Origin of the sequence: Frigidibacter albus, from assembly GCF_009908165.1 — a bacterium.
GTDB lineage: Bacteria > Pseudomonadota > Alphaproteobacteria > Rhodobacterales > Rhodobacteraceae > Frigidibacter > Frigidibacter albus.
In genome coordinates this window covers 111,177-165,402 of sequence record NZ_JAAAUC010000002.1, presented here as the reverse complement: position 1 = coordinate 165,402, position 54,226 = coordinate 111,177, and the positions used below count along the sequence as shown (strand labels likewise).

57 protein-coding genes, 1 tRNA gene and 1 pseudogene (1 of these 59 running past the window's edge) are annotated in these 54,226 nt (G+C 67.7%); 15 read left to right on the top strand and 44 right to left on the bottom strand.

Going from position 1 to position 54,226, the window contains the following annotated elements:
* Both phnC and GVY41_RS03350 read right to left on the bottom strand, forming a co-directional pair.
* Positions 1 to 812, bottom strand: partial view of a phosphonate ABC transporter ATP-binding protein gene (gene phnC / locus GVY41_RS03355; protein WP_373283241.1) — the 5' portion only. Its footprint begins 22 nt before the window's first position; the window shows 812 of its 834 coding nt (coding positions 1-812); it begins with the start codon at positions 810 to 812; its stop codon lies beyond the left edge, outside the window.
* A 97-nt stretch (positions 813 to 909) separates the two neighbouring features.
* Positions 910 to 2,127, bottom strand: a complete 1,218-nt coding sequence (locus GVY41_RS03350; RefSeq protein ID WP_161343692.1) for an MFS transporter — start codon at positions 2,125 to 2,127, stop codon at positions 910 to 912.
* A 132-nt stretch (positions 2,128 to 2,259) separates the two neighbouring features.
* Between GVY41_RS03350 and GVY41_RS03345 the strand changes: the two genes are divergently transcribed.
* From GVY41_RS03345 to GVY41_RS03335, 3 genes are all read left to right on the top strand, one after another.
* The gene (locus GVY41_RS03345; protein ID WP_161343694.1) at positions 2,260 to 3,204 is read left to right on the top strand and encodes a LysR family transcriptional regulator; all 945 of its coding nucleotides are present in this window, start codon (positions 2,260 to 2,262) and stop codon (positions 3,202 to 3,204) included.
* 105 nt (positions 3,205 to 3,309) lie between these two features.
* Complete coding sequence (gene ferA / locus GVY41_RS03340; protein WP_161343696.1) at positions 3,310 to 3,810, top strand: flavin reductase FerA; 501 nt, start codon at positions 3,310 to 3,312, stop codon at positions 3,808 to 3,810.
* A gap of 91 nt (positions 3,811 to 3,901) precedes the next feature.
* The gene (locus GVY41_RS03335; RefSeq protein WP_161343698.1) at positions 3,902 to 4,255 is read left to right on the top strand and encodes an ArsR/SmtB family transcription factor; all 354 of its coding nucleotides are present in this window, start codon (positions 3,902 to 3,904) and stop codon (positions 4,253 to 4,255) included.
* Between the two features lie 24 nt (positions 4,256 to 4,279).
* On the opposite strand, the gene GVY41_RS03330 is transcribed toward GVY41_RS03335, so the two are convergent.
* The 6 genes from GVY41_RS03330 to GVY41_RS03305 form a co-directional block, all read right to left on the bottom strand.
* Entirely contained in the window at positions 4,280 to 7,483 is a 3,204-nt protein-coding gene (locus tag GVY41_RS03330) for an efflux RND transporter permease subunit (protein ID WP_161343700.1), read from the bottom strand.
* Complete coding sequence (locus GVY41_RS03325) at positions 7,476 to 8,450, bottom strand: efflux RND transporter periplasmic adaptor subunit (protein ID WP_161343702.1); 975 nt, start codon at positions 8,448 to 8,450, stop codon at positions 7,476 to 7,478. Before GVY41_RS03325 ends, GVY41_RS03330 begins: the two co-directional genes overlap by 8 nt.
* Positions 8,451 to 8,563: 113 nt before the next feature.
* The gene (locus tag GVY41_RS03320; RefSeq protein WP_161343704.1) at positions 8,564 to 8,776 is read right to left on the bottom strand and encodes a helix-turn-helix domain-containing protein; all 213 of its coding nucleotides are present in this window, start codon (positions 8,774 to 8,776) and stop codon (positions 8,564 to 8,566) included.
* 126 nt (positions 8,777 to 8,902) lie between these two features.
* A complete protein-coding gene (locus GVY41_RS03315) occupies positions 8,903 to 9,154 on the bottom strand; it encodes a DUF982 domain-containing protein (RefSeq protein ID WP_161343706.1) in 252 nt (83 codons plus the stop codon).
* Positions 9,155 to 9,295: 141 nt separating this feature from the next.
* Positions 9,296 to 9,371, bottom strand: a tRNA-Thr gene (locus GVY41_RS03310).
* Between the two features lie 46 nt (positions 9,372 to 9,417).
* Positions 9,418 to 11,103, bottom strand: coding sequence for an ABC transporter permease (locus tag GVY41_RS03305; protein WP_161343708.1), 1,686 nt, complete (start codon positions 11,101 to 11,103; stop codon positions 9,418 to 9,420).
* 102 nt (positions 11,104 to 11,205) lie between these two features.
* Between GVY41_RS03305 and GVY41_RS03300 the strand changes: the two genes are divergently transcribed.
* Both GVY41_RS03300 and GVY41_RS20675 read left to right on the top strand, forming a co-directional pair.
* Positions 11,206 to 12,081, top strand: coding sequence for a hypothetical protein (locus tag GVY41_RS03300; protein ID WP_161343710.1), 876 nt, complete (start codon positions 11,206 to 11,208; stop codon positions 12,079 to 12,081).
* Between the two features lie 370 nt (positions 12,082 to 12,451).
* Positions 12,452 to 12,631, top strand: a complete 180-nt coding sequence (locus GVY41_RS20675; protein ID WP_373283251.1) for a hypothetical protein — start codon at positions 12,452 to 12,454, stop codon at positions 12,629 to 12,631.
* 70 nt (positions 12,632 to 12,701) lie between these two features.
* Here the strand turns inward: GVY41_RS20675 and GVY41_RS03290 are convergent, their stop codons facing one another.
* Entirely contained in the window at positions 12,702 to 13,007 is a 306-nt protein-coding gene (locus tag GVY41_RS03290) for a hypothetical protein (protein ID WP_161343712.1), read from the bottom strand.
* A gap of 308 nt (positions 13,008 to 13,315) precedes the next feature.
* On the opposite strand from GVY41_RS03290, the gene GVY41_RS03285 reads away from it, so the two are divergent.
* Positions 13,316 to 13,642, top strand: a complete 327-nt coding sequence (locus GVY41_RS03285; protein ID WP_161343714.1) for a hypothetical protein — start codon at positions 13,316 to 13,318, stop codon at positions 13,640 to 13,642.
* A gap of 55 nt (positions 13,643 to 13,697) precedes the next feature.
* Positions 13,698 to 14,000: a hypothetical protein gene (locus tag GVY41_RS03280; protein WP_161343716.1), complete on the top strand. Its 303-nt coding sequence runs from the start codon at positions 13,698 to 13,700 to the stop codon at positions 13,998 to 14,000.
* 3 nt (positions 14,001 to 14,003) lie between these two features.
* Here the strand turns inward: GVY41_RS03280 and GVY41_RS03275 are convergent, their stop codons facing one another.
* From GVY41_RS03275 to recA, 4 genes are all read right to left on the bottom strand, one after another.
* Positions 14,004 to 14,795, bottom strand: a complete 792-nt coding sequence (locus GVY41_RS03275) for a class II glutamine amidotransferase (protein ID WP_161343718.1) — start codon at positions 14,793 to 14,795, stop codon at positions 14,004 to 14,006.
* A gap of 136 nt (positions 14,796 to 14,931) precedes the next feature.
* On the bottom strand, positions 14,932 to 15,222 hold the full coding sequence (locus tag GVY41_RS03270) for a DUF1330 domain-containing protein (RefSeq protein ID WP_161343720.1): 291 nt from the start codon (positions 15,220 to 15,222) through the stop codon (positions 14,932 to 14,934).
* Positions 15,223 to 15,235: 13 nt separating this feature from the next.
* Entirely contained in the window at positions 15,236 to 17,896 is a 2,661-nt protein-coding gene (alaS, locus tag GVY41_RS03265) for an alanine--tRNA ligase (protein WP_161343722.1), read from the bottom strand.
* A gap of 309 nt (positions 17,897 to 18,205) precedes the next feature.
* The gene (gene recA / locus GVY41_RS03260) at positions 18,206 to 19,282 is read right to left on the bottom strand and encodes a recombinase RecA (RefSeq protein ID WP_161343724.1); all 1,077 of its coding nucleotides are present in this window, start codon (positions 19,280 to 19,282) and stop codon (positions 18,206 to 18,208) included.
* Between the two features lie 257 nt (positions 19,283 to 19,539).
* On the opposite strand from recA, the gene GVY41_RS03255 reads away from it, so the two are divergent.
* On the top strand, positions 19,540 to 20,166 hold the full coding sequence (locus GVY41_RS03255; protein ID WP_161343726.1) for a hypothetical protein: 627 nt from the start codon (positions 19,540 to 19,542) through the stop codon (positions 20,164 to 20,166).
* Positions 20,167 to 20,420: 254 nt separating this feature from the next.
* On the opposite strand, the pseudogene GVY41_RS03250 reads toward GVY41_RS03255, so the two are convergent.
* The 4 genes and pseudogenes from GVY41_RS03250 to GVY41_RS03235 all read right to left on the bottom strand — a co-directional run bounded on the left by GVY41_RS03250 (position 20,421) and on the right by GVY41_RS03235 (position 26,384).
* Positions 20,421 to 21,717 (bottom strand): annotated as a pseudogene (locus tag GVY41_RS03250) (integrase core domain-containing protein).
* A gap of 183 nt (positions 21,718 to 21,900) precedes the next feature.
* Positions 21,901 to 24,213: an ATP-binding protein gene (locus GVY41_RS03245; RefSeq protein WP_373283238.1), complete on the bottom strand. Its 2,313-nt coding sequence runs from the start codon at positions 24,211 to 24,213 to the stop codon at positions 21,901 to 21,903.
* A gap of 111 nt (positions 24,214 to 24,324) precedes the next feature.
* Positions 24,325 to 25,506 carry an RsmB/NOP family class I SAM-dependent RNA methyltransferase gene (locus GVY41_RS03240; RefSeq protein ID WP_161343728.1) on the bottom strand — a complete coding sequence of 394 codons (1,182 nt, stop codon included), beginning with the start codon at positions 25,504 to 25,506 and terminating at the stop codon, positions 24,325 to 24,327.
* A 149-nt stretch (positions 25,507 to 25,655) separates the two neighbouring features.
* Positions 25,656 to 26,384, bottom strand: a complete 729-nt coding sequence (locus GVY41_RS03235) for a Crp/Fnr family transcriptional regulator (RefSeq protein WP_161344063.1) — start codon at positions 26,382 to 26,384, stop codon at positions 25,656 to 25,658.
* A 120-nt stretch (positions 26,385 to 26,504) separates the two neighbouring features.
* Between GVY41_RS03235 and GVY41_RS03230 the strand changes: the two genes are divergently transcribed.
* The gene (locus GVY41_RS03230; RefSeq protein ID WP_161343730.1) at positions 26,505 to 26,882 is read left to right on the top strand and encodes a hypothetical protein; all 378 of its coding nucleotides are present in this window, start codon (positions 26,505 to 26,507) and stop codon (positions 26,880 to 26,882) included.
* Positions 26,883 to 26,991: 109 nt separating this feature from the next.
* On the top strand, positions 26,992 to 27,498 hold the full coding sequence (locus tag GVY41_RS03225; protein WP_161343732.1) for a pyridoxamine 5'-phosphate oxidase family protein: 507 nt from the start codon (positions 26,992 to 26,994) through the stop codon (positions 27,496 to 27,498).
* A gap of 45 nt (positions 27,499 to 27,543) precedes the next feature.
* Here GVY41_RS03225 and GVY41_RS03220 read toward each other — a convergent pair whose 3' ends face one another.
* The 24 genes from GVY41_RS03220 to fabD all read right to left on the bottom strand — a co-directional run bounded on the left by GVY41_RS03220 (position 27,544) and on the right by fabD (position 48,465).
* Positions 27,544 to 28,254 (bottom strand): DUF2793 domain-containing protein, encoded by a 711-nt coding sequence (locus GVY41_RS03220; protein ID WP_161343734.1) that lies wholly within the window; start codon positions 28,252 to 28,254, stop codon positions 27,544 to 27,546.
* Positions 28,247 to 32,203, bottom strand: a complete 3,957-nt coding sequence (locus GVY41_RS03215; protein WP_161343736.1) for a baseplate multidomain protein megatron — start codon at positions 32,201 to 32,203, stop codon at positions 28,247 to 28,249. Before GVY41_RS03215 ends, GVY41_RS03220 begins: the two co-directional genes overlap by 8 nt.
* Positions 32,203 to 32,658, bottom strand: a complete 456-nt coding sequence (locus GVY41_RS03210; protein ID WP_161343738.1) for an NlpC/P60 family protein — start codon at positions 32,656 to 32,658, stop codon at positions 32,203 to 32,205. Before GVY41_RS03210 ends, GVY41_RS03215 begins: the two co-directional genes overlap by 1 nt.
* A complete protein-coding gene (locus GVY41_RS03205) occupies positions 32,655 to 33,560 on the bottom strand; it encodes a DUF2163 domain-containing protein (RefSeq protein WP_161343740.1) in 906 nt (301 codons plus the stop codon). The genes GVY41_RS03210 and GVY41_RS03205 overlap by 4 nt, the downstream gene beginning before the upstream one ends.
* Complete coding sequence (locus tag GVY41_RS03200) at positions 33,557 to 34,189, bottom strand: DUF2460 domain-containing protein (RefSeq protein WP_161343742.1); 633 nt, start codon at positions 34,187 to 34,189, stop codon at positions 33,557 to 33,559. Before GVY41_RS03200 ends, GVY41_RS03205 begins: the two co-directional genes overlap by 4 nt.
* 47 nt (positions 34,190 to 34,236) lie before the next feature.
* The gene (locus tag GVY41_RS03195) at positions 34,237 to 34,899 is read right to left on the bottom strand and encodes a phage tail tape measure protein (RefSeq protein WP_161343744.1); all 663 of its coding nucleotides are present in this window, start codon (positions 34,897 to 34,899) and stop codon (positions 34,237 to 34,239) included.
* A complete protein-coding gene (locus tag GVY41_RS03190; protein ID WP_161343746.1) occupies positions 34,892 to 35,113 on the bottom strand; it encodes a rcc01693 family protein in 222 nt (73 codons plus the stop codon). Before GVY41_RS03190 ends, GVY41_RS03195 begins: the two co-directional genes overlap by 8 nt.
* Positions 35,114 to 35,117: 4 nt before the next feature.
* Positions 35,118 to 35,435: a gene transfer agent family protein gene (locus GVY41_RS03185; RefSeq protein WP_161343748.1), complete on the bottom strand. Its 318-nt coding sequence runs from the start codon at positions 35,433 to 35,435 to the stop codon at positions 35,118 to 35,120.
* Positions 35,435 to 35,848: a phage major tail protein, TP901-1 family gene (locus GVY41_RS03180; protein WP_161343750.1), complete on the bottom strand. Its 414-nt coding sequence runs from the start codon at positions 35,846 to 35,848 to the stop codon at positions 35,435 to 35,437. The genes GVY41_RS03185 and GVY41_RS03180 overlap by 1 nt, the downstream gene beginning before the upstream one ends.
* Positions 35,849 to 35,935: 87 nt before the next feature.
* Positions 35,936 to 36,343 (bottom strand): DUF3168 domain-containing protein, encoded by a 408-nt coding sequence (locus GVY41_RS03175; RefSeq protein WP_161343752.1) that lies wholly within the window; start codon positions 36,341 to 36,343, stop codon positions 35,936 to 35,938.
* Positions 36,340 to 36,678, bottom strand: a complete 339-nt coding sequence (locus GVY41_RS03170) for a head-tail adaptor protein (RefSeq protein WP_161343754.1) — start codon at positions 36,676 to 36,678, stop codon at positions 36,340 to 36,342. The genes GVY41_RS03175 and GVY41_RS03170 overlap by 4 nt, the downstream gene beginning before the upstream one ends.
* On the bottom strand, positions 36,675 to 37,283 hold the full coding sequence (locus GVY41_RS03165) for a head-tail connector protein (RefSeq protein ID WP_161343756.1): 609 nt from the start codon (positions 37,281 to 37,283) through the stop codon (positions 36,675 to 36,677). Before GVY41_RS03165 ends, GVY41_RS03170 begins: the two co-directional genes overlap by 4 nt.
* Before the next feature lie 183 nt (positions 37,284 to 37,466).
* Positions 37,467 to 38,669, bottom strand: coding sequence for a phage major capsid protein (locus GVY41_RS03160; protein WP_161343758.1), 1,203 nt, complete (start codon positions 38,667 to 38,669; stop codon positions 37,467 to 37,469).
* Between the two features lie 41 nt (positions 38,670 to 38,710).
* A complete protein-coding gene (locus GVY41_RS03155; RefSeq protein ID WP_161344065.1) occupies positions 38,711 to 39,253 on the bottom strand; it encodes an HK97 family phage prohead protease in 543 nt (180 codons plus the stop codon).
* Between the two features lie 13 nt (positions 39,254 to 39,266).
* Positions 39,267 to 39,500: a GTA head formation protein, RCAP_rcc01685 family gene (locus GVY41_RS03150; RefSeq protein ID WP_161343760.1), complete on the bottom strand. Its 234-nt coding sequence runs from the start codon at positions 39,498 to 39,500 to the stop codon at positions 39,267 to 39,269.
* Complete coding sequence (locus GVY41_RS03145) at positions 39,500 to 40,699, bottom strand: phage portal protein (protein WP_161343762.1); 1,200 nt, start codon at positions 40,697 to 40,699, stop codon at positions 39,500 to 39,502. Before GVY41_RS03145 ends, GVY41_RS03150 begins: the two co-directional genes overlap by 1 nt.
* A 42-nt stretch (positions 40,700 to 40,741) precedes the next feature.
* Positions 40,742 to 42,112, bottom strand: a complete 1,371-nt coding sequence (locus tag GVY41_RS03140; protein WP_170301105.1) for a DNA-packaging protein — start codon at positions 42,110 to 42,112, stop codon at positions 40,742 to 40,744.
* Entirely contained in the window at positions 42,036 to 42,359 is a 324-nt protein-coding gene (locus tag GVY41_RS03135; RefSeq protein ID WP_161343764.1) for a hypothetical protein, read from the bottom strand. The genes GVY41_RS03140 and GVY41_RS03135 overlap by 77 nt, the downstream gene beginning before the upstream one ends.
* 253 nt (positions 42,360 to 42,612) lie before the next feature.
* Positions 42,613 to 43,812 (bottom strand): endolytic transglycosylase MltG, encoded by a 1,200-nt coding sequence (mltG, locus tag GVY41_RS03130; RefSeq protein WP_161343766.1) that lies wholly within the window; start codon positions 43,810 to 43,812, stop codon positions 42,613 to 42,615.
* Entirely contained in the window at positions 43,812 to 45,074 is a 1,263-nt protein-coding gene (fabF, locus tag GVY41_RS03125; RefSeq protein WP_161343768.1) for a beta-ketoacyl-ACP synthase II, read from the bottom strand. Before fabF ends, mltG begins: the two co-directional genes overlap by 1 nt.
* Before the next feature lie 43 nt (positions 45,075 to 45,117).
* A complete protein-coding gene (locus GVY41_RS03120; protein WP_161343770.1) occupies positions 45,118 to 46,071 on the bottom strand; it encodes an arginase family protein in 954 nt (317 codons plus the stop codon).
* Between the two features lie 231 nt (positions 46,072 to 46,302).
* Positions 46,303 to 46,536, bottom strand: a complete 234-nt coding sequence (locus GVY41_RS03115; RefSeq protein WP_066009325.1) for an acyl carrier protein — start codon at positions 46,534 to 46,536, stop codon at positions 46,303 to 46,305.
* A gap of 190 nt (positions 46,537 to 46,726) precedes the next feature.
* Positions 46,727 to 47,464, bottom strand: coding sequence for a 3-oxoacyl-ACP reductase FabG (gene fabG, locus GVY41_RS03110; RefSeq protein ID WP_161343772.1), 738 nt, complete (start codon positions 47,462 to 47,464; stop codon positions 46,727 to 46,729).
* A gap of 59 nt (positions 47,465 to 47,523) precedes the next feature.
* Positions 47,524 to 48,465, bottom strand: coding sequence for an ACP S-malonyltransferase (fabD, locus tag GVY41_RS03105; RefSeq protein WP_161343774.1), 942 nt, complete (start codon positions 48,463 to 48,465; stop codon positions 47,524 to 47,526).
* A 185-nt stretch (positions 48,466 to 48,650) separates the two neighbouring features.
* Between fabD and GVY41_RS03100 the strand changes: the two genes are divergently transcribed.
* The gene (locus GVY41_RS03100) at positions 48,651 to 49,829 is read left to right on the top strand and encodes a cytochrome b/b6 domain-containing protein (protein WP_161343776.1); all 1,179 of its coding nucleotides are present in this window, start codon (positions 48,651 to 48,653) and stop codon (positions 49,827 to 49,829) included.
* 66 nt (positions 49,830 to 49,895) lie between these two features.
* Complete coding sequence (locus tag GVY41_RS03095) at positions 49,896 to 50,294, top strand: DoxX family membrane protein (RefSeq protein WP_161343777.1); 399 nt, start codon at positions 49,896 to 49,898, stop codon at positions 50,292 to 50,294.
* Between the two features lie 72 nt (positions 50,295 to 50,366).
* Here GVY41_RS03095 and GVY41_RS03090 read toward each other — a convergent pair whose 3' ends face one another.
* Together GVY41_RS03090 and GVY41_RS03085 are read right to left on the bottom strand one after the other, a co-directional pair.
* Positions 50,367 to 50,825: a hypothetical protein gene (locus GVY41_RS03090; RefSeq protein ID WP_161343779.1), complete on the bottom strand. Its 459-nt coding sequence runs from the start codon at positions 50,823 to 50,825 to the stop codon at positions 50,367 to 50,369.
* Between the two features lie 143 nt (positions 50,826 to 50,968).
* Positions 50,969 to 51,544 (bottom strand): YceI family protein, encoded by a 576-nt coding sequence (locus GVY41_RS03085; RefSeq protein WP_161343781.1) that lies wholly within the window; start codon positions 51,542 to 51,544, stop codon positions 50,969 to 50,971.
* A 611-nt stretch (positions 51,545 to 52,155) separates the two neighbouring features.
* On the opposite strand from GVY41_RS03085, the gene rpsF reads away from it, so the two are divergent.
* Genes rpsF through rplI form a run of 3 tightly spaced genes read left to right on the top strand, consistent with a single transcriptional unit; the run spans position 52,156 to position 53,463 of the window.
* Positions 52,156 to 52,611, top strand: a complete 456-nt coding sequence (gene rpsF / locus GVY41_RS03080; protein WP_161343784.1) for a 30S ribosomal protein S6 — start codon at positions 52,156 to 52,158, stop codon at positions 52,609 to 52,611.
* Between the two features lie 27 nt (positions 52,612 to 52,638).
* Positions 52,639 to 52,866 carry a 30S ribosomal protein S18 gene (rpsR, locus tag GVY41_RS03075; protein WP_066813893.1) on the top strand — a complete coding sequence of 76 codons (228 nt, stop codon included), beginning with the start codon at positions 52,639 to 52,641 and terminating at the stop codon, positions 52,864 to 52,866.
* Between the two features lie 12 nt (positions 52,867 to 52,878).
* Positions 52,879 to 53,463 (top strand): 50S ribosomal protein L9, encoded by a 585-nt coding sequence (gene rplI, locus GVY41_RS03070; RefSeq protein ID WP_161343786.1) that lies wholly within the window; start codon positions 52,879 to 52,881, stop codon positions 53,461 to 53,463.
* Positions 53,464 to 53,606: 143 nt separating this feature from the next.
* Here rplI and GVY41_RS03065 read toward each other — a convergent pair whose 3' ends face one another.
* On the bottom strand, positions 53,607 to 54,146 hold the full coding sequence (locus GVY41_RS03065; protein ID WP_161343788.1) for a hypothetical protein: 540 nt from the start codon (positions 54,144 to 54,146) through the stop codon (positions 53,607 to 53,609).
* Positions 54,147 to 54,226 lie beyond the last annotated feature (80 nt).

Sequence of the window (54,226 nt, the reverse complement as noted above, 5' to 3'; positions counted from 1 at the left end):
GCATAGGCCTCATCGGCCGAAGTTTCCGGCTCCAGCGCCTCGATCGAGGTCGATGTGGCGGATTCCGAGAAATTCTCGTCAGCGCCGTAGATCTCGCGGGCGGCAGCGGTGGTCAGCAGGTCGGGCGTGCCGTCGAACACGATCCGCCCGCCGCGCATCCCGATCACCCGGTCGCAATAGCGGCGGGCGGTGTCGAGCGTGTGCAGGTTGGCGATGACGGTGCGGCCATCCTCGTCATGGATGCGGCGCAGCGCGTCCATCACAACTTGCGCGTTCATCGGGTCTAGGCTGGCGATGGGCTCATCGGCGAGGATCACCTTGGGATCCTGCATCAGCGCCCGGGCAATCGCCACGCGCTGCTGCTGGCCGCCGGAAAGGGCCTCGGCGCGCTTGGGCGCCTGCTCGGCAATGCCAAGCCGGTCGAGGATGTCGATGGCGCGGTTGATGTCGGCGGCGGGCCAGAGGTTGAACATCGTCGCCATGGTGCCGCGCCGGTTCAGCAGCCCGTGCAGCACGTTCGACACCACATCCATCCGCGGCACCAGGTTGAACTGCTGGAAGATCATCGCGCACTGGCTCTGCCAGGCGCGCTTCTCGGCGCCCTTCAGCGCCAGCACGTCGCGGCCCTCGAACAGAAGCCGGCCCTCGGTGGCGTCCGTCAGCCGGTTCATCATGCGCAGGAAGGTGGACTTCCCCGCGCCAGACCGGCCGATGATACCGATCATCCCCGGACGCTCGACGCTGAATGTGGCGTTGTCCACGGCCGTGTTGCGGCCGAATACCTTGGTCACGCCCTCGACGCTGATCAGCATGAAGCCCCCTGTCTTGCTCGGGGCGGTGCTAAGCCTTGGGGGTCACGCGGATGCTACGCTTTTGCGAATGTTTGGTGACGCGGCACCTGCCCCGGCGTCATACGTCCGCCCAGGCCCGGCGCCGCCCCGAAGCCTCGTGCCCGGCGCGCAGCGCCAGCGCGATCCCGATGACCAGCAGCGCCACGGACAGCGCCAGAAACGCGCCGCTGATGCCGAAACTTGCCACCAGCGGGGCCGACACCAAAGGCGAGGCGAACTGCCCGGCGAAGAAGCTGGTGGTCAGCAGGCCCGCCGCCCGGCCCCGCGCCGCGGGCGGCACCTTGGCCATCAGGTAGGTGCTGTAATTGGGCATCGCCGGGCCCATCCCGGCCCCCGCAATCATCCCGCCAAGAGCGACGCCCCAGAGGCTGCCTGACTGCGACACGGTAAACAGACCCACCCCCATCAGCCCGAAGCTGGCCGCGAAGATCGCCATTTCCGAAAGATGCCTGCGGATCTTGCCATACATCAGCGCGCCCGGCACCGAGGTGACCATCACCCCCGCCATCACCAGCCCGACGATCAGCGAGTTGGTCACCCCGATCTCGGCCAGACGGAACGGCACCCGCGTCGGCATCACGTAGAAGGTCGCCATGAACAGGAAGGACAGCCCGCCGACAAAGGCGAAGGTCGGCCAGGGAAATCCCACCGGGCGCTCGCCCGCGACCGGGGCTGCCGGCTGCGCGCGCCGCGCATAGGGCCAGAGCGCGGTCAGCGCCAGCGCCGAGATCGGCAGCGCCAGCAGATAGACCCCGAAGGCCCCACGCCAGTGCAGCGCCGCAAGTGCGCCCCCCAGCAGCATCACCACCACGCCGCCCCCCGACATCGAGGCGCCCTGCAGCCCCATGAACCGCGCCCGCGCCTCGCCCTGCCAGAGGTCAGCCGCGAAGGCCATCGCCAGCGTCATGCTGCCCGCGACGCCGATCCCCAGCAGCAGCCTGCCCATCAGCAGCTGCGGCAGCGTCTCGGCCACGAGGCCGGATGCGCCGCCGATGGCATAGACCCCCGTCGCAATCGCCAGCAGCAGCCGCCGATCCATCCGGTCGGCGAGATAGCCGAACAGCCCCGCCGTCAGGATCACCGACAGCGAGGGCAGCGTCAGGATCAGCGCCGACAGTGTCTCGATCCCTTCCGCATCGGCGAAATGCGCCTTCAGCCCCGGGAGCGACGGGGCAATCGTGGCATTGGCCATGATCGTCATCGAGGCGACAAGCAGCACGGCGACGGTGACGAGCCGGCCCGGTGCCTGCGGCACCGAAAGGGGAGATGTGGTCATTGGGGGCAGTCCTGTTGGGGCCAGCGAGGCATAGGAATAACAGCCGCCGCCGGAGAGGTTCCTTGCGCACAATTTAGGGTCGGGGCATGATGCTGCACAAGACCCGCATCATTGGAAGGCTTGTGCAGGGATATGGACAATGACCTCGACCTCTCTGCCGTCCGCGCCTTCCGGTCGGTCGCGCGCGAAGGCTCCTTCTCCAACGCGGCGCGGGCCTTGCGGGTGCCGAAATCCACCGTGTCCAAGCGGGTGCGCGATCTGGAAGACCGGCTCGGCGTGCGCCTGATCGAGCGCACCACCCGCCAGCTGCGGCTGACTGCCGAGGGCGAGGTGCTGGTGGCCCGCGCCGACCGGCTGCTGAGCGAGGCCGAAGACATCCGCCGCGCGCTGAGCGATTCCGGATCAGCCCCGCGCGGGCATCTGCGCATCGCGGTGCCGCAGATCATCGGGCAGTTGATGATGGGGCGGCTTGGCGCCACCTTCCGCGCGCGGCACCCCGACATCACGCTGGAATGCGTATTTCTTGACCGGCCGCCCGACATGCTGGAAGAGGGCTTCGACGGGGTGCTGCGCGTCGGCCCGCTGGAGGACAGCGGCCACGGTGCCCGGCGGATCTGCGAGGCGGTGTCGGTGCTGGTGGCGCCCCCCGGTCTGCCGGGGCTGGACATGCTGCACGAGCCCGAGGATATCGCCCGCTATCCGGTGGTGGGCCACACCCCGGCGCATTGGGGGACATGGGAGCTCGTGCGCGGCGCGGATGGCGCATCCCGGCAGGTCGTGCCGGTGCCGGCGCTGTCGATGGGATCGGCGCTGGCGGTGCGCGAGGCGGTGATCGCCGGGGCCGGCCTGACGCTGCTGCCCTATCTGCTGGTGGCACCCGACATCAAGGCCGGACGCCTGATCCGGCTTTTGCCGGATTGGGAAGGAAACCGAAAGGACATCCACTTCGTATACCCTTCACCACAATCGGCGACGGCCCGGCTTCGGGCTTTCATCGATGTGCTGGTGGAAGAGATGCGGCGCCCCGGCAGCGCCTGGATGCCGGAGCCGCACGAGCGGGGCACCGGCAAGGGTTGACGGGCCGCGAGCATCCGGCGACAGACGGGCGGAACACAGGATGGCAGGCATGACCGCGACACAGACAGCAGCGCCCGAGCGCCGCCCCGGCAAGGGCCGACGCCGATGAGCGCCGCGCCCTCCCCCGCACCCTCCCCGGCCGCCCTCGCCCTGCGCGAGGCCCTTGGCCGCTACGCCACCGGCGTGACCATCGTCACCACGCAAGGACCGCAGGGCCCTGTCGGCATCACCGCCAACAGCTTCACCTCGCTGTCGCTGGACCCGCCCCTGGTGCTGTGGTGCCCGGCCCGCAGCTCCTCGCGCTTCGCGGCCTTTTCGGGTGCCGCGCATTACGCGATCCATGTGCTCGGTTCGGACCAGCTGGAGCTGTGCCGCCGCTTCGCCCGCTCCGGCGCCGACTTCGACGGGGTCCCGCTGGACGCCACGCCCGAGGGCCAGCCGCTGCTGCCGGGCTGCCTGGCGCGCTTCGATTGCCGCGCCCATGCGGTGCATGAGGGCGGCGATCATGCGATTCTGGTGGGTGAGGTGCTGCGCGCGGTGACCACCACCGGCGATCCCCTGCTGTTCTGGGGCGGGCGCTATGGCGATTTCCTGCATCACCGTTAAGCGATTTCCGCCCGGTTCAGCGTTACAGTCGCGGCAGGCAGTAGCAATCCGGCGCCGAAATGCTAGATATGTGAAAACCTCAGGATTTCGTATGTTGCTCGACAAGACCGACCAAGACACAGACGCCGCCTGCCCCCCGCTGGATGCCGAGGACATGATGGCGCGTGCGCAGGATGCCTCGAACCTGCTCAAGGCGCTGGCGCATGAGGGGCGGCTGATGATCCTGTGCCACCTGTCGGCCGGCGAGAAGTCGGTGACCGAGCTGGAAACCCTGCTCTCCTCGCGGCAGGCAGCGGTCAGCCAGCAACTTGCCCGGCTGCGGATGGAAGGGCTGGTTGCGGCCCGGCGCGAGGGCAAGGCGATCTACTATTCGCTGAGCGATCCCAAGGCCGCGCGGCTGGTCGGGATGCTCTACGAGATGTTCTGCGCCCCCGATGCCGCCTGAGGCGGCCCGGGAGCGGAAGGGCCTTCAGGTGCGAAACACCCGGTAGATCGCCGGGATCACCAGCACGGTCAGCAGGGTGGAGCTGAGCAGCCCGAACAGCAGCGACAGCGCCAGCCCCTGGAAGATCGGGTCCGCCAGGATCACCACTGCCCCGATCATCGCCGCCACCGCCGTCAGGAGGATCGGCTTGAAGCGGATCGCCCCTGCCTCGATCAGGATATCGACCTTGCTCTTGCCGGTGGGGTCGGCATGGCGGATGAAATCCACCAGCAGGATCGAGTTGCGCACGATGATCCCCGCCAGCGCGATGAAGCCGATCATCGAGGGCGCCGAGAACGGCGCGCCGAACAGCCAGTGCCCGCCCATGATGCCCAGGAAGGTCAGCGGGATCGGCGTCAGGATCACCAGCGGCAACTTGAAGCTGCCGAACTGCGCCACCACCAGGATGTAGATCCCCAGCAGCGCCACGCCAAAGGCCGCGCCCATTTCGCGGAAGGTGACCCATGTCACCTCCCATTCGCCATCCCACAGCAGCGTCACCACCGACTCGTCCTCGGGCTGGCCGTTGAGGCGCACCACCGGCCGCTCCCCCTCGCCCCAGTCGATGCCGTCCAGCAACTCTCCCACCGCGATCATCCCGTATAGCGGCGCCTCGAAATCGCCCGCAAGCTCGGCCTGCACCATCTCGGCCTCGCGGCCATTGTGGCGGAAGACCGGGAAGCTGGCGCGCTCCTCGGTGATCTGCACCACGTCGCCAAGCTCCACCACACCCCGCGCGCCGGGCAGCAGGTTCGCCGGGATCGGGGTGGACAGCGCCGCCTCGTCCAGCACCCGCGCGCCCTTGGCCCGCTCCACGATGATCGGGATCGGCTGGCGCCCCTCGCCCCGATGCGAGTAGCCGACGGTGGTGCTGCCGTTCAGGATCGCCAGCGTGTCGAAGACATCGGCCTCCTGCACCTCGAAGAACTCCAGCTCATCGGGGTTGATCGTTGCGCGCAGCCGGCGCGGCTGCGTCCCGAAACTGTCATCGACATCGACGATGAAGGGCACCGCCTCGAAGGCCTCGCGGATCTTCGCGGCGGCGGCGCGGCGGGTTTCGGCATCGGGGCCATAGACCTCGGCCAGCAGGGTCGACATCACCGGCGGGCCGGGTGGCGGCTCCACCGTTTTCAGCACCGTGCCTTCGGGCAGCGCCAGCGCGTCCAGCCGGCTGCGCAGGTCAAGCGCGATGGCGTGGCTGCTGCGCTCGCGGTCATGGCGGTTGGCAAGGGTGATCTGCACCTCCCCCAGTTGCGGCTTCTCGCGCAGGTAGTAGTGCCGCACGAGGCCGTTGAAGTTGAACGGGGCCGAGGTGCCGGCATGGGTCTGCACCGACAGCACCTCTGGCAGGTCCATCGCCACGCGCGCCACGTCCTGCGCCACGGCATCGGTCGCCTCGACGCTGGCGCCTTCGGGCAGGTCGATCACCACGGCAAGCTCGGACTTGTTGTCGAAGGGCAGCAGCTTCACCGTCACGTCGTGGGTGTAGAGCAGCGCCAGCGAGCCGAAGGACAGCACCACCGTCACCATCAGGAAGGTCAGCGACCGCGCCTTGGTCGCCAGAATGGGGCGCGCGACGAAGGCATAGATCCGGCCAAGCCGGCCACCCGGCGCGCCCTCATCTTCATGGTGCAGCGGTGCGCGGCCGGCGATCTTGACCATCAGCCAGGGCGTGACGATCACCGCCACGAAGAACGAGAAGATCATCGCCGCGCTGGCATTGGCGGGGATCGGGCTCATGTAGGGCCCCATCATCCCCGACACGAACAGCATCGGCAGCAGCGCGGCGACCACGGTCAGCGTGGCGACGATGGTAGGGTTGCCGACCTCGGCCACCGCCTCGATCGCCTTGTGGACGCGGTCGCCCGGCCCCTTCATGCCCCAGTGCCGCGCGATATTCTCGATCACCACGATGGCGTCATCGACCAGGATGCCGATGGAGAAGATCAGCGCAAACAGGCTGACGCGGTTCAGCGTGTAGCCCATGATCCAGGCGGAAAAGAGCGTGAGCAGGATCGTCACCGGAATGACGATGGCGACCACGATCCCCTCGCGCCAGCCGATGGCCAGCAGCACCAGCGCGATGATCGACACCGTGGCAAGGCCGAGGTGGAACAGCAGCTCGTTGGATTTCTCGTTCGCGGTCTCGCCATAGTCGCGGGTGACATGGACCTCGATGCCCTCGGGGATCAGATGGCCCTTGGCCATCTCGACCTTGTGCAGGATCGCCTCGGCCACCACCACCGCATTGGCTCCGGCGCGCTTGGCAATCGCCAGCGTCACCGCCGGGCTGCGGTCAAGGCCGCCACCTTCCGCGCGGGTGACATTGGCAACGATATGGTCCGAGGTATTGGCGACGAATTCCACATCCGCCACGTCGCCCACGTAGACCGGGCGGCCATCGCGCGCCGTCAGCAGCAACGCGGCAATCTCGGCCGGGGCGGTCAGGGTGGCGCCGGCGACAAGGTCGATCTGCTCGCCGCCGTTCCGAAGCCGGCCGGTAGAGAAGGCGCGGTTCGCCTGCTGCACCTTGTCCGACAGCTGTTGCAGCGTCACCCCGTACATTGCCAGCCGCTCGGGATCGGGCGCGATGCGGATCGCCTCGGGCGCCTCGCCGACGAGGTAGGTAAGGCCCACATCCTCGACCTTCATCAGGTCGGCCCGCAATTCGCGGGCCACCCGCGTCAGGTCATTTGCCCCAACGGCGGCGCCCGGCGCGGCGGTCAATGTCAGCGCCACGATCGCCACATCGTCGATGCCGCGCCCCACCACCAGCGGCTCGGCGATGCCCTGCGGCAGGCGGTCGATATTGGCGCGGATCTTCTCATGCACGCGCAGGATCGCGGTGTCGGAGGGCGTGCCGACCACGAAGCGCGCCATAACCAGCGCGCCCTCGTCATCGGTCTGGGAATAGACATGCTCGACGCCCGAGATTCCCTTGACGATGGTTTCCAGAGGTTCGGTCACCAGCTTGACGGCATCCTCGGCGCGCAGCCCCGGCGCGCGGATATGGATATCGACCATCGGCACCGAAATCTGCGGCTCCTCCTCGCGCGGCAGGCTGATGAGGGCCACCAGCCCCACGGCCAGCGCCGCCACGATGAACAGCGGCGTCAGGGAAGAGCGGATGAAGGCGCGGGTCAGGCCGCCGGCAAGGCCAAGCGGTCCGCGGAACGGGGTCTCACTCATTGCCAGTCACCACCGAGTCGCCGGCGACAAGGCCGGTCAGCACCTCGATCATCTCGGCGCCGTCCACCTGGTGGGTGCCGCCCAGAACCACGCTGCGGTCGACGGTCTGTTCGCCCATCGTCACGCGCACGAAATCGAGGCCCGAGCGGGTGGCGACGACACTCTGCGGCACCAGCAGCGCCTCGCGGCTGCCCATCGGCAGGCGCACCAGCACCCGCGCGTCCACAAAGGCCGCGTCCAGCCCCGGCACCTCGACATCGGCGATCACCCGGCCAGTCTCGATCTGCGGATAGACCTTGACCAGCCGCCCCTCGGCCGGGCCTGTCGCCGTCTCGATGCCGATCACGGCGCCCTCGGCCAGCAGCGCGGCATGGCGTTCGGGCACGGCGACGCGCAGAAAGAACCCGCCGCCGCCGATCATCGCCACCGCCTCGCCCGCCATCACCACCGCGCCGCGGGTCTGCGGCACCGCCAGCACCCGGCCCGACACCGGCGCCAGCACCGTGCCCTCTGCCGCCTGCTGCTCCACCACCTGCCTTTGCGCCTGCTGCGCGGCAATCTGGCCGGTCAGCACGTCCAGCTGGGTGCGCAGCGCATCCAGCCGTTGCGCGGTGCTGACGCCCCGGGCCAGCAACTCCTCGCCCCGCGCCAACTCCGCCTGCGCATTCTCCTGCTGCGCGCGCAGGGACTGCAGCTGCGCGTCGATGGCGCCGATCTGAAATCCCAGCTTTTGGTCCTCGATCTCGGCAATCGGCTGGCCGGCCTGCACGGTGTCGCCCTCGGTCACCGTCACCTCGATCAGCGTGCCCCCCAGCCTCGCCCGCGCGGGAATCGTGTCCCGCGCCTCGATCCGGCCCGAGACCGCCTTCCAGTCGGTCACCACCTGCGGCGCCAGTACCAGCGTTTCGGCATGGCCCGGCAGCGCCGCGGCAAAGGCCAGCAGCGCGGTCAGCATCAGGGCTCGCATCGGGTGATCCTTCCAAACATATATTCCGAGGCATGAATGTGATGCCTCGGGCGGCAGAGTCAATATCTGCCGGATATGTCTGTCTATACCAGAATCAGGGTGTTCCCTTGGCGCTATTCGCGCAGGTCGACGATTCTGACGCGCAGCACCTGAGCCAGCGCATTGAGTTCCCCCAACGTCGGGCGATGGCAGCGCGTCTCGATGGCGCGCAGCACGTTGGGCTCGAAGTCGGCAATCCGCGCCAGCTGCTCGACCGTCAGACCCGCAGCCCCGCGCGCCGCGGTCAGCGGGTGGTCTGTGAGATGGGTGTGTCTGTCGTCAGGCATATGGTCACCGGATGGGGGTAAGCTCAGGAAACGAACTCACTCCCCAAAAGTTCCGCCGGCCGCAAGTGATATTTCAGATATAGCTAAAGCGGGGGATTTTGGGTCAGGGACTATGACCAAAAAGCCTCAGTTCTCGACCACCCGCAGGCCGCCCTCGCGGGCAGCGGCGACAAACGCCGTGCGGGCGGCTTCACCCTCGACAAGGCCGGTGATGGCAAACAGGTTGATCCGGCGCGCTTCGGAAATCTTCTGGCCCTCGACGCCGGGCCAGCGATCGGCGCGCATCAACACCTCGGCCTGCGCCGGGCCGCGGACAGACAAGATGTCGGGGCCGCCCTGCTCGCAGGCAAGCCGCACCGCCTTGTTCCAGTCTGCCATCTAACGTCTCCCGAACGTGCCGAACACAAGCACCGCGCACCTGATAGCTGCGGCTGACGGAACATTAGCGCAGACGTGCCGGTCGCGCATCCTGTCGAAAAGGGCAGGTGCTGCCGTCAGGCGGGGGAGAAACGGTGGATGTGGTGCCCCCAGAGAGACTCGAACTCCCGACCCTCTGATTACAAATCAGACGCTCTACCAGCTGAGCTATAGGGGCACGGTGACGCAGATAGCCCGCGGCGCGCGGCCTTGCAAGGGTGTCGCTACCTCGCCCGCGTCGGCGCAATGTTCGCGCGCGCCAGCAGTGCCACGGCCACAAGACCCACCGCAATCACCAGCAGGGCGGCGGGCGAGGCGTCGCCGAGGTTCTCGAGGCTGGCCTTCTCATGCGTGCGCGTCGCCAGCGTTTCATAGTTGAAGGGGCGCAGCAGCATCGTCGCCGGCAGCTCCTTGACGCAATCGACGAAGACCAGCAACAGCGCCGAGCCGATAGTGCCCTTCATCAGCGGCAGATAGACCGCCGCCAGTGCGCCACCTGCAGTCTTCCCCAAGGAACGCGCGGCCATCGGCAGCGAGGGCGAGACCCGGCCGAAGGCGGCATCTGCCGCCCCCTGTGCGATGGCGAAGAAGCGCACGATGTAGGCCAGCACGATAGCGCTGGCGGTGCCGGTCAGCATCAGCCCGGGGTCGGTGCCGGTCAGGGCCAGCCAGCCATCGGCAAGGCGATGATCGAGCGCGGCGAGGGGAATCAGCAGGCCGACGGCCAGAACCGCCCCCGGCGCCGCATAGCCAAGCGCGGTGAAGGGCATCAGCAGCCGCGGCGCCCCCCGCCCGGTCAGCCGCACGCCATAGACCATGAAGAGGGCCGCGGCGACGGTCAACACCGCGGCGATGCCGCCGGTGGTCAGGGTGTGCATCAGCGCGCGGGCGAGGCCGGGCGAGACCCAGGCCTCGGGGTTGGCGGCGGCATGGCGGGCCATCACCCCGACCGGCAGAATGAACCCTATGGTGAAGGGCACCAGGCACAGCCCCGTCGCCAGCCAGCCCTGCACCCCCCGCAGCGCCACGCGCGACACCGGGCGCGGCTGGCGTGCCGACTGGTAATAGCGCAGGCGGCGGCGCGAGAGCTTTTCCAGTGCGACCAGTGCGAAGACCAGCGCCAGGATCAACCCGGCGATCTGCGCGGCACCGCCGGCATTGCCCATCTCCAGCCAGGTCGTGAACACGCCTGTCGTCAGCGTCTGCACCGAAAAGTAGCTGACGACGCCGTAATCCGCGACCGTCTCCATCATCACGATGGCCGCGCCGGCGGCGATGGCCGGCCGCGCCAGCGGCAAACCGACGCGCCAGAACAGGCCAACCGGCCCGGCACCAAGCGCGCGCGCGACCTCATAGGCGCCGGCGGGCTGCTCGCGGAAGGCCGCGCGCGCCAGCAGGTAGACGTAGGGATAAAGCGCGGCCGCCAGCACCACCACCGCCCCGCCCCGGGTCTTGACCGCGGGGAACCAGTAGTCGCGCGCCGAAGCCCAGCCGAAGCCCTCGCGCAGCGCGATCTGCACCGGGCCGGAGTATTCGAGGAAATCCACCAGCGCATAGGCACCCACATAGGCCGGAATCGCCAAGGGCAGCAGCAAGAGCCACTCCAACGCGCCCGAGAGCGGGAACCGGTACATGGCAATCAGCCAGGCCGCCCCGGCCCCGACCATCGCCGCCAGCGCGCCGGTGCCGAGCGCCAGCACCGCGGTGTTGGTCAGGTAGCGCGGCAGGGTCGTCGCCACCAGATGCGGCCAGATATTCTCGGTCGGGTTGAAGGCCAGCCAGATCACCGACAGGATCGGCAGCGCCACCAGCGCCGCGATCAGCGCCGCGCCGACGGACCAGAGGCCGGCGCCGGCCGCGCGCGCCTCTTGCCGGCGGATCGGCTGGGTCTGATGCTCGGCGCTGGTCATGGCGCAGGCGATACAGGATTGCCGTTTCCCTGTCCAGAAATCGCCGTATATAGCGGGCACTAGTTCGCCTTGAAGCAGCAAAAGAAACGGGCCCGACAGTCAATGCAGGTCGTCTATCACCTTGGGGCAAACTCCACCGATGAAGAGCGCCTCGTGCGCGGGCTGCTGCGCGCCAATGGCCCGCTGGCGGCACAGGGCGTGATCGTGCCGGGGCCGGGGCGCTATCGCCCGGTGCTGCGTGACACGATGATCAAGCTGAAGGGCGGTCCCGCCAGCCGCGAGGTGCAGGAAGTGCTGCTCGATGCGGTGGCGGATGCCGACCATATCGAGCGTCTGGTGTTCAGCAACGAATACTTCCTCTGCGTTCCGCAACGGGTGATCACCGAGGGTGCCTTCTACCCCATGGCGGCGCGCAAGATTGCCGCGATGGCAAACCTTTTCCCCGAGGACGAGTGCGAATTCCACATGGCGTTGCGCAACCCGGCCACGCTGATCCCGGCGCTGCTGGGGCGTTGCAAGGGCGTCAGCTATGAGGAGTTCATGGGCTCGGCCGACCCGCTGCAGATCCGATGGGCGCCAATGGTGCAGCGGATGCTGGCGGCGGTGCCGGGGCGGACCCTGACGCTGTGGTGCAACGAGGATACGCCGCTGATCTGGCCCGAGGTGCTGCGCGCCGTGGCCGGTATCGGCCCCGAGATTCCGTTGGCCGCCGATACAGACGTGCTGGCGACGATCATGACCGAGGACGGGCTGAAGCGGCTGGAGAGCTATCTGGCCAGCCATCCGCCGGCGAACATCGACCAGCGCCGCAAGATCGTGTCGGCCTTCCTGTCGAAATTCGCGCTGCCGGAGGAGCTGGAGGTCGAGGTGGCGCTGCCCGGCTGGACCGAGGATCTGGTCGACGAGATGACCGAGGCCTATGATCAGGACGTGGCCGAGATCGCGGCGATGCCCGGGGTGCGCTTCCTCGCCGCATGAGCGTTGCTCGGCCCACCGATAGCCGCCGGCTGACCGCCGCCGATATCCGTGCCGCCCCCCGCATCTCAAGGAACGACCGGCGCCGCCGCGGGTTCTGTCTGCAAGCGTTTCCCATCTGAAAGGTGATCCGATGCGACATTCCCTAAACCGCACTCTGCCCCTGCTGGCGCTCGCCGGGATCGGCTGGCTGTTCTGGTCCGCCGGCCGCGCGGGCCCGCCCCGCCCCGTTGGCCTGCTTCCACAACCGCAAGGCTCTGACAGGCCAGGTTCCGCCCCGCCGCTGAACTCCTCCCAGAAAACGCCCTCGGGGGGCAAGCCGCTGAACTCCTCCCAGAAAACGCCCTCGGGGGGCAAGAAGAAGGCCAAGTCCGTGCAATCCGCCGCGCCGACACCCGGCAAACCCGCCAATTCCGGCGCGCCGGTCAACGGGTTTCAGAAGGTCCGTGCCGCCGGGCCAGAGGCGATGAGGGACCCGCCGCGCGACTGGGACGCCGTGGATGAAGAGAATGACGAATCCTTCCCCGCCAGCGATCCGCCCGGCCGCTACTGACCGGACTGGACCCAAAAAGCCGGCCATCCTGATAGGGGCCGGTTTTTTCCTGTCTCGGCGCTGGTCTGGGTCAGAGGATCGCGAGGATCGCCAGCACGACGAAGATGCTGACAAGGACACCGAGCGCGCGGCTGCTGGCACGGAGGTTGCCGCCGTTGGACTGGGCCGATGCGGGACGGGCGCGCGTGATCGGCGGCGCCTGCGGGCGGGCCACCGGGATTTGCACGGGGAACGCGGGCGCGTCTGCCGCGCCGAGATCCGCCACGGCCCCTGCCGTGGCCTGTTCGGTTGGCGGCCCGGTCAGGCTTGCAGGAGTCTCCGCTGGCAAACCGATTGCATCGTGCAGCGGGTCGGAGGTCGGTTGGGGAGTTTGCATCGCAGTCTCCTTGACGGGAGGGCGGCAGGGCACTGGGGCGTGACCTGCCGGAGGGGGATGGCCGAAGACTGCGCGCCAAGAAGACTGCGCGCCAAGCGGTATAGCAAGAGCCGGCCTTGCCCTGACAACCGCCAGCCGGGTGCTTCCGTTCCCCGCTGCCGCAGGCGGCGGCAAGGTTTCGCAAGGCGCCGCAATCGCGCAGATTCACGCCGCCGCGGGGGAACAGATACCGCTCCGCGCGGTTCTCCTCGTCAGAGGGGCCGCGGCCCCGCCCCTGCAAGACGCGCCATATCCGAAGGAGACCACCCATGTCCGCACCCCAGACCAATATCGAGAAGCAGAAGCGCCGGCACTGGGCGCCGCTGGTGGGCAGCGCGCTGGTGGCGGTGTTCGGCGTGCTGATGATCCTGTGGTGGATGACGGAGGAAGCGGTGGAGGCTCCTGAAACCAGCGCCCCGGCGGAGGCGACCAGCGACATCGGCGCGGCAGCAGAGGGCGGCGCATCCGACACCGCCGGGACCATCGGCGGGGATGGCAATGTCAGCGGCACGCAGCCCGGCGTCGAGGTCGATCAGACCACCGGCACCGGCACCGCGGATACGCTTGGCACACCACCCGCCGCCATCGCGGACTGATCCCGAACTTGGGGCGGCGCAAGGCGTCGCTCATAGCTTTGCAGAAGGCGCCCCGATGACCGATCTCGACGCAGCCCCACAACCCGAGCCCATTGCCCCGCGGCTGATGCGGCTGGAGGCGATGGTGCTCGCGCAGCGCAAATTGTTGCTGCGGCTGATCGCGCAATCGGGTTCGGCGGCGGCGTTGCACGAAGACCTCGCCGGGCGCGAAGTCTTTCAGGGCCATGAGGAGGACCCGGGCGTGCTGCCCTCGGCGGAATACGCGCTGGAAGCGACGGTGGCAGAGGAATTGCGCCGGCTTGCGCGCGAGGTCGAGGCGATGGCGGCGGCGCCTGCGGGGCCGATCGCAGCAGGCTAGCCTTCAGGCGGCGACGGCCAGCGCGGCCGGGCAGAACGGCACGATCTCCACCGCCTCAGCGTCGAAGGTACAGAAGCTGCCCTGCGGCACCTGTTCCCAACACTCGCCGCTTTCCAATGGTTCTGACACCACCGCCCGCCCCGCGCGCGTGGGCGACCAGCGGTGATAGAGCGAGGGCGCCTGATCGTCGGTCGCATAGCGCACCGCGTAGAGCCGCACCCCATCCGACAGCGCGGCGGTCAGCCGGATATGCGGGGCGTCGCCCTTCTGCCGGCTCAGCGCCTCGAACTTCGCCACCGCGCGTTCCAGCGCGCCGCGCGGATCGGCTGCCAGCCCCTCGCCAAGCGCGGTCAGGAACAGCGCCTCGCTGTCGGTCGCACCCTTGCGCTGCGGGTAAAGCGCGTCGGGGATCAGCATTTCGGCATCGCGGCGGAAGGCGTCATAGCCGCCGACCTGGCCGTTATGCATGAACGTCCAGCGGCCCACGGCAAAGGGATGGCAGTTGTTGCGGCTGGTCGCGGTGCCGGTCGAGGCGCGGACATGCGCGAGGAACAGCCGCGATTTCACCTGCGCCACAAGGCTCCGCAGGTTCGGGTCCGACCAGGCGGGCATCACGTCGCGGTAGAGCCCCGGCTCCTCGCGCTCGCCATACCAGGCCAGCCCGAAGCCATCGGCGTTGATTGCCGACAGGCATTCGGTGGCGCAATGGCTTTGATGGATCAGCGAATGGCCCGGGCGGCTGACGATCTCTTCCACGAAGATCGGCGCGCCGGTATAGGCAGCCCAACGGCACATCTACTGCGCCCCCGTGCTTAAGGTGCCGCGCGCGATAGCGCGTCTTGCCGCCCTGCCCTGCATCATCCGCCTCTTGGTTTTGGCGTCATGATACCGTCATGTTGCGCTGCGGCAAGGTGAAATCTGCGGCGGATTGTCAGGGTGCGGTTTCCTCGACAATCACAAGCTCGCGTTCCGCTGCACCAATGGCATGGGACAGCGCCGCCTGATATTCGGCGCTGTGGTAGCAGGCCTCGGCCGCCTCGACGGACGGAAAGCGCGCGACGACGTTGCGCGCCCGGTCCGTGCCCTCAAGCTGCACATAGCGCCCGCCGCGGGCCACGAACACCCCGCCATGCGCGGCGATGGCAGGCCCGGCCAGCTTGGCATACTTGCCGTAAGCCTCGGGGTCGGTGACGGTCACATGCGCGATCCAGAGTGCGGTCATCGGTCGTTCTCCCTTACAGGTTCGCCAGGACGGATTCGGCCGCCGCAATCGCCTCGGCCGCCTTCGATGGATCGGCGCCGCCGGCCTGCGCCATGTCGGGCCGCCCGCCGCCGCCCTTGCCGCCAAGCGCCTCGGCCGCCGCGCGCACCAGATCGACGGCAGAGATGCGCGCCACCAGATCCGCGGTCACGCCCGCTGCCACCGCCGCCTTGCCGCCGGTATCGGCGACCAGCAGCACCGCGCCGGACCCGACCCGCGCCTTCATCTCGTCCACCAGTGCCGGGAGATCCTTGCCGGACACGCCGCTGACCGATTGCGCCAGGAAGCTGATGCCGTTGATCTGCTTCGCCTCGGGGCCCGCCGCACCGCCGCCGCCCATGGCCAGCTCGCGCCGCAGTTGCGCCAGTTCATTGGTCAGCGCCCGCCGCTCATCGACCAGCGCCTTCACCCGCTCCACCACTTCGCCCGGGGAGGCCTTGAGCAGCCCGCCGATCTCGGCGAGCCGCGCGCCCTGCGCGTTCAGATGGTCGAGCGCCACCTGCCCGGTCAGCGCCTCCAGCCGGCGAACGCCGGCGGCAGAGGCGCTGTCGCCCAGAAGCACGAAGGCCCCGATCTCGCCGAGACGGGACACATGGGTGCCGCCGCACAGCTCCAGCGAATAGGTGGCGCCATCGGTGCCCTTGCCCGACCCGGCAAAGCTGCCCATCGATACGACGCGGACCTCATCGCCATACTTTTCACCGAACAGCGCCTGCGCCCCAAGGGCACGGGCATCGTCCGGCGTCATGATCCGGGTTTCGACCGCAGAGTTCTGGCGGATGAGGCTGTTCACCTCCGCCTCGACCTGCGCCAGTTCGGCGGCCGTCAGCGCCTTGGAATGGCTGAAGTCGAAGCGCAGACGGTCGGGCGCGTTCAGGCTGCCCCGCTGCGCGACATGGTCGCCAAGCGCGCGTCGCAGCGCCTCGTTTACAAGGTGGGTGGCAGAGTGGTTGGCCTCGATGGCCGCGCGGCGGGGGTGGTCCACCTCCAGCTTCGCAGGCTGGCCGGCGCGGATCTCGCCTTCCGTCACGCGCGCAACATGCAGGAACAGGCCCGCCGACTTGCGCGTCTCGGTGATCGCCGCCTGCCCGGTCTCGGTGCGCAGCCAGCCGGCATCGCCGACCTGGCCGCCGCTTTCGGCATAGAAGGGCGACTGGTTGACGATGATCTGGATCTCGGCGCCCTCGGCCGCGGCCTTCACCTCGGCCCCGCCCTGCACCAGCGCCAGCACCTGCCCCTCGGCGGTTTCGGTGTCATAGCCCAGAAACTCGGTCGGGCCATGCAGCTCAGCCAGATCGAACCAGATCGCGGCATCGCGGGTCTCGCCGGATCCGGCCCAGCTTGCCCGGGCCTTGGCCTTCTGTTCGGCCATCGCCGCATCGAAGCCGGCGGTATCGACCGACAGGCCCTTCTCGCGCAGCGCGTCCTGCGTCAGGTCGAGCGGGAAGCCGAAGGTGTCATAGAGCTTGAAGGCCGCCGCGCCCGGCAGCGCGCCGCCTTCGGGCAGGCGCGAGACCTCATCGTCCAACAGCCGCAGCCCGCGGTCCAGCGTCTGCTTGAAGCGGGTCTCCTCCAGCTTCAGCGTCTCCTCGATCAGCGCCTGCGCCCGGCCAAGCTCAGGGTAAGCGGCGCCCATCTGCCGCACCAGCGCCGGCACCAGCCGGTACATCACCGGGTCCTGCGCGCCGAGCATATGAGCATGGCGCATCGCCCGCCGCATGATCCGCCGCAGCACGTAGCCACGGCCTTCGTTGGAGGGCATGACCCCATCGGCAATCAGGAAGGAGGTGGAGCGCAGGTGATCGGCGATGACCCGGTGATGCACTTTGCCCGGACCGTCGGGATCGGCGCTGGTGGCATGGGCGCTGGCCTCGATCAGGCTGCGCATCAGGTCGGTGTTATAGTTGTCATGCTTGCCCTGAAGCAGCGCGCCGATCCGCTCCAGCCCCATGCCGGTGTCGATCGACTGCTTGGGCAGCGGCACCATCGTGCCATCGGCGAACTGCTCGTTCTGCATGAAGACCAGGTTCCAGATCTCGATGAAGCGGTCGCCATCCTCATCGGCAGAGCCGGGAGGGCCACCCCAGATCTGGTCGCCATGGTCATAGAAGATCTCGGTGCAGGGGCCGCAGGGCCCCGTCGGGCCCATCCGCCAGAAGTTGTCATCGGTAGGAATGCGGATGATCCGGTCATCCGTCAGGCCGGCGACCTTCTTCCAGATGCCCGCCGCCTCGTCATCGGTGTGATAGACGGTGACCAGCAGCTTCTTGGCGTCGATGCCGAAATCGCGGGTCAGCAGCTCCCAGGCGAAGGCGATGGCGTCATCCTTGAAATAGTCGCCGAAGCTGAAATTCCCCAGCATTTCAAAGAAGGTATGGTGCCGCGCGGTATAGCCGACATTGTCGAGGTCATTGTGCTTGCCCCCCGCGCGCACGCATTTCTGCGCGGTGGTGGCGCGGGCATAGTCCCGCGTCTCGGCGCCGGTGAAGAGGTTCTTGAACTGCACCATCCCCGAATTGGCAAACATCAGCGTCGGGTCGTTGCGCGGCACCAGCGGCGAGCTGTCCACGATGCGGTGGCCGTTGCGGCCGTAGAAGTCGAGGAAGGTCGAGCGGATGTCGTTCAGGCTGGGCATATTTGCTGCTCTCACGGGGCCTTCGGGGCTCTGGGCCTTCAGGCAGGGATCGGTTGCCCCCCGTTTATCGCCGCATCGGGTGCCTGTCCAGCAAAGGCGCCCCCCGGCCGATCACGCCGCCCCCTCCCCCCCTTTGCCTTTTCCAAATATCCTCGGGGGGAGCGCCCGGCACGGGCGCCGGGGGGCAGACGGCCCCCCGTCCCCGGCCGGCCCCGGGCGACATGCCCACCCGGCGCAGCACAAAGGGGCGCGCAAGCAAAAGGGCAGCGCCCCTTTCCGGAACGCGGCCCCCTTCGGCAGATCGGCCGCTCAGGCCTCGGTCACATCCTCGGCGTCGCCGTCACTCTCGGTCGCGGCGAAGTCGAGCCCGTGGCTGGCGCGGACCTTGTCCTCGATGGCCAGCGAGACATCGGGATGGTCGCGCAGGAACTGCTTGGCATTCTCGCGGCCCTGGCCGATGCGCTCATCCCCGTAGGAATACCAGGCGCCCGACTTCTCGACGATCCCGGCCTTCACCCCAAGGTCGATGATCTCGCCGACCTTGGAAATGCCCTCGCCATACATGATGTCGAATTCAACCTGCTTGAACGGCGGCGCTACCTTGTTCTTGACCACCTTGACGCGGGTGGAGTTGCCGACGATCTCATCCCGGTCCTTGATCGAGCCGATGCGGCGGATATCGAGCCGGACCGAGGCGTAGAACTTCAGCGCATTGCCGCCCGTCGTGGTCTCGGGGCTGCCGAACATCACGCCGATCTTCATGCGGATCTGGTTGATGAAGATCACCATGCAGTTGCTGCGCCCGATGCTGGCGGTCAGCTTGCGCATGGCCTGGCTCATCAGGCGGGCCTGGCTGCCCATCTGCATGTCGCCCATGTCGCCTTCCAGCTCGGCCTTCGGCGTCAGTGCCGCGACCGAGTCGATGACCACAAGGCTGACCGCGCCCGAGCGTACCAGCGTGTCGACGATCTCCAGCGCCTGCTCGCCGGTATCGGGCTGCGAGATCAGCAACTCGTCAAGGTTGACCCCAAGCTTGCGGGCATATTGCGGGTCGAGCGCGTGTTCGGCGTCGACAAAGGCGCAGACCCCGCCCTTCTTCTGCTCTTCGGCCACCACATGCAGCGTCAGCGTGGTCTTGCCAGAGCTTTCGGGGCCATAGATCTCGATGATCCGCCCCTTGGGCAGGCCGCCGATGCCAAGCGCGATGTCGAGCCCGAGCGAGCCGGTCGAGGTTGCCTCGATCTCCATGACCGGGTTGTTGAGCCCCAGCCGCATGATCGAGCCCTTGCCGAACTGACGTTCGATCTGGGCGAGGGCGCTGTCGAGCGCCTTTTGTTTGTCGGTGTTGCGCTTGTCGGTCATGTCGAAGAGGTTCGCCGCTGCCATTGGTCCCGTTCCTTATTCCACACCCGGCCCCGGGCGGCAATCGCACAGAGGCCCCGCTTTTGTTCCGCACTTGTTCTGCAAGTTATGAGATCAAAGCAAGAACATTTCAATTCATTTCTTCACAATTCCAACTTTTTCTCACTTGGGTTAACGAGTAGTTTACGGACGGCCCCCAAATCTGCTCTTCGGGGGGCTGCATCCCGAAAAAGAATGGAATGCTGTGCCGGTGGCACGGCCGGAGCGAGAACGAGGCGGGAATGCTGATCTTCTGGAAGAGACATCTGGTGTTCCTCGCCAACACCAAGACCGGGTCCACCTCCATCGAGATGGCGCTCGAATCATTGGCCGATGTGGCGGTCCAGCGCCCGCCGGCTCTCAAACACACTACCGCTGCACGGTTCTCGGGGTTGCTGGCGCCGTTTCTGGGCGAGAGTGCGGAGGGTCAGCCCTTCGAAACCGTCGCCCTTATCCGTGAGCCGCTGGACTGGCTGGGCAGCTGGTACCGTTATCGCCTGCGCGAGCACCTGCCGATCGGCGGGGATGGCAGTTTCGCCGCCTTCATCGCTGGCTATCTGGATGAGCCGCAGGAGGAGTTTGCGCGCGTCGGCTCGCAGGCGGCCTTTCTGACCGGGGCAGACGGCCAGATCGCGGTGGACCACCTGTTCCGCTATGAGGATATCGAGCAGCTGCTGGAGTTTCTCGAGGACCGGCTCGACTGCGCGATCACCCTGCCCCACCTCAACGTCTCGCCGCGGGCGCCGATGGACCTGCCGGCCGACCTCACCCGGCGCCTGACCGAGCGTCTGGCGGCGGATTACGCGCTTTACGAAGCTGTGGGCCGCCCGAACGCCCGACATCGGGGCGCTTCTGAAGCAAGGGGCTGAATCCCGCCCCCAGTCCCATGGATTGTCGGTTCGGGAGGGGCGCCTGCGGGCTGGTAGAGCCAGAGCAGACCGGGGCAGACGATGCGAAGGGGCGGCCGCTTTCACCGAAGCGCGCCGCCCGAACCCGCTGCGCCTCTCGACAGGGGCGCCGGGCCCAATGTCGCGGATGCGCATGACGTTCGGACACCCGCTTTGGGAGGTTGACGAGACAGCGCGGGCTGCCAGGTTTGCGCGGCTGATCTGCCACTGGTCCTTCATCCAGCTGCAACCGGAGCCCGGTGGTCATTTACGCGGATCGGCGCGGGCCCGGCGATTGCGGTGGTCAGGTGCAGGCCGAAGCCTGCGGGGGTCTGGTAGCCAAGCGCGGAATGCGGCCGCGCGGTGTTGTCATCGGTGACCCAGGCCGCCAACAGCGCGCGGGCATGGGCGGGATTGCGGAACAGGGTCACGTTCAGAAACTCGTCCCGCATCCGGCCGTTGGAGTTTTCGACAAAGCCCCTCGCCATGGTCCCTCGACCCAGTGGCGGCACCATGGCTCGATGCATCGGCTTGCCGGACGCGATGTAGTGCCATTCGACCTTCTGCTCGGCGCACCACCTGAGGATCGCGTTCGAGGTCAGTTCGGTGCCGTAGCATGTTGGGAATGAAGCGCCACGGAGGTTATGGCCGCCTGCGCAGGCTTAAAATCGCGCAGCGGGCGGCCATAACCGGGGTATCGGGGATCGCCGCCAGACATTCGCGCGTGACGTCATCCACCACGTTCAGCAATGAGCCATTGTGCGCCATTGGTTCAAGCACAATGGTGAAAGAACCGCCGCCCGCAGGCGAACTGGTCGTGGATCGAGCCTTGGTGCCGCCACTGGTTCGAGGCCCATGGCGAGGGTCCAGCGACCAGCGCGCATTGGCCCGCGCCTCGATCAGGATCGGGGCCCTTGTGCGGATGGCCTTGCGGCGCGCCTTTGCGTTTGCGGACGGTCAGCCCTTCCTCGCTGTAGAGCCGGTAGATAAGGTTGATCCCTGACGGTTCTCCTTCGCGCCGCAAGAGCACGAACAGCCGGCGGTTGCCGAACCTGCGCCGTTCATTGGCCAGGTCGCGCAGCCTGCCTCGCAGCGCCGTGTCAGGCGCGCGTCGCGACTGGTAACGGACCATCTTGCGGTCCGCCCCGGCAATCCGGCACGCCCGCCGTTCCGACAGCCCGAACAGGGCATTCAGATGCGCGACTGCCTCGCGCTTCACGGCGGGCGCTACCACTTTTTTTGACAGCAGTTCCTTCATCGCCGCCATGTCGAGCATCTGCTCGGCCAGCAGCTTCTTCAGCTTCGCGTACTCCCTCGCAATTGCCCTCGGACCAAATGGCGGACAATGGCTCGATCCAGCGCCTTCAGCCGCTTGGCTTCGGACACCGTCATCCCGGGATACTTCGCCTTCCACGCATAGAACGTGCCTTCCGACATCCCGTGCTTGCGGCACAGATCGGCGCACTTCGCCCCGGCTTCATGCTCCTGCAAGATGCCGATGATCTGTTCTTCGGTTCGTATCGTTCGCTTCATCGTCCGTTCCATGGAGCGGACTCTAATCGCAGATGGAGGAAAAATCCCGTGGCAGGCCAGAAGTGGTGCAGGCGCCAGGGATTGATCTGGCACGCTATTCGCATCACTGCCGGCGGACTTACGAAACCGGCTGTATCTCAGGGACAAAAACAACCTGCCGGCCGCGCCGATCTGCCCTGCGCGTCACTGAAGCTGGCTTTGCACCGTACTTGTCAACTCGACCAAGGAGAAGGGCTTGGGCAGGAAGATCGAATTCGGGATCTTGGCCTGGCTGTCTTGCAGGCTGTCCTCGGCATAGCCCGAGACAAAGATGACGCGCACCGCGGGCCGGGTCTTCAGAGCCTCTCGCACCCAGGTCGGACCGTCCTGGCCCGGCATGATCACATCGGTAACGAAGACATCGACCACAAGCTCGGGATCCTCCAGCAGGCGCAGCGCCTCCTCTCCGCTCTCGGCCTCGATCACGTTGAAGCCGCGCAGGCGCAGCGCCCGGCTGGCAAAGGCCCGCACCGGGGCCTCATCCTCCACCAGCATCACGACACCTTCGCCCGGGTTGCTCTCAGTCCTTCGCGCAGCGGGTGCAGTTTCGGGTTCGGGTTCGTCAACGGAGCCATAGTCCAGCGCGGGGAAATACAGCGTGAACGTGGTTCCGACGCCCTGCACCGAATCGACGAAGATGAAGCCGCCGGTCTGCTTCACGATGCCATAGGCAGTGGAGAGGCCGAGGCCGGTGCCCTCGCCGGTGCGCTTGGTGGTGTAAAAGGGCTCGAAAATCTTGGCGAGCTTGTCGGGCGCGATGCCCACGCCCTCGTCCACCACCTTCACGATCACATAGTCACCCGGCGGCACCGCCACACGGTCACGCTTCATCTCGGCAACCAGCGAGAGGTTCTCGGTCTCGATCCGCACCGTTCCGCCTTCGGGCATTGCGTCGCGGGCATTCACCACCAGGTTCATGATCACCTGTTCGAGCTGGCGCTTGTCGGCGCGGATCGGACGCAGGACCGGATCATGGCCGAGCGACAGCGTCACTTTCTCACCGACCAGCCGGTTCAGAAGATGGGTCAGATCCGACAGCGTGTCGCGCAGGTCGAGGATCCGCGGCTTCAGCGTCTGCTTGCGCGAGAAGGCAAGCAGCTGTCCGACCAGGCTGGCCGCGCGGTTGGCATTCTGGTTGATCTGCACGAGGTCGGCATAGTCCGGATCGCTTTTGTCGTGGCGCAGAAGCAGCAGGTCGCAATGGCCAGAGATTGCGGTCAGCAGGTTGTTGAAGTCATGCGCGACGCCGCCGGCCAGCTGGCCGATGGCCTGCATCTTCTGGCTTTGCACGAACTGCGCCTCGAGTGTCTTCAGCTGCGTCGCATCGGACATCACCGCGACAAGGCCCGGGCGCCCATCCTCCATCACCCGGCTGAGCGTGACCTGCAAGAATATCTCACGATCCGGACGGCGCACGCGCAGCACCTCGGGGCGGCGATCGGTGCGCCCGCAGAGCGCATCACCGAGCCAGTCTGCGACAGGGCGTCCGAGCCCCTCAAGCACTTCAGACAGCGGCACTTCGTTTTCCACGGCGCCCATCAACCCGCGGGCAGCGCGGTTCGCCGCGATGACCCGCCCTTCGGCCGACAGGCGCAGCAGGGCGACGGGCAACGATTCGAAAGATGTCGGGTCCGACGCGGCCGGGCGTGTCAGTTGCAGGGAAGGCAGAAGATAGATCTCACGCCGCCCGCCCGGGCCCTCGACTTCGGCAACGAGGGCACGGACGGGCCCCTCCGCACCGGAAACCTCGTGCTCTTCCCCCGAACGCAGCGGCAGGTCCGGGAATATCCGGTCAAGGCTCTTGACCCGCTCGCCGACGATGCGGCGCAGCGCCTCATTCATGAACAGGATCGTGCCAGTTCGGGTCGCGATCAACATCGGCAGGCTCAGGGTCTCTGCGCCGCGGCTGCCGCTCTGACGTTCCACCATGTCCTCGAGCCGCCACAGATAGCCATCCTCGCCGATCTCATGCACACAAACACGGACATGCCCGCGGCGCGTCACCATGTCCTCGCGCGCGGCACCCAGAGAAGCCGCCTTGTTCTGCAGGCGCACCAGAACCGCCGCGGGGTTGGCAAAAACCTCGGCCAGCGCCCGTGTCAGCGTCTCGCCGCCGCGCGAGCCGAAGCGCTCCAGCGCTGCTCGATTCTGATAGCTGATCGCGCCATCGCCATCCGTCGTGAAGCTGGGCGAGGCATCATGAGCGATGAAGGCGGCGATCTGGTCATGCAGCTGCGCCCGCGAGGCCGCATGACGGTGCGCAAGCATCCGCAGCACGATGGCCAGTGCCGCCAAGGTCCCTGCAGCCGCCAGCAGAGGCAGCGCGATCTCCCGGGCGCGGAGAAGAACCGCAGCACAGGCAAAGACAATCGCCCCGATGACGAGCCAGATGCCGCGAGGCGACAGTGCCAGGGCGATGCGGGTCAGCGAATGCGGTGACTGCGCCGAATGCGACACGCCAGGGCCTCCTCGAAATGATTACCCGCATTCGGCCCGGAAATACTTAACCGGCCTTTAATGCCGATGATATTTCAAGGCGCCTGCCGCAAACACAACCTTGAATTGTTCCTAGCGGGGCACGCGCGTCAAGAGGGCGCAGAAGAAGCCGTCGCCGCCGTCCCGCAGCGTGAATCTGCGCTGAACGGTGCACTGCCAACCGGGAGCGCGCCGCAGAAATGCCGCCACCTGATCACCGTTCTCGGCCCGCAACATCGAGCAGGTGACATAGGCAAGCACACCGCCGGGGGCCACGAATTCGTGGGTCTCGTCGAGGATCTGGCGTTGGACCTGCTGCAGTTCCGCCAGCCGCGCGGGCGTCAGCGCCCATTTCGCCTCGGGCGCCCGGCGCCAGCTGCCCGAGCCTGAGCAGGGCACATCCAGCAATACAAGGTCGTAGGGGGAGAGGGAAGCGACGCGGGCGGAATCGGCCAGATCGACGCGGATCCCGGCACGCCGGGCCCGTTCCGGCAGATCGCGCATCCGCTGCGGTGCGATGTCATGCGCCACATACCGCGCTGGCGCGCGTGCCGCCATCGCCAGCGTCTTGCCGCCGCCGCCCGCACAATAGTCGAGCACCCGCGCGGCACCCGTCAGCGGAAGCATCGCCACCACAGCCTGACTCGCGGCATCTTGCAACTCGATGCGGCCGTCAAGATAGAGGGGGCTGTTGCGCAATTTGTGGGGGTTTTCGGTGACATGCAGCGCTGTGTCGGCGAGCGGATGCGGCACTGCCGAAATGCCCTCGTCGGCCAGTGCGCTCTGCGCCTTGGCCCGGGTCGTACGCAAGAGGTTCACCCGAAGCGTCACCGGCGCGCGCTGGCGCATCAGGCGCATGACCGGGGGGAGATCATCGCCAAGGCTGTCCTCCAGCAGCGGAGCCAGCCAGTCCGGACAATCGAGTGCCACGTTCGGGGGGAGGTCGGTGGGCGGCGGGCGGGCTTCGGAGGCGCTCAACGGCGCGGGGGCATGGCCCTCGCCGGTGAACAGCGTCTCGGCAGAGATACCTGCATCCCTCAGCGCGCCGATCATCAGGGCGCGTCCGGTCGGAAGCTCGGCAGCCCCGCCAAGCGCGGCAAAGCTGCGCAGGCAGCGCAACGCGTCGAACACATGATCGCGGATCGCCGCACGGTCGCCCGAGCCGGCAAAGCGATGGCTCCGCGCCCAAGCGGTCAGCGCCTGCTCGGCCGCAGAACCGGCCAGATGGCGGTCAAGAATCTCGATGGCAGCGGCGATGCGGGCCGACGGGGTCACAGGATCCGACCCCGGCCGCAAAGCGCCCGCAGCACCCGCCGTCTTCCGGGGCAAGGCTTTGAGCTTGGAACGACGGAAGAACTTCTGGAATGCATGGGCTCTTCTACCAATCCGAGGCCCCGAGGACCAGTGGCAGACGCAGCTCATCGCTACAGCAGGGGCCGCTGCGTCGGATATTCCAGATCGATGAAGGCCATGTCGGCGAGTTCCTTGCGCCCCGGGAGCGCCAACTGCCCGCCCGACCACTCTGCAAGGCCGCTATCGCGCAGCCGCGCCAAAGTCTTGTTGGTATGCACCAGCGAGAGGCCGACCGCATCAGCCAGGTCCTGCTGGCGCCAAGGCAACGGAACGCGCCCGCCACTCGCCATGCCAAGCGCGGTCAGGCGCTCATGCAGGCGCACCAGTGCCCAGGCGATGCGCTGACTTGCATCGCGCTGCCCGAGGGTCGCCAGTGTCTCGCCCAGGAAGTTCTCCTCTACAGCGGACAGCCATGTGAGCGAATAGGACCGCTTCGGCTGGTTCGAGAACAGATCCCAAAGCCCCGCTCGGTCGAATACGCAAAGCGTGGTCTCAACCGATGCCTCTACCGAATGCTGCATCTCGCCTGTTACAACTGCCTGCAATCCCACAAGGTCACCGGGAAGCACGAAGCTGATGACTTGGCGCCGACCATCCTCGAGCGTCTTGTGACGCAATCCCTGACCCCGCAAGACCGTGTAGAACTGCGGGCTCTGCGCACCCTGCATCAAGATGGTCCGCCCCGCCTCGATTGTGAGCTCGCCGATCTTGAACCGCTCCATGAAGGAGAGTTCCTGATCGGTGAACGGCTCGAACAGCGGCTTGCAGCGCAGGGGGCATTCGGCACAGGGCGTTGTCATCGAATGTGCAAATTCTTTTTTCAGGTATGTCGCAGTTAAATGCAACTACGGTCAAAGAGTTCCATTCAGGCTCCAGAGTGACGGGTCCGATGGCGTCCCGCTCGCAATCAGGAGAAGAGCGTGGAGCACACGTCAGGCCGTGAGGCCTATCTTGTCGTCTTGAAACATGTTGTCGTGGCCGAGGATCTTGCGCAGATCGTCAATGAGTTCGACCCCGGCGCCGAGGTGCTTCGGGCCCGCGATACCGCTGCCGCCCTCCAGGCCCTGCAGGATATCATCGCCATGCGTCTGGCGTTCCTGATAGACGACAGGCACGCAGATGGCTGGAATGAGCTGATCGACGGCATCATGGCACGCGGCGGGCGCGTCGTGTTGATCCCGCGGAGCGAGGGTGTCGAGACGGCTCCCTTTGCCGATTGCCTCATCCTCGATCGGCCGTTCACGACCGAAATGGTTCAAGCGACCCTCGACATGGCTTTGCGGCGTCGCACCGCCTGAATGCCGCGGCCCCCACCCTTGGTTCGCCTTCAGGGAACGCCCGCGGCCTCCCCGCGTTGACCGGCGATGCGAGGACGCGCGCGCCCTTGCCCAACCGAAGGAGACCGCCATGAGCCTGCGCCAGAATCTGCGCGACGACCCCAAAGCCACCCTCTTTGCCGCAATGGGCGACACCCGCACCGGAATGCTGGGTGTTGAAGGATCGGGGCAGCACTTGCAGCCGATGACCCACTACCCCGACGCCGACAAGGGCGAGATCTGGTTCCTCTCCTCGCGCCAGACCGATCTGGTCCGCGCCATCGGCCAAGGTGCCCGTGCCCATTTCGTCTTCATCAACGAGGATCACGACCTGCATGCCTGCATGGCTGGCGCGATCGTCCAGACCTATGACGACGCCAAGATCGACGAAATATGGTCGCCCGTCGCCGCTGCCTGGTTCCCCGAAGGTCGCCAGGATCCCGACCTTATCGCCCTGCGCCTGACCCTGCAGGAAGCCTCGATTTGGGCCTCCACGGATAGCTCGGTGCGCTTCGGGATCGAGATCCTGCGCTCCAACCTCAGTGAGGAGCATGAGCCCGATGTCGGTGATCATGTCATCGTCGAATTCAACACCTGACCCGGCAACCGGAACGACGCGGTCCCCCGCGCCGTTCTACCCTGCTCAGGCGACCGGCAGCGCCAGCTCTGCATAATGCGCCGCGATCCGCACCATGCCCCCCGCAAAACTCCCGCCCGTTGCCGTCAAAAGCAGTCCCGTCGGCTCGTAGTAGGCTGTCGGCGCAGAGAGTACGCCCCTCGCCCAGGATCCCTCGCCAAGCCCCAGGCCTGACCCAAACCGATCCGGCGCCCCGGCATTCCCCAGCTGCCACGTGCTCAGGCTGCCGGTGATTGCGGTGGTCACCCGGGCGGTCACCCCGAACACCACAGCCCCCGACGGGATCAGGATCGCGGTCGCCGAGGTCGCTCCCGCCATCACCACATGGTCGATCTGCGCCACCCCGAACGACATCCCCGCCCCGGAAGGCGCCATCGTCGCAGCACCGCCCCGCCAACCGGTGCCGTCATGGACCGCCGGCAACCCCTCATCCAGAATGAACCCCTGCCACCCGGCCTTGGGCATCGCAAACACCCAACCCCCATTCGCGCGGATCGCAAGCTCGCCCTCGTGCCCTGCCCAGGCATTCACCGCACCCGGGGGGATGGCGTAAACGGTCCCGTCCGCCCCGGTGACCGGCGGCAGCGACACGCTGCGCGAAGTGATCACCAGCTGCGTCAGCCCGTCCAGCCGCATCAGTGCCTCGTTCATCGTCACATGCTTTTGCGCCTGCGAGGCGCGCAGCAGCGGCAGCGAAAGCTGGTTCGTGTCAGTCATTGATCTCGATCCCCTCGAACGGGCCCGGTCCGAAAGCATCGGACAGTTGCGCCACATGAACTTCAAAGCCAGCCGCCGCATCATCCGCGGCCCGTTGCGCGGCGGTATAGGTCCAGCCCGGCAAGCTGACGGTCTCCTCGCGGCGGATCTGGCCATCCACCACCACCCGCACCACATAGGCCTCGCGCGTCTCGCCAAGCGGCACCTCGACAGACACCCAGCTATCCCCCTCGATCCGCGTGCGGCGGATCCAGCTCAGCGCGCCGCCGCCCGCGCCATCCGCTGTCCAGCGCAACTGGCACGGCGAATAGGGCCGCAGCCCGATCCCGTCGAACGCCTCCACCAGATGCACATAGGACGGATCGTCATAGCCCCGCGAAGCCGAGCCGATCCGGTAATGCCGCGCCAGCCCGCGGGCCGAAGCGCTCAGCGCAATTTGCTGCAAGGCGCTGTCGATCCGCACCAGATAACTGCCCACCGGCCATTCGTCCGGCATGTCGGCATCGGTCCCAAGCTGGCCGCGCAGGCGCAGGTCGAGGTCATAGACCCCGCCCCCCACCAGCACCGCCCGCTGGCATTGCATCACCTCCCAACCGGCAGAGGCACCAGAGCCGATTGCAAAGCTGTTGGCCCCGTTCAGCACCGCTTCTTCATCTGCCGAGGACAGCGTGCCACCATAGACCCGCACCCGCAGCGGCGCGCCCAGATCCCAGCTGTCCGGCACCGCCCGCAGCAGCGGCGTCTGCGTCACGCCGATCACCGCACGCTTGGTCAGCAGCGTGTTGAGCACATACCCCGCGTCGCTGGCCGAGGAATACACCGCCACCGTTCCCGGCCAAGGCGTCGCTGTCACGGCCAGATGCGGCGCGTAGGGCACCTCGGCACCCGTCAGCAGCGGCAGGTCGAGGAACTGCGGAAACACCGGCACCGGCGCGGCAAAGGCCTTGGGCACCACCCGCGTCTCTGCCTCGTCCGAGGGCTCATAGACCCCCGGCTCCACCCGCACCGCCTCGATCTCGGCCGCGCCCGCCACCTCGACCCGGTCGATCCGGTAGAGGCCCTGCTCGCGCCCGTCCTCCGCCTCCAGCCGCAGCACATCCCCGGCCCCCAGCCAGCTCTGCGACGGGGGCAGCGACAGCCGCACCCCGTCCCGCGCCACCCGAACCTCGGCCAGCCAGCGCTCGGCAATGCCCTGCGCCTCGCCCCGGGTCAGGGCCAACGGGAACTCGGTCTCGGCGATGCTGCGCGACTCCGCATCCGGCAGGATCGCCTCCACCGCGCGCGTCTCGAAATCCCCCTGCCCCTCGACAAAGGTCAGGCGGATGCGCTCAGCCATGTCCGCCGCAGACACCCGCGTCAGCTGCACCGCGCCCTCCGCCTCGGCACCAAGCGCGACCCCCTCCGGCCGCACCGTACCCTCCGCGACCCCGCGCCGCATCCGGAACCGCAGCACCCCGTCCCGCTCGATGGCGTCGAAGCCATAGGCCAGCATCAGCGGCTGCAGCGCAGACCGGCCATTGCCCCCGTCCGAGGCAACATAGCCGCGCACCACACCGTACAGCTCCGACACGTCGATCAGCCGCTGCCCCGAGCGGGCGCAGATCTCGGCGACCACGTTGTCCAAGGGCTGCGAGGTCGTGCGCCCGCTGATCCAGTGGCCGCGCGTCCAGTTGTCGCCGTCGGTCCACAGCTCCACGTCATTGGGGAACTGCGGAAACGGCCGCGCATCCCAGGCCCAGACATGCGCCCGGTCCATATCGACCATCGGCCCCGCATAAAGCTCCGACACCGGGTTGTTCGCCGGATCGATCCAGAAATCCCGCATCGCGCACAGGTATTGCATCTGCATCAGGTCATCGCGCCGCCCGTTGGAATAATGCGGGATGTCCGATTCCGACGACCGCGGATCAAGGAACTTGTTCGGCTCGTTGCCGCCCTTGTCGATCGCGGCGCAGCCCATCTCGGTGAACCACACGGGCTTCGACCGCGGCACCCAATCGGTCGGCACCGCCTGCCGCACGCCGCCAATGCGCTCGTGATGCGGGTTCTCCCACCAGCCGCGGATGTCCTTCACCCGCCAGACCCAGGGCTCGCCATAGCCCTCGTCGGTGATCGGCGTGCGGATCTGCGCATCCCGGTGCTCGGGATGGGCATAATACCAGTCATAGCCCTCGCCGCCGGCGATATTGGCCTTCAGGTAATCAAGATTGTAGATCGCGCCCCAGCCGGCATCCGCATGATCCGTGCCATCGCGCCAGTCCGAGACCGGCATGTAATTGTCGATGCCAATGAAGTCGATCGCCGCATCGGCCCAGAGCGGATCGAGGTGGAAATAGCGGTTGCCCTCGCCCGCATCGTATCCCGCATATTCGCTCCAGTCCGCCGCATAGCCGAGCTTCACCTGCGCCCCCAGGATCAGCCGCACCTCCAGCGCGAGCTGCCGCAACTGCTGCACCGCCGGAAAGCTGTCGCCCGCGCCGCGGATCTGCGTCAGCCCGCGCATCTCGGAGCCGATGCAGAACCCGTCCACCCCGCCCGCCGCCTTGCACAGCCACGCATAGTGCAGAATGAACCGCCGATAGGACCATTCCGCCGGTCCGTGATACGACACCGTCGGCGGGCTGCCGCCCTCCGTCCCCAGCGGCCCCAGCACGCCCGACGCGGAAAAATCCCCCGCCCCCGCCTGGCCGAAAAACGCCGACACCTGCGCGCCAGCCAGCGCGGTGCGGTCGGGCGTCCCCTCGGTCCCCGGCGCCGAGGACAGCGTGATCCGCCCGCGCCAGGGCAGCGCCGGCTGATCCTCGGCCCCGGTCCAGGGGTCGCGCAGCCCATTGCCCGCCAGCTGCTCCATCAGGATGAACGGGTAGAACACCACCTTCTTGCCCGCTGCCTTCATCGCCCGGATCGCCTCGATCACCGAGGCATCCGCCGGGGTGCCGCCATAGATCGGCCGCCCGTCGATCTGCGGCACCGCCAGCGCGCTGCCCCGCGCCACGGCATTGACGCGCCAGGGATAATCCGCGCCCTCGAACTCCTTCTGCTCCACCTTGGGCCGCAACTCGCACTGCCCGCAGCGCAGGTCATCGCCGAACCACGACACTACCAGCGACACCGAGCCGCAGTTGGGCAGCTCATTGTTCAGCGCCTCCAGCGAGGTCAGGAAATCCGGTCGCCCGCTCGCGGTGTTCACATTGGCGCTGTCGCCGGTGCCAAGGCCCTTGCCGTAATGCACTGCCCTTGTCGCCAGCGCATATTCCCCGGTCCCCGGGATCATCGCCACCGCCCGCACGCCGCGGGTCAGGTCCTCCACCTCGCTGATCGCCGGCCCCTGCGCCGGGCGGATCACCTCGAAGGAAAACTGCGGCACCCGGTTGCCAAAGGGCGCCAGCTCCAGGTTCTCGAACACCACATAGGCCGTCCCGCGATAGGCCGGTGCCAGCCCCGCGCCCTCCACCGCCTCGATCTTCGGATCGGGCAGCTGATCCTCGCTGCCGGTATAGACGCGCATCTGCACATCGTCCGTCGCAATCTCGCTGCCATCGGCCCAGACCCGCCCGATGCAGGTGATCTCGCCCTCGCCCACCGCAACCGCCACGCTCACCGAATAGCTGTAGCTGGTGATGGTGGTGCTCGGCGCGCCCTTGCCGCCGACCTCTTCCTTCTCCTTGGTCTCGACGAAGGGCGAGGCCCAGATCACCTGCCCGCCGACACGCATCCGCCCCCAGACCACGCCAAGCGGCGCGCCCTCGCTGGCGCCGGTCAAGCGGAACCGCTCGATCCGCCCTGTCTCGACCGAGGACGAACCTCCCCCCAGCACCGCCTGGTCGATCACCCGGCCAATCGTTGCGCCCACCGCACGGCCGATCACCGCGCTCGACAGGCCAAGGATGGTCCCGCCGAACCCCGCGCCGATGGCCGCACCGGCAGCCGCGAACAGAATGGTGGCCATCACGACCCTCCGCTGGGAAAAGCAAAGCGCGCCGCGATCCGGCGCTGCCAGGGGGCCGAGAGCGGGCTTTCCAGCACCGCATGGCCCGAATAGGCGTGAATGAAGGCAGCATCGCTGCCGGTGCGGGACAATATCCCCAGATGCTTGGCGACAGACCCGGCGCGCATCCGGAACAGCAGCACCTCTCCCGGCTCTGGCTCAGCCCCCGCAGGGCACTCCCGCAGATGCCGCCGCGCCGCCGCCCACAGCCGCTCCTCGCGCGCGGGTTCCGACCAGTCGGCCGTATAGGCCGGCACCGGCTCGGGCTCGGCCCCATAGACCTCGCGCCAGACCCCGCGCAGCAGGCCAAGGCAATCCGCACCCGCGCCCCGGACCGAGGCCTGATGCCGATAGGGCGTGCCGATCCAGCGCCGCGCCGTCGCCACGATCCGCTCTGCAGCCTCGCGCTCGCTCACGGCACCAGATCCTCCACCGAAAACTCGTCGCCCCCGCCGCCGCCGGTCTGCGAGGCGCGCACCGGCGAGACCGTCAGCCAGTCCTCGCCCGGGATATGCGGGTAGCCCCTGAAATTCGCAAAATTCTGAAACTTCAGCCGGCACGTCTCGCCCCGCCGGTCGCACCCCGCCTCCAGCCGCAGCAGATCGCCCGGTGCCACAACCTCGCGCAGCCCCTGCCACAGCTCAACGCTGCGACCCTCCGCGTCCACCCTGTCGTTCTTGACGCTGCCCCACAGCCCCGCCGCGGCGCCACTCAGCACCGACAGCCGGCCCTTCTCGAACCAGCGATCCTCGAACTCCGGCAACTGCGGCAGGCGGAACAGCGTGCCGTCCGCCTCTCCCGCCGCCAGTTCCACGCTGTACCCCGGCTGCGACAGGTCAAACTTGCAGCGCGCATCGCCCAGCACCGCCGTGCAGCCCGCCAGAAAGATCCGCCCCTGCGTGTGGTTCAAGGGCTCGCTCAGCCCCCGCAGCTCAGCCATGAAGGCCCCACCCGCCCGCGTCAGCTCGCCCAGGCTTCCACGGAACTGCAGCAGCCGCGCCTCCGGCTCCGCCCAATTCACCAGCCAGGCCCGCACATCGGCCCCGTCAAAGCGCCCGGCCAGAATATCCGCCTCGGCAATCGCATCGCTGCGCAGCGCGCCATAAGCCTCGCTGTTATCCACCGACAGCCCCGTGGTCTGCGCCAGCGCCCGCGCGGTGATGCCGCTATCGGCGCGAAACACGATCCCCTCGAAGCTCAGGTCGCGGTCATGGTCGGTGAACCCCAGCACCGTGCCATCCTTCCGCACCACCGCCCAACAGCGGCACACCGTGCTCGCCCCGCCTGCCAGATGCGCGAACAACTCCGCCGCACTCATATCCGCACCTCAACCACCGGCACCTGCGGCACGTCCCCCGCCTGAAAGCTCGCCACTGACACCTGGATGCGGTCAGTGTCGAAGCGCACCGGCACATCGAACTCGAACCCGGCCGAAATGCGCTCGCCCGGCGCCGGCGGCACCACGAAGGTGACCATGCCGGTCACCGTATCGACCGCGTAATGCAGCCCCTCCACCAGCGCCTCGCCCTGCAGCCCCATCCGCACCGACCCCGCCACCGGCTTGGCGATGCCGCGCAGATAGCTACTGCCACCGGACTCATAGCTCTTCACCAGCCCGAACGCCGCTGTCTCGCCATCTCCCAGCGCGATGAACTGGTCATCGAACGCCACCTCGCGCGAGGCGGGGCAGGATTTGAAATCCGCCCAATCCTTCCAGCGGAATCCGTGCAGCTGCCCCGCCCGCGCCTCGAAGAACGCGATCAGCCGTTCGACATCGTCGAGGCTCCGCAGCCCCAGCCCCGCATCATAGCGCCGGCGCGATTGCGACCAGGGCGTGTTGCGTTCTTCGAACCCGTTGGCCAGCGTCACGATCTCCGTGCGCCGCTCCGGCCCGCCGACCGAGCCAAAGCTCAGGTTGGCAGGAAACCTCACCTCGTGAAATGCCATGCTACTTGTCCCTCATGCTGCCTACGGCAGCGGCTCCCTCTGCCGCCTCAGCGGTTGCGCTCGCCGCGCGACAGCGCCCGGCCCAGCTGCGCCGCGATCTGGCTCTGGCTGCGCGCAAAGCCCGCCGCATCCGGCGTCGTCACGTTCATCACCACATTGACCGCCCGGCCCCCGCCCTGCGCCTGCACACCCAGCCGCCCATCGGCGCCGCGGGTCAGCGGCATGATCGCCTCGGGCCCCGCCTCACCCATCAGCCCCCGCCCATTCCGCATCGGGAAGGTCACCGGCGAGGACACGACCCCGCCCTTGGCAAAGGGCATCACCCGCCCTTGCGAGAAGCTGCCGCCCTTCTCGAAGGGAAACAGCCCGCTCATCAGGCTGTTCATCCCGTTGGCAATCGCCCCCGCCGCCGCCGTCTGCACCGGCCGCAACGCAATCGCATAGACGCTGTCCGCCATCGACTGCGCCACGGTCTTCAGCGCGTCCGACAGCTTCAACCCATCAAAGATCAGCCCGTCAAAGGCACTGCGCAGCCCGCGCCCGATGCCCGTGGTCAGCAGCGAGACCTCGCGGCTGGTGAAGGTCATGCTCTCCTGCATCCGCAGAAGCTCCTCGCCGAACGCCGCGGTCATCGCCTCGGCCCCGATCAGCGCCCGCTCCAGATCCGCCGCCTGCCGCGCCAGATCGTCCATGCCGTCCACATCATCCATCGCCGCCCTCCTTCACTTGTGTCGGCCCTGCGGGAAAATCCGGCCATCTCCGTGCCAGGTCCTCCAGCCGCGCCCGCGTCAGCGGCCCCGCGCCCGCCTCGGCGCCCAGCAGGATCGCCAGTTCCGCCGGGGTCAGGCGCCAGAACACCTCGGGCATCAGCCCCAGCCCGCGCAGCCCCGCCCGCATCAATCCGGGCCAGTCCATCCCCGCCATGTCTTCACCCCGGTGGCAGCGCGAAGGCCCGCGCCAGCAGCTCTGCCGCCACCCGCGCCGCCTCCACCGGCCCGCCGCCGATCTCCACCGTGCGCAAGTCCCCGGCGCTCCCGTCCCAGCCGCCACCGCGCAAGCCCGCCACCAGCAGCGCCAGCACGTCGCGGCTGGAAAACCGCCCGCCCTCGAACCGCTCCACCAGCGCGATCAGGCTGTCCTCGGCCAGCGCCGCCTCCAGTTCCGCCAGCGCGCCCAGCGTCAGCTTGGCCACATGCCGCTGGCCGTCGAGCCAGACCGCCACCTCGCCCGCCCAGGGGTTGGCCATCACAGCGCCACGAAGTTGAGCACGCCCGCCGAGGCCAGCGACAGCTCATAGCTCGCCTCGCCATTGTGGCTGCCGGCATATTCGATCGCGGTGATCTGGAACGGCCCCTGCACGATGCCGAAATCGGGGATGATCACCTGGAACTGCGGCACCTCGCCGTCAAAGAAGATCTGCCGCGCGCGTTCATCCGTCGCCTGGTCCTTGAAGATGCCGGAGCCGGAGATCGAGGCCGACTTCACCCCCGCCCCCGCCAGCAGCTCGCGCCAGCCCCCCGTGCTCTCGAGGCTGGTCACATCGACCGTTTCCGCGTTGAAGCTGATGCGCGTGGCGCGCAGCCCCGCGATGGTCTCGAATTGCAGCCCGCCGGTGAGGTCGAGCTTGATGAGCAGGTCTTTGCCGTTTTGCGCAGCCATCTGGGAAAACTCCGTGAATGTGGCCGGCGGCCGGGGGCGCTGCCCCCGGACCCCCGGGATATTTGGGCCAGCAAGAAGCTGAAGAGATCAGTCCTCGATGCGGGCGCGAAAGCTCAGGTCGATGCGGCGCATCTCGCCGGTCTGCACCCGGCGGGCGCGCGCCTTAAGGAACCACATCCCGACCAGATGGCCGCGGCCGAGGGTCAGCGGCGCGCCGGTGAGAGCGTCCGACACCGCGCCCGCAACGGCCTTGGCCTGCTGGAAGCCCGAGGCATCGGTGACGACGCTGACGGTGAACTCGTGCAGCGCGCCGCCGCCCGTTGCATCCGAGGCATCGCGCACATCCTCGGGGCCGAGGCTGACATAGGTGCCGGTGACCGTGCCGGGCGGCACCGCGTCATAGATCGCGGGGCCCACCAGCGCCGCCAGCGCGGCATCGGCGCTCAGCCGCTGGAACACCGCCGCCTGCAGGGCGGCGCCGCTTGCATAGCTCATGACGGCACCTCCTCGCGGGCAAAACAGGTCAGGTAGGCGGCGCGGGCATCGGCCTCGGTCACCGCCAGGATGCGGTAGAGCCGGTCGCCGTCGCGCAGCCGCTGGTCGGGGCGCGGGCGCGAGGGCGCGCCGGGCGCCGCCCCGCGCACGGTGATCCGGTAGGGCACGGTGGACAGGGTCACGAACTCCCCCGCCCGCTCGGTGCCGCTGCCGGCCACCACGCTGGCCCAGAGCGTCCCCAGCGCCGTCCAGCTGGTGGTGAACCCCCCGGCGCCATCGGGCAGGCGCTGCATCTCCTCCAGCACCAGCGCGCGGTTCAGGACCGGCGCGCTCATGTCCGCACCCCCGAAGGCCGCCCACCCAGCACCCGCACCGTCCTCCAGCGCTCGATCAGCGCCATCACCCCGAAGGGCATGGCGCTGGGGATACCCGCCTCGTGCCGCTGCTCGTGATATTGCGCCGCCAGCAGCAGCACCGCCTGGCGCAGATCCACCGGCACATCGGCCCAGGCCGGGCCGAACCCGGCGGTAAAGGCGATCTCGGCCACCCCGCCCAGCGGGATGCCCGCCAGCATCGCCCCCGTCGCCACGATCCGCGGACGATGGGCATCCTTCACCAGCCGCCAGCGGCCCGGGTCGATCACCGTGGCAACCCCCTCCCGGTCCCGCATGGTGACGGACGCCACCGCCACCACCGGCGCCACCGGCAGCGCCTGTTCATCCAGCTCGCGCCAGGCCTCCTGCTGCCACAGGAACTCCCGCGCCAGCAGGATCTTCGCCGTCCGCCCTTCGATGGCGGCCAGCGCCGCGCGCAGATGGCTCTCCAGGATCGCATCCTGCGCCGCATCATCGGCAAAGCCGGTGCCCAGGCGCAGATGCGCGCGCATCTCGGCCAGCGGCAGCGCCTGCACCGGCACCGCGGTCTGCTCGGTCAACATCATCGGCTCTGTCCTTTACCTCTACCGCCCCCAACGAGGCGGACGCGAACCCTTCACCCCCGCTCGGACGGAGGGAGCAGCTAGACGGAAGGGTGGGTTCCGGCCCGCGCCCGCCACGGGTCGGGGGTTCCCCCCGACCCGATCCGCTTCAATCGGCCGGGGGGTAAACCCCCGACCCGATCCCGATCAGGACAGCGCGAACTTCAGCAGCTTGATCGCCGCGAAATCCGACACGTCGCCGCCGACGCGCTTGGAGGCGTAGAACAGCACATGCGGCTTGGCCGAGAACGGGTCGCGCAGGATGCGCAGGTCCGGGCGCTCGGCGATGGTGTAGCCGTTCTTGAAATCGCCAAAGGCGATCGCATAGGCATTGGCGGCGATGTCCGGCATGTCCTCGGCGATCAGCACCGGATAGCCCATCAGCCGCGCCGGCTCGCCGGCCTGAAGCCCGTCCGACCACAGGAAGCGGCCATCGGCATCCTTCATCTTGCGCACCGCGCCGGCGGTCTTCGAGTTCATCACGAAGGTCGCATTGGCGCGGTATTCCGCCTCCAGCGCATAGACGAGGTCCACCACCGCATCGCTGGCGTTCAGCGAGGCGAAATCCCCGGCGGCGCCGGTCGCCACATAGCCAAGGCTGCCCCAGCTCCACGAAGCGCGCGGCACCTTGGGATGGGTCAGGAAGCCCTTGGGCTTGTCGGCACCGTCACCGTTGACGAAGGCCGCCGCCTCGGCACGGGCGAACTTGTCGGCGATGCGGTTCGCCAGCCAGCTCTCGATGTCGAAGGCACTGTCATCCAGCAGGCGCTGGCTGGCCTTGGGCATCGCCGACAGCTCGTGCAGCGGAATGCTGATGCGGTCGATCTGCGGGGTGGTGGTCTCGGTCAGCGTCGCGGTCTCGCTCGCCCAGCCCGAGCCCATGTCGCTATGATCGACCAGCACGTCGAAGCTCGTCGCCTCGACATTGACCACGCTTGCAACCTGGCGCAGCGACGAGGTCGCCTTCAGCACACCGCGGATGGTTTCGGACGTGACCGGATCGACCAGATAGCCGCCCTCGGCCGCCACGGCGGTGTTCAGCGCCTTGCCCTCCAGCGCGAGGTTGCGCAGCCCGTCATCATCGCCGCAGCGCAGATAGGCGGCAAAGGCCTTGGCGTGCGGCACCCCGTCCTGCACGGCAGCCGACAGCGCCGGACGGCCAGCGTTCGGGGAGTAGTTCTTGCGATCCAGCATGGTCACTCGCTCTTCTGGTTGGTGTTGCCTGGTTTTCATCTCGGCGCGAAAGCCCCGGAGCTCGCTCAGGAACCCGGTCAGCGCCGCCGTCGCCTCAGCCACGGGATCAGCAGGCACAGCTCCGCCGTCCCCGGACATCGTCTCGGTCTTGGTCATCGTTTCACCTTTCGGAAATCGGCCCCCTGGCGAAGGGCCCGTTACAGCCCCGCCAGTTCGGCCCGCGCCGCGCGCAGCGCCGCCGTCAAGGCGGGCCAATCCGCGCCTTTCGCCTCGGCCACCCGCGCTTCGGGCAGCATCGGGAAGGTCACCAGCGACACCTCCCACAGCTCCAGCACCTTCAGCCGCCGCCGCCCGCCCGCATCCTTGGCGGCCGTCACGGTGCGATACCCGATCGACAGCCCGTCGATCGCCCCCGCCGCGATCAGCGCCGCCGCCTCGCGCCCCTGCGCCACGTCGGTCAAGAGCCGCCCGCTGACCCAAAGCCCGCGCCCGTCCTCGCGCACCTCGTCCCACACGCCGATGGGGCACGCGGGATCATGCTGCCACAGCATCTTCACCCGCCCGCCCGAGGCCGCCAGCCGCGCCAGACTCGCGCCATAGGCGCCCGGCTCCACCACATCGCCGCCCTGGTCCACCGCCCCGAAGACCGAGGCATAGCCGGCGATCACCGTGCCATCGGTAACGCTCACATCCCCGCCCAGCCGGCACAGCTTGGTTTCCAGCCCGAATTGCGTCCGCATCATTTGGGTTTCCTCACTTCGGCCCGTAATCCAGCACCGATTGCACCGCCTGGGTCAGGATCACCCCGACCACGCCATAGACCGTCATCCACAGCCGCCGTTCCAGGCCCTCGATCATCGCCTCGATCCGCTCCAGCCGCTTCTCGACGCCCGAAAATTGCAGCGCCATGATCCGCTCCGTCGCCTCGAAGCGCTGCTCATGCACCTCGAACGGCGCCTTGAGGTAGCGCGAGCCCTCGCCGTCCATCACTCGGCCCCGGCCAGCGGCGGCAGCCCCAGCAGGCTGCGCTTCTCGGCATCGCTCAGGAACGCCGCCTCGCCGACCCGCTTCCACTGCTGGTCCCGCTCCATCGCCAGCGCCGGGATCTGGTCGAGGTCCGGCCGCAGCTCCACCACCGCCCCCGCGAACCCCGACAGCCAATGGCTGATCGCCGCCGTCACCCGCGTCGCCAGCGGCAGCACCGTGAGGCGATAGAACGCCCGGTGCGCCTCCTGATAGTTCGCGTAGGTGGCATCCCCCGGGATCCCCAGCAGCATCGGCGGCACCCCGAAGGCCAGCGCGATCTCGCGCGCCGCCGCCTCCTTGGTCTTCTGGAACTCCATGTCCGAGGGCGAGAACCCCATCGGCTTCCAGTCCAGCCCGCCCTCCAGCAGCATCGGCCGCCCGGCATTGCGCGCGCCCTGATGGTGCATCTCCATCTCGCTCACCAGCCGGTCATACTGGTCCGCCGACAGCTGGCCCTGCCCGTCCGCGCCCTTGTAGACGATGGCGCCCGAGGGCCGCGCCGCATTGTCCAGCAGCGCCTTCGACCAGGCGCTGGCGCTGTTATGCACATCCACCGCCACCGCCGCCGCCTGCATCGGGCTCAGGCCATAATGGTCATCCTGCGGATGGAAGCTGCGGATATGGCAGATCGGATCGGGCGCGCCGGTCATGTCGAAGCGGTGCCTGCGCGCCCCCACCGTGTAGTCATAGGCCACCGGCCAGCCATCGGCCCCCGGCACGATGCTCATCCGGTCCGACCGCAGCACATGCAGCTCGCCGGGCAGCAGCCCCGCATCGCCGCCCACCGCCTCCAGATACCCGTTCCCCGACAGCAGCATCTGGCCATAGAGCGACTCCAGCAGCTCCGCCCGCCCCTGCAACGTGTTCGGCCGCCGGATCAGCTCCAGCATCGGATGCGCCTCATAGCGGCAGTCGGCATCCTGGCACAGCAACGGCACCGCCGCCGCCGCCTCGGCCACCAGCTTCACGCAGCGAAAGCCCACCGGGTTGCCGGTAAACCCGATCCGCGTCAGCGTCGCGGTATCGCGCGCGCTCCATGCCACGCGGCCAGACCCCGCCACACCCCAGGCCACCACCCGCCCCGTCGCCGAGGCCTTGGCCTCGGGCGCAGCAGGCAAAGCTCCGCCAGTCCCGGCCCGCCGGAAAAAGTCAAACACCATGTCGATCTCCTGAAACTGGTTGCCGCCTGCCGAGGGGCGTCCTCAGAGGCCCCGCACCTGCGGCCGCCGGTAGTGCGCCGCCGGCGCGATCATCAGCTCGTGCAGCGCCCAGACCAGCGCATCCACCCGGTCGGGGCTGCCGCGCCCCTCATAGCCGCACTGGCTCATGCGGCACATCTGGTCCTCCAGCGGCCCGAGCCCGCGCAGATGATGCACCCGCCCCTGCTCATAGAGCGCGGCAATCGGCTCGGCCCGCGCCGCCTTGCCGCGGCTGGCGCGCACCATCTTCAAGGGCACCAGCGGGTCGATCTGCCGGATCACCTCGGCCACCAGATCGCCGCCCTGGTTGACCTCGGCCACCAGCCGGTCGGCCCCGTGCCGCGCCATCGCCGCCAGCGCCGCCTCGGCCCACTGCGACGGCGAAGCCGCGCGCAGGCTGCAATCCTCCAGCACCCAGGCCCGCCAGTCCTTCGGCGCCCCCGCCTGCTCGATCCCCACCACCACGATGCCGCATTCGTCCGACCCGGCGTGCCCCGTCACCGGCGGATCGACCGCCACCACCACCCGGTCCAGCTTCGGCGCCGCGTCCCGCCGCGCCGCCTCAATGCCCGCCGTGGTCCACAGCGCGCCCTCCACATCCTCCAGCAGCACCCCGTCCAGCTCCTGCCGTCCGGTCCGCGTCCCGGCATAGCGGCTGCGCACCTCTTCAAGGAACGACGCCGCCAGATAGGCCCGGTTCGCCTCGGTCGGCGCATGGGTCATCACCGTCGAGGGGTTCTTCAGGATCGCCTTCAGCACCGACACGTTCTTCGGCGTCGTCGTCACCACCTGCTGCGGATGCGTGCCCAGCCGCAGCGCAAATTGCAGCATGTCCCAGACCTCGCCGCCCTTCTTCCACTTCGCCAGCTCATCGACCCAGGCCGCATCGAATTGCGGCCCGCGCAGGCTGTCCGGCTCCTGCGCCGAATAGACCGTCGCAACCGCGCCATTGGGCCAGACCAGCCGCCGCCGCGTCGCCTCCCATTCGGGCCGGCGATCCGGCGGAGAACACGCCAGAATGCCGCTATCCCCGAACACCATCACGTCGCGCACCTGATCGAAGGTTTCGCCGACCAGCGCCACCCGCTTGGCGCGCCCGGCATCCAGCGGCCGCGGCCCCTCCACCTGCATCCGCACCCATTCGGCCCCGGCCCGGGTCTTGCCCGCCCCGCGCCCGCCCATGATGACCCAGGTTTTCCAGGCGCCCTCGGGCGGCAGCTGATGCGGCAGCGCCCAGAACTCGAACAGCCAGGGCAGCGCCATCAGGGCGCCATCCCCCAGCCCGCCCAGAAACTCGTCAATCTGCTCCGGCGTCGCGCAGGCGAGCCAGGCGGCGCCCGATTTCAGCGCGTGCTGCGTCGAAGTCGAGCGCATAGTCGTGAACGATCCCTGCGGTCTGTCGTCCAAGCTTTTCAACGCGCGTCCTTTCTTCCATCGCCATCTGGAAGGCCGATTTCAGGTCACGAACCGAAACCGCGGCCTCCTTGGCCTTCTGGTAATTGCCGATCTTGATCTCGTGGATCACCCAGGCCAGGCTGCGTGCCGCGTCATCAAAATGCTCCAAGGTCTCCGAAAGCAGATGTTTCGGAGCCGTATCCCCTGCGGGAAAGATCAGTGTCATGTGGTCGGTGCGCCCCTCTCATGCCGTCCGCACGAGAGAAATGAAAAAGCGGCGCCGGGTTGCCCCCTCGCCGCTCGCCCACTTCTTCTAGCATGTCACAAGTGATGCCACAGACCGGGCGCAGAGTCAAGTTTTCTCGTTTTAGATCAAGCGCTTGACCGAACGGTCCGTTAACGGATCTTCATGCAACACATTAAAAACCCCGCGCAGACCGTTGATCTGGCGGGGTTTTCCGTTTTCGCAAAGGTTAACCTCAGTCGGCCGGCGGAGCCTCCGCCGGCTGCACTGTCTGCGGCACCACCTGCTCGCCCTGCTGCCGCTCGATCTCGCGCCAGCGCGCCACGTTCTGGTTATGCTCGTCCAGCGTGCGCCCGAACGCATGCCCCCCGGTGCCATCGGCCACGAAGTAAAGGTAATCCGACTCCTCCGGGTCCAGCGCCGCGGCAATCGACTCGCGCCCCGGATTGGCAATCGGTGACGGAGGCAGCGCGTCGATCACATAGGTGTTGAACGGCGTCTCGCGCCGCAGCTCGCTCTGCCGCAACCCGCGGCCCAAGGCCCCTTGGCCATTGGTAATTCCGTAGATCACCGCCGGGTCCGTCTGCAGCCGCATCCCCTGCCGCAGCCGGTTCACGAACACGCTCGCCACCCGCCGCCGCTCTGCCGCAACCCCGGTTTCCTTCTCGATCAAGGATGCCATGATCAGCGCCTCTTCCGGCGTGTCATAAGGCAGTCCGTCGACCCGGCTCGCCCACAACTCCTCCAGCGCCGCCGCCTGCCGCCGCGCCATCTCATCGAGCACGGTCTGCCGCGCGGTGCCCCGCGTCACCTCATAGCTGTCCGGCGCCAGGGATCCTTCCGGCGGCACATCGCCGAGCTCGCCCTGCAGGAACTCCGCCCGCTTCAGCGCCTCGACCACCTGCCAGCTGGTAGCCCCCTCCGCCAGCGTCACCCGGAACCGCACATCGGCACTTTCCGCAATGTCCACATAGGCTTCTGGCGCCGCGGTCGTGGCCGGATCGAACTTCGCCACTTCCACGTAACGGTTGGTCTCCGGGTCCAGCTCGCGCACCAGAACCTCGGCCACCAGCACCCCGATCCGGTAGTTGATCTCGGTCCCGCAGGTCGATTGCCCGCCCTTGGTGATCGCATCGACGATCTCGGTCATCGAGGCATTGGGGGTGATCAGGTAGGAGCCAAACTTCAGCTGGTCCGCCCGCTCGGTATAATCCGCACCCACCCGAAACACATAGCCCGAGGTGATCGCGCCCTGCGCCTCAAGGTCGTCCGACACCCTGCGCAAGCTCGACCCCTGCTCGACGCGCAGGCACACGGCCTGCGACAGCGGCCCCGGTTGCGTAAACTGCCGCTGCCCCCAGGCCACGACGCCCGCAGCGCCGATCAGCAGCACGATGGCCAGGGTCAGGAAATTCGATGCAATGGAACGCCACATCAGCCCGCCACCTTGCCCAGCACCAGGCTGGCATTGGTGCCGCCAAAGCCGAAGCTGTTGGACAGCGCCACGTCGATTTTCCGCGGCACCGCCTTGTTGGGTGCCAGATCCAGCTTCGGCTCTACCGCTGGATTATCGAGGTTGATCGTCGGCGGCGCGATCTGGTCGCGCAGCGCGAGCACGCAGAAGATCGCCTCCACCGCGCCCGCAGCCCCCAGCAGGTGCCCGATGCTCGACTTGGTCGAAGACATCGTGGTTCCCGCCGCCGAGTTCCCCAGCAGCCGCTCCACCGCCGCCAGCTCGATCGTGTCGGCCATGGTCGAGGTGCCATGCGCGTTGATGTAATCCACATCGGCAGGCGTCAGCCCCGCCCGCTTCAGCGCGGCCGACATGCTGCGGAAAGCGCCGTCGCCATTCTCGGCCGGCGCGGTGATATGATAGGCATCCCCCGACATGCCATAGCCCAGAACCTCGGCATAGATCTTCGCGCCGCGGGCCTTGGCATGCTCGTATTCCTCCAGCACCACCACGCCCGCGCCCTCGCCGATCACGAACCCGTCGCGGTCGGCATCATAGGGGCGGCTGGCCTTGGTCGGCTCGTCGGCGCGCTTGGTCGACAGCGCCTTGCAGGCGTTGAAGCCCGCCACGCCAATCTCGGAGATCGGGCTCTCGGTGCCGCCCGCGATCATCACATCGGCGTCGCCCCACTGGATCAGCCGGCTGGCATCGCCAATGGCATGGGCGCCGGTGGAACAGGCAGTCACGACCGCATGGTTCGGCCCCTTGAAGCCATAGCGGATAGAGACCTGCCCCGAGACGAGGTTGATCAGTGCGCCCGGAATGAAGAAGGGCGACACCCGCCGCGGACCCTTTTCCTTGATCAGCAGCGCGGTTTCGGCGATGGAGTTCAGCCCGCCGATGCCCGACCCGATCATCACGCCGGTGCGCTCGCGCCCCTCGTCATCCTCAGGCATCCAGCCGCTATCCTCGACCGCCATCTGCGCAGCCGCCATCCCGTAGAGGATGAAGTCGTCCACCTTGCGGCGGTCCTTCGGCTCCATCCAGTCATCGGGGTTGAAGGTGCCGTCGCTGCCATCGCCGAACGGCACTTCGCAGGCATATTTCGTCAGCACGTTCGTTGCATCGAACCGGGTGATCGGGCCCGCGCCCGACTGCCCGTCCAGAAGCCGCGACCAGGTCGCCTCGACCCCGCAAGCCAGCGGCGTGACCATACCCAGCCCAGTGATAACCACCCGACGCATCGGCTTCTCCCGTATCCAGTTCCTGCCTTCGTGGCACCTGATACTAGGCTTGGCCCTGACGCGCAACAATCCCAAGGACCGCCGCCAGCAGCTGCGCGGCAACCAGCGCCCCCTGCCCGTCGATATCGCGGTCCGGCATGAACTCCACCATGTCGAAGGCGACGATGCGCCCCTTCGCCGCCGCCCCGGCGATGAGTTCGACGGTGTCCCAATAGCTTAGCCCGCCCGCCGTGCGCCCGATGACGCCCGGCATGATCGCCGGATCGAGCGCGTCGCAATCGAGGCAGATGATGATCTCCGCCCCCTCCGGGATCGCCGCCAGCGCCCGCGCGAGCCCGTCCCGCGCCACCTCGCGCGCGGATACGAAGGTCACGCCCCAGTCGGTGGCATCCGCGACGTCGCTTTCCCGGGCCGAGCCGATGCCGCGCTGGCCGACCTGCACGATCCGCTCCACATGCCCCATCTCCGACGCGCGGCGCATGGTGGAGGAGAGGCCGAGCGGCTCGCCCTCCACCTCCTGACGCCAGTCCACATGCGCGTCGATCTGCAGGATGGTGACGCGGCGCCCGGTCTTTTCTGAACTTTGGGCAAAGGCCTCGATCATCGGGATCGGCACGGAATCATCGCCCCCCAGCAGCAGCGGCACCCCGCCCGTGGCCAGCACCTGCGCCACCGCCGCGCGGATCCGCTCCCGGTTGCCCGGCCCGTCGCCATCCACCTGCGGCAAATCCCCCAGATCGACCGCCACCGCGCCCGGCAGCAGCACCGGGCCATCCAGATCGAAATTCATATGGCTGAGATTCGCCGCATATTGCGCCCCGCCCGCCCGGATCGCCGCCGGCCCGCCCGCGCAATAGGCCCCGACGCTGGCATAGGAGGTGCAGGCGCCGGCGCCAAGGATCGCCGCGCCGCCGGTGAAGCTGGCGAGGTCGCCCTTGGGCAGGCCCATGAAAGTGTCGGTCTTGCCCGCGCCGAACATCGTGCCAAGTGTCGCCATCTGCGCTGTCTCCTGTCTGGATTTTGACCGGAGCCTTGCCGAGGGGGCGCGGGATGTCCAGAGGCGGGGATCGTGGCTGGCGCCGGGGGGGCCGTCTGCCCCCCCGGACCCCCCCGAGGATATTTGGAAAAGGCAAAGGGGAAAGAGCGTGCCGACGCAAAAACGGCGCCCGGTGAGGGGCGCCGTCTTCAATGCAATTCCTTGGCCATCCGGCGAACCGGACGTGGCCGATCAGGAGGCTTCGGTGATGAACTTGACCGCGTCGCCGAAGGTCTGGATGGTTTCGGCCGCGTCATCCGGGATCTCGATCCCGAACTCTTCTTCGAAGGCCATCACCAGCTCGACCGTGTCGAGGCTGTCCGCGCCCAGATCGTCGATGAACGAGGCGTTCTCGGTCACCTTGTCCTCTTCGACGCCGAGATGCTCGACGACGATCTTCTTCACGCGATCAGCGATGTCGCTCATGTCTTGTCCTCACTATGCGGGCATTCCGCCCTGTCCGTCCGTGCTCGCCTCCGAGCGGTTTCCACCCCGTCGCAGGGGCGCCCCGGAGCGGCCATATAGGCGCCCTCCGGTCCGTCTGCGCCGCCTATAGCACAGTGTGGTATGAAGGCAACCGCTTTCGCAAGTGCGAAAAGTGGTGCCTTCCGGTGCGTCAGATCATCGTCATTCCGCCGTTCACATGCAAGGTCGCGCCGGTGACATATCCGGCCTCGGGGCTGGCCAGATAGAGCACGGCGGCGGCGATCTCGGCCGGGCTGCCCATGCGCCCCGCGGGGATCTGGACCTGGATCTTCGCCTTCTGCTCATCGTTCAGCTTATCGGTCATGGCGGTAGCGATGAAGCCCGGCGCCACGCAGTTGACGGTGATGCCGCGGCTGGCAACCTCGGTGGCGAGGCTTTTCGACATGCCGACGAGGCCGGCCTTCGCGGCGGCATAGTTGCCCTGCCCGGGATTGCCGGTATGGCCGACGATCGAGGTGATGTTGATGATGCGGCCCCAGCGGGCCTTCATCATGCCGCGCAGCACCCCGCGGCAGAGCCGGAAGCTGGAGGTGAGGTTCACGTCCAGCACCGAAGCCCAGTCGTCATCGGACATCCGCATGAACAGGCTGTCGCGGGTGATGCCGGCATTGTTGACGAGGATGTCGACGGCGCCCATCGCCGCCGCCGCCTGCTTGGGCAGCGCCTCGACCGCTTCGGCATCCGAAAGGTTGCAGGCCAGCACATGAGCCCGATCGCCGAGTTCGGCGGCCAGCTCTTCCAGCGGCGCGGTGCGGGTGCCCGACAGCGCGACCGTGGCGCCGGCCTTGTGCAGCACGCGCGCGATATCGGCGCCGATGCCGCCCGAAGCGCCGGTGACCAGCGCCGATTTACCCGTCAGATCGAACATGTGTTCCTCCATGTCTGCTCAGCAGCCCCATAACAGCGCCGGCGCCCTCGCGCTACCCGTCAGCTTTTCGCGGCCAGCACATCCTCGGGCGTGCCCACCGCGCGGGTGGCGGCGCCGGGGGCGATGCGGCGGATCATGCCGGACAGGGCCTTGCCAGCGCCGATCTCCCAGAATTCGCTCACGCCCTGCGCCGCCATCCAGGCCACGCTCTCGCGCCAGCGGACCGAGCCGGTGACCTGCGCCACCAGCAGGGCGCGGATTTCCGCCGGGTCGCTCACAGCTTCGGCGCGGACATTCGCCACCAGCGGCACCTGCGGCGCGCGGATGGTGACGTCGGCCAGCGCCGCCGCCATCGCCTCGGCGGCGGGCTGCATCAGCGCGCAGTGGAAGGGGGCGGAGACGGGCAGCAGGATCGCGCGCTTGGCGCCGCTGGCCTTGGCGATGTCGAGCGCGCGCTCGACCGCCGCCTTGTGGCCCGAGATCACCACCTGCGCGGGGTCATTGTCATTGGCGGCCTGGCAGACCTCGCCGCCCGGGCCCGCCGCCACCGCCTCGCGCGCTACCGCCTCGGCGGCGGCGAAGTCGAGCCCCAGCAGCGCCGCCATCGCGCCCACCCCCACCGGCACCGCCTGCTGCATGGCGCGGCCACGCAGTTGCAAAAGGCGGGCGGTATCGGTCAGCGTCAGGCTGCCCGCGGCGCAGAGCGCGGAATACTCGCCAAGGCTGTGGCCGGCGACATAGGCGGCGGAGGCGATGGCAATGCCTTCGGCCTCCAGTGCGCGCAGGGCGGCGAGGGAGGTGGCCATCAGCGCCGGCTGCGCATTCTCGGTCAGGGTCAGCGCTTCGATGTCCCCTTCCCAGATCAGCGCCGACAGGTCTTGCCCCAGCGCCGCATCCACCTCGTCGAACACCGCGCGGGCGGCCGGGTAGGCCTCGGCCAGTGCCCGGCCCATGCCGATGGTCTGGGCGCCCTGCCCGGGGAACACGAATGCGCGGGTCATCGGGGTCTCCTCCAAATCTGTGGCCGTTCCGGCCGTTGTCGGCCATTTACAGGGACAAGCGGCAGCGCACAACAGGGCGGGCGAATGCTGCAGCGCCGCACAGTCGCGGTGCGCTGGCCGGGATGGGCGCGGGACGCGGGGCGGGGTATCTTGTGCCCGCCACGCTTCAGCCCCCCGGAGAGCCCATGATCGCCAATACCGCCACCAGCTATGGCAGCCTTGCCCGCGCCCTGCACTGGCTGACCGCCCTGCTGATCCTCAGCGCCCTCGGCCTTGGCCTCTATGCCGGCAACCTTCCCAGCGGGTCGGATGCCGAGGTGGCGCGGTTGGCCTCTGTCTTTTCGCTGCACAAGACCATCGGCGTCGCCGCCTTCTTCACGGCGCTGGTACGGATCGTCTGGGCGCTGGTCCAGCCACGCCCTGCGCCGCTGCATCCCGAAAGGCGCGCCGAGACGCTGGCGGCCGAGGTGGTGCATTGGGCGCTTTACGGCGCGATGCTGGTGATGCCGCTGTCGGGCTGGGTTTATCACTCGGCGGTGGCCGGCTTCGCGCCGATCCTGTGGCCCTTCGGGCAGGCGCTGCCGCTGGTGCCGCTGTCCGAGGCGGTGGCGGGGGCGGCCAAGGCGGTGCATCACACGTCGGCGCTGGTGCTTTATGCGGCCATCGGACTGCATGTGCTGGGGGCGCTGAAACACGCGCTGATCGACCGCGACGCGACGCTTGCGCGGATGACGCGCGGGGTTGCGGGTGGGATAGCGACGCGGCACGGGTCCCTTGCCGCGCCCGTGCTGGCGCTGATGGTCTGGGCCGCGGTGATCGGATTTGGCGTGTTCGCCCCGGCGGGCAAGCCGCCCGGGGCGGCCCCGGCGCCTGTCGCCAGCGCCACCGAGGCCGGCTGGACGGTGACCGAGGGCACGCTGGGGATTGCGCTGAAGCAGATGGGCGCCGAGGTCAGCGGCAGCTTCACCGGCTGGACCGCCGAGATCGACTATGACGAGGCCACGCGCACAGGCGCGGTCACGGTGTCGATCCCGGTAACCGGGCTGACACTGGGATCGGTAACCCCGCAGGCGCTTGGGCCCGAGTTCTTCGATGCCGAAACCCACCCGACCGCCGTGTTCTCGGCGCAGATCGCAGATGAGGGAGCGGGCCTCGTCGCCACCGGCACGCTGGACCTGCGCGGGATGACGGTGCCGGCCACCCTGCCTTTCACCCTGGGCATCGAGGGCGACACGGCGACCATGGCCGGCAGCACCACGCTCGACCGCCGCGATTTCGGGATGGGCGCGAGCTATGGCGACGAAACGACCGTGGGCTTCACTGTGCAGGTGGATGTGGCGCTGACGGCTGTGCGCGCGCCGTAACGGCGGCGGGTGGCGCCTGCCGCGCTGCGGCGCTAGGCTCAGCCGAGCCAAGCAGGAGCCCCCGCCATGCCCGCATTTTCCGACGTCCTCGCCTATGCCGCGCTGTCGCTGGGGCGGCTGATGCTGGGCGGTTACTTCGTCGCCAGCGGGCTGCGCCATCTGGCGATGCGGGACCGGATCGCCGCCGATCTGGCGGCGCGCGGGATGCCGCAGCCGATGGGGCTGGCCATGGCCGCGGCGGGGGTCCAGATCCTCCTGGGCGCGCTGCTGGGGCTGGGATTGATGGTGACGCTGCCCGCCCTGCTGCTGGCGCTGTTCACCGGCGGCGTCAGTGCCGGGATGCTGAACTTCTGGACGATGGCCGAGCCGGAGCGCGGCGCCGCGCAGGCCGCCTTCCTCGGCAACGTTGCGGTGATCGGCGGGCTGGTCCTTGCGGCGGCGACGCCCTGGGTGCGGTTCGGGTGAACCAGCGATAATTGGGGGCTCAGCCCCCAAGGTCTATAGGTAGCTGCCTGAGAGAATAGGAAAGTACGCCGCTCAGCGCCGCGCGCAACTGTAGCCGACAAGCTCAACTTCGCGCGTTGCAGATGTCACCCGCATCTCATCAAGGCGTCCGCTTGAATCATCATAGATCAGCGTCCGCGAGGCGAAGTCCAGCAAGTCATCGTGGTTTGCGCCAGCCGGTGCGTCGGTCGCCATCTGGTCCATTATCATCACATCTTGGGACATGACGACCACGCCCAGATGATTCAGGCGGATCGTAAACGCCTCCGAGAACCCAAAGCCCAGTTCATCGAATGATGCTCCAACTGCGGTGATCCTCAGGACACTGGCCGTCTCGAGCGTTGCGACCAAGTCGTCCATGTCCTGCGCGGGCTCGGCAAGCCTCTCGAGCGGAAGACAGTACACTTCGCCGACCACATCTTGATCCGGCGCACCCAGAGCGGGCTGCCATGATGAGAACGCGATGGCGCAGGAAAGAATGATCTGACGCATGGCCGGCCCCCGGGATCTTGTGCCCGGGAGGGTTACACGGAGCCACTCCTGTGGAAAGGGCGAAACACAAAGCCAGAGTCCCTGCCCCAAACGCAAAAAGGGCCGCCCTTTCAGGCGGCCCCTTCGCTTCAAATCAGTCCGGCTTATTCGGCCTTCATCGCCTCGACCGAGATCATCACCTCGACCTCATCCGAGACATAGGGGGCGAAGAGGCCGAGGTTGTAGTCCGAACGCAGCAGGGTCACGGTCGCGTCGAACCCGGCCCATTCCTTGTTCTCCATCGGGTGTATGCCGGCCTGGTTCAGCCTGGCATCCAGCACCACTTCCTTGGTCACGCCGTTCAGCACCAGATCGCCGGTGATCAGCGCGGTGTTCTCGCCGGTCACTTCGATGCCGGTCGAGGTGAAGGAGACGGTCTTGTCTTCGCTCGCGCCGAAGAACTCGGGCGACATGAAGTGCTCGAAGCGGCCTTCCCAGCCGGTCAGCATCGTGGTCACCGGGAAGGAGACGGTCACCGAAGATGCGGCCGGGTCTTCCTGGTCGAACTGGATCTGACCTTCGAAGCCCGAGAACATGCCGGTGCCGGTCGAGAAGCCGAGGTGGTTGTAGGTGAAGATGATCTGGCTGTGGCTCGGGTCGAGCGCATAGGCCTCGGGCGCGGCGAAGGCCGGGGCGGCGAGGGTCGCCAGAGCGAGGGCGGCGGGGGCGAGGAACTTCATGGACGCAATCTCCTGCGGAAGGGGGGTAACTGATGGCGCGCAAGGTGCCCGCTTCGCAGGTGCAGCACAATTCGGCAGGGGCCAACATGGCCTGTGCAGCTGTGCACCGATTTACACGAAAAATTGCCAATGTCCGGTCCGGGATGCACATATCCGCTGGAAAGGACCACACAGTCAGAGGGCAGCGCCCGTCCGCCGGGTGGGCGAGCAACGGCGCCTCCAGGCGCTTTATGGCGCGGCCTCCCTCCACCGACGTTCTAGGCGCCGACGTTGAGGAGCGCCCGCCCGAGGGGGGTGATGAGCGACAAGAAATCCTCCAGTGGAGGATTTCCGCGAAGAACGCCCGGCCCGTGGCCGGGCCGGGAGGCGGGCGCTGCCCGGCGGCGCCAAGGCGCCTTGTTCCGGGCAAGGAAGGAACGACAAAAGCGTCGGCACGAGGTTTCGGCCAGTGTCCCAAGCTAGTGCCCCCCACCCCTCACCGCGCTTGTGCGCGGGGCGGCTTCGTGTATAAGGCCCCATCCTTTCGCACATTGGCAACCAGCGCAGCCTCTCGTGGCGGGACGCGGAAGGATGGCCCGCCGTTGAAGTGCGCTATAGAAACAGGAGCATACATGCCGCTTTACGAGCATGTTCTCATCGCGCGTCAGGACTTGTCCAACGCGCAGGCCGAAGGCCTCGTCGAACACTTCTCGACCGTTCTCGCCGACAATGGCGGATCGGTTGTCGGCTCCGAATACTGGGGCGTGAAGACGATGGCCTACAAGATCAACAAGAACCGCAAGGGCCACTATGCCTTCCTGCGCACCGACGCCCCGGCGGCGGCTGTGCAGGAGATGGAACGCCTGGCCCGTCTGCATGATGACGTGATGCGCGTCCTGACCATCAAGGTTGATGGCCATGACGAAGGTCCGTCGGTGCAGATGCAGCGCCGCGACGACCGGGGCGACCGTCCTGATCGCGGCGATCGGGGCGATCGCCCGGACCGTGGCGATCGCGGTGACCGGGGCGGCGACCGCGGCGATCGTGGTGGCGACCGCGGTGGTGACCGCGGCGGCTTCCGTCGTTGATCCAGGCTTGAGGAAAGAACCATAACCATGGCCAACAAACCATTTTTCCGCCGTCGCAAGGTCTGCCCGTTCTCGGGCGACAACGCGCCGAAGATCGACTACAAGGACGTGCGTCTGCTGCAGCGCTATGTTTCCGAGCGCGGCAAGATCGTCCCTGCCCGCATCACCGCCGTTTCGGCCAAGAAGCAGCGTGAGCTGGCCCGTGCGATCAAACGCGCCCGCTTCCTCGCCTTGCTTCCCTACGCCGTGAAGTAAGGAGAGAGGCACATGCAAGTCATCCTTCTGCAACGCGTGGCCAAGCTTGGCCAGATGGGCGAAGTCGTCAACGTCAAGGACGGCTACGCGCGCAACTTCCTGCTGCCGCAGGGCAAGGCGCTGCGTGCGAACGACGTCAACATCAAGTCGTTCGAAACCCGCAAGGTCCAGCTCGAGACCGTCAACCTCGAGACCAAGAAAGAAGCCGAGGCGCTGGCTGAAAAGCTGGACGGCCAGACCTTCGTGGTGATTCGCTCGGCATCGGATGCCGGCGCTCTCTACGGCTCGGTCACGCCGCGCGACGCCTCCGACGCCGCAACCGCGGCCGGCTTCACCGTCGACCGCAAGCAGGTCGTGCTGATCCGTCCGATCAAGGACCTCGGTCTGCATGACGTGTCGGTGGTGCTGCACCCCGAAGTGACCGTGACCATCGTCATGAACGTCGCCCGCTCGGCTGAAGAAGCCGAACTGCAGGCCTCGGGCAAGTCGATCAAGGAACTGGCCGCCGAAGCCGAAGCGGCTGCGGATTTCGAGGTTTCGGAACTGTTCGACGAAATGGGCGCCGAGAACGACTTCGACCCCCGCGACGAACGCTGAGCCGCAAGGCACGCGCAAGATTGGCCGCGTCCGGGGAAACCCGGGCGCGGCTTTTTTGTGGGGGGGGCTGGCACCTAGCCTGTTGCCAGCGACACCTCTGTGGGTCTGCGCTGACATATCAGCGCCGACCGCCGACAGTTTGTTCAGGGAGCTGACTGCATGACCTCGTTCTCGTGCTCAATCGCGGCGTACTCGTTCATCCCCTCCTCCACCTCAACGAGCGCCTTGTGCTTCGCTTCAGCCAGGCTGTCGAGCCACCGGCCGAACGGAGGGCTGTAGTCCTGCCGCGATGGCCCAGAGGAGCATCCAAGTATCCATCGCCCCCGCGTTTGCGGAGAGAGATAGACATACCACCCGTCGACCTCTGCTTGGTAAGACCCGTGCTCGGTCAAGGTCCAATCCAGCCCGCCATGACGCTTCGTCAGGCGCCTGTGCTGTCGCAGCAGCATTTCCACGATGACTGACATTTCCGGGGAGACTTTGGTTTCACCGGACATCATCCGATCAATGCTGCGGATGATCGCCTTGAATGGGCGATCATCGCCGAACCTTTCGAGTTTGGCCGCAAGATCCCAAGGCCTTAGCTGCAATTCCGCCAAGCCGTCGATAAACTCCTGTCGCCTCCGCTCTGGGGGCCGAGGTGGAATAAGTCCCAACACCCCATCGTTTTCGCCACTATCCATGTCATCTCTCCACAGCCGATCCAGATCTGGACCATGCGCGGAACGGACATGGAAATCAACGCAGATATCGATCCTTGGCC

Bases quoted from the DNA above. Each gene is read 5' to 3' on its own strand.
- rpsR (WP_066813893.1), top strand. From the start codon at position 52,639: ATGGCCAACAAACCATTTTTCCGCCGTCGCAAGGTCTGCCCGTTCTCG.
- GVY41_RS03285 (WP_161343714.1), top strand. From the start codon at position 13,316: ATGTCCGCACCCCAGACCAATATCGAGAAGCAGAAGCGCCGGCACTGG.
- GVY41_RS03195 (WP_161343744.1), bottom strand. From the start codon at position 34,899: ATGGATGATGTGGACGGCATGGACGATCTGGCGCGGCAGGCGGCGGAT.
- GVY41_RS03160 (WP_161343758.1), bottom strand. From the start codon at position 38,669: ATGACCAAGACCGAGACGATGTCCGGGGACGGCGGAGCTGTGCCTGCT.
- GVY41_RS03290 (WP_161343712.1), bottom strand. From the start codon at position 13,007: ATGCAAACTCCCCAACCGACCTCCGACCCGCTGCACGATGCAATCGGT.
- GVY41_RS03315 (WP_161343706.1), bottom strand. From the start codon at position 9,154: ATGGCAGACTGGAACAAGGCGGTGCGGCTTGCCTGCGAGCAGGGCGGC.
- rpsF (WP_161343784.1), top strand. From the start codon at position 52,156: ATGCCGCTTTACGAGCATGTTCTCATCGCGCGTCAGGACTTGTCCAAC.
- GVY41_RS03140 (WP_170301105.1), bottom strand. From the start codon at position 42,112: ATGCGCTCGACTTCGACGCAGCACGCGCTGAAATCGGGCGCCGCCTGG.
- GVY41_RS03305 (WP_161343708.1), bottom strand. From the start codon at position 11,103: ATGACCAGCGCCGAGCATCAGACCCAGCCGATCCGCCGGCAAGAGGCG.
- fabF (WP_161343768.1), bottom strand. From the start codon at position 45,074: ATGCGTCGGGTGGTTATCACTGGGCTGGGTATGGTCACGCCGCTGGCT.
- fabG (WP_161343772.1), bottom strand. From the start codon at position 47,464: ATGTTCGATCTGACGGGTAAATCGGCGCTGGTCACCGGCGCTTCGGGC.
- GVY41_RS03190 (WP_161343746.1), bottom strand. From the start codon at position 35,113: ATGGCGGGGATGGACTGGCCCGGATTGATGCGGGCGGGGCTGCGCGGG.
- GVY41_RS03200 (WP_161343742.1), bottom strand. From the start codon at position 34,189: ATGGCATTTCACGAGGTGAGGTTTCCTGCCAACCTGAGCTTTGGCTCG.
- GVY41_RS03300 (WP_161343710.1), top strand. From the start codon at position 11,206: ATGCAGGTCGTCTATCACCTTGGGGCAAACTCCACCGATGAAGAGCGC.
- GVY41_RS03345 (WP_161343694.1), top strand. From the start codon at position 2,260: ATGGACAATGACCTCGACCTCTCTGCCGTCCGCGCCTTCCGGTCGGTC.
- GVY41_RS03145 (WP_161343762.1), bottom strand. From the start codon at position 40,699: ATGGTGTTTGACTTTTTCCGGCGGGCCGGGACTGGCGGAGCTTTGCCT.
- GVY41_RS03095 (WP_161343777.1), top strand. From the start codon at position 49,896: ATGCCCGCATTTTCCGACGTCCTCGCCTATGCCGCGCTGTCGCTGGGG.
- GVY41_RS03180 (WP_161343750.1), bottom strand. From the start codon at position 35,848: ATGGCTGCGCAAAACGGCAAAGACCTGCTCATCAAGCTCGACCTCACC.
- GVY41_RS03255 (WP_161343726.1), top strand. From the start codon at position 19,540: ATGCTGATCTTCTGGAAGAGACATCTGGTGTTCCTCGCCAACACCAAG.
- GVY41_RS03275 (WP_161343718.1), bottom strand. From the start codon at position 14,795: ATGTGCCGTTGGGCTGCCTATACCGGCGCGCCGATCTTCGTGGAAGAG.
- GVY41_RS03325 (WP_161343702.1), bottom strand. From the start codon at position 8,450: ATGCGAGCCCTGATGCTGACCGCGCTGCTGGCCTTTGCCGCGGCGCTG.
- GVY41_RS03205 (WP_161343740.1), bottom strand. From the start codon at position 33,560: ATGAGTGCGGCGGAGTTGTTCGCGCATCTGGCAGGCGGGGCGAGCACG.
- alaS (WP_161343722.1), bottom strand. From the start codon at position 17,896: ATGCCCAGCCTGAACGACATCCGCTCGACCTTCCTCGACTTCTACGGC.
- GVY41_RS03235 (WP_161344063.1), bottom strand. From the start codon at position 26,384: ATGACAACGCCCTGTGCCGAATGCCCCCTGCGCTGCAAGCCGCTGTTC.
- GVY41_RS03135 (WP_161343764.1), bottom strand. From the start codon at position 42,359: ATGACACTGATCTTTCCCGCAGGGGATACGGCTCCGAAACATCTGCTT.
- GVY41_RS03120 (WP_161343770.1), bottom strand. From the start codon at position 46,071: ATGGCGACACTTGGCACGATGTTCGGCGCGGGCAAGACCGACACTTTC.
- GVY41_RS03270 (WP_161343720.1), bottom strand. From the start codon at position 15,222: ATGACCGCACTCTGGATCGCGCATGTGACCGTCACCGACCCCGAGGCT.
- GVY41_RS03155 (WP_161344065.1), bottom strand. From the start codon at position 39,253: ATGCGGACGCAATTCGGGCTGGAAACCAAGCTGTGCCGGCTGGGCGGG.
- ferA (WP_161343696.1), top strand. From the start codon at position 3,310: ATGAGCGCCGCGCCCTCCCCCGCACCCTCCCCGGCCGCCCTCGCCCTG.
- GVY41_RS03115 (WP_066009325.1), bottom strand. From the start codon at position 46,536: ATGAGCGACATCGCTGATCGCGTGAAGAAGATCGTCGTCGAGCATCTC.
- GVY41_RS03165 (WP_161343756.1), bottom strand. From the start codon at position 37,283: ATGATGTTGACCGAGCAGACCGCGGTGCCGGTGCAGGCGCTGCCGCTG.
- GVY41_RS03150 (WP_161343760.1), bottom strand. From the start codon at position 39,500: ATGGACGGCGAGGGCTCGCGCTACCTCAAGGCGCCGTTCGAGGTGCAT.
- GVY41_RS03335 (WP_161343698.1), top strand. From the start codon at position 3,902: ATGTTGCTCGACAAGACCGACCAAGACACAGACGCCGCCTGCCCCCCG.
- GVY41_RS03320 (WP_161343704.1), bottom strand. From the start codon at position 8,776: ATGCCTGACGACAGACACACCCATCTCACAGACCACCCGCTGACCGCG.
- GVY41_RS03220 (WP_161343734.1), bottom strand. From the start codon at position 28,254: ATGACTGACACGAACCAGCTTTCGCTGCCGCTGCTGCGCGCCTCGCAG.
- rplI (WP_161343786.1), top strand. From the start codon at position 52,879: ATGCAAGTCATCCTTCTGCAACGCGTGGCCAAGCTTGGCCAGATGGGC.
- GVY41_RS03170 (WP_161343754.1), bottom strand. From the start codon at position 36,678: ATGAGCGCGCCGGTCCTGAACCGCGCGCTGGTGCTGGAGGAGATGCAG.
- GVY41_RS03175 (WP_161343752.1), bottom strand. From the start codon at position 36,343: ATGAGCTATGCAAGCGGCGCCGCCCTGCAGGCGGCGGTGTTCCAGCGG.
- GVY41_RS03330 (WP_161343700.1), bottom strand. From the start codon at position 7,483: ATGAGTGAGACCCCGTTCCGCGGACCGCTTGGCCTTGCCGGCGGCCTG.
- GVY41_RS03085 (WP_161343781.1), bottom strand. From the start codon at position 51,544: ATGAAGTTCCTCGCCCCCGCCGCCCTCGCTCTGGCGACCCTCGCCGCC.
- GVY41_RS03090 (WP_161343779.1), bottom strand. From the start codon at position 50,825: ATGCGTCAGATCATTCTTTCCTGCGCCATCGCGTTCTCATCATGGCAG.
- GVY41_RS03065 (WP_161343788.1), bottom strand. From the start codon at position 54,146: ATGGATAGTGGCGAAAACGATGGGGTGTTGGGACTTATTCCACCTCGG.
- GVY41_RS03280 (WP_161343716.1), top strand. From the start codon at position 13,698: ATGACCGATCTCGACGCAGCCCCACAACCCGAGCCCATTGCCCCGCGG.
- GVY41_RS03215 (WP_161343736.1), bottom strand. From the start codon at position 32,203: ATGGCCACCATTCTGTTCGCGGCTGCCGGTGCGGCCATCGGCGCGGGG.
- fabD (WP_161343774.1), bottom strand. From the start codon at position 48,465: ATGACCCGCGCATTCGTGTTCCCCGGGCAGGGCGCCCAGACCATCGGC.
- recA (WP_161343724.1), bottom strand. From the start codon at position 19,282: ATGGCAGCGGCGAACCTCTTCGACATGACCGACAAGCGCAACACCGAC.
- GVY41_RS03185 (WP_161343748.1), bottom strand. From the start codon at position 35,435: ATGGCCAACCCCTGGGCGGGCGAGGTGGCGGTCTGGCTCGACGGCCAG.
- GVY41_RS03350 (WP_161343692.1), bottom strand. From the start codon at position 2,127: ATGACCACATCTCCCCTTTCGGTGCCGCAGGCACCGGGCCGGCTCGTC.
- GVY41_RS03225 (WP_161343732.1), top strand. From the start codon at position 26,992: ATGAGCCTGCGCCAGAATCTGCGCGACGACCCCAAAGCCACCCTCTTT.
- mltG (WP_161343766.1), bottom strand. From the start codon at position 43,812: ATGTGGCGTTCCATTGCATCGAATTTCCTGACCCTGGCCATCGTGCTG.
- GVY41_RS03100 (WP_161343776.1), top strand. From the start codon at position 48,651: ATGATCGCCAATACCGCCACCAGCTATGGCAGCCTTGCCCGCGCCCTG.